This is a genomic window from Streptomyces sp. NPDC052012 (assembly GCF_040689265.1).
In the GTDB taxonomy this organism is placed as follows: Bacteria; Actinomycetota; Actinomycetes; order Streptomycetales; family Streptomycetaceae; genus Streptomyces.
In genome coordinates this window covers 1-50916 of the sequence record NZ_JBFAXA010000037.1, presented here as the reverse complement: position 1 = coordinate 50916, position 50916 = coordinate 1, and the positions used below count along the sequence as shown (strand labels likewise).

50 protein-coding genes are annotated in these 50916 nt (G+C 72.2%); 23 read left to right on the top strand and 27 right to left on the bottom strand.

Annotated elements, in window-relative coordinates; all coding sequences use genetic code 11:
- Nucleotides 1-1359 (top strand): chaperonin GroEL (gene groL / locus AB0412_RS34325; protein WP_366406527.1); only part of this gene is annotated, 1359 nt, incomplete at its 5' end.
- A 90-nt stretch (nucleotides 1360-1449) separates the two neighbouring features.
- Here the strand turns inward: groL and AB0412_RS34320 are convergent.
- From AB0412_RS34320 to AB0412_RS34310, 3 genes are all read right to left on the bottom strand, one after another.
- Nucleotides 1450-2130: a Uma2 family endonuclease gene (locus AB0412_RS34320; protein ID WP_366406526.1), complete on the bottom strand. Its 681-nt coding sequence runs from the start codon at nucleotides 2128-2130 to the stop codon at nucleotides 1450-1452.
- Nucleotides 2131-2189: 59 nt separating this feature from the next.
- Nucleotides 2190-3065, bottom strand: coding sequence for a hypothetical protein (locus AB0412_RS34315; RefSeq protein ID WP_366406525.1), 876 nt, complete (start codon nucleotides 3063-3065; stop codon nucleotides 2190-2192).
- Between the two features lie 235 nt (nucleotides 3066-3300).
- Nucleotides 3301-3510: a DUF397 domain-containing protein gene (locus tag AB0412_RS34310; RefSeq protein WP_366406524.1), complete on the bottom strand. Its 210-nt coding sequence runs from the start codon at nucleotides 3508-3510 to the stop codon at nucleotides 3301-3303.
- Between the two features lie 263 nt (nucleotides 3511-3773).
- Here AB0412_RS34310 and AB0412_RS34305 point away from each other — a divergent pair, with 263 nt between their 5' ends.
- Together AB0412_RS34305 and AB0412_RS34300 are read left to right on the top strand one after the other, a co-directional pair.
- Nucleotides 3774-4904 carry an NADH:flavin oxidoreductase gene (locus AB0412_RS34305; RefSeq protein ID WP_366406523.1) on the top strand — a complete coding sequence of 377 codons (1131 nt, stop codon included), beginning with the start codon at nucleotides 3774-3776 and terminating at the stop codon, nucleotides 4902-4904.
- Between the two features lie 133 nt (nucleotides 4905-5037).
- Nucleotides 5038-6591: a carboxylesterase family protein gene (locus AB0412_RS34300; protein WP_366406522.1), complete on the top strand. Its 1554-nt coding sequence runs from the start codon at nucleotides 5038-5040 to the stop codon at nucleotides 6589-6591.
- 3 nt (nucleotides 6592-6594) lie between these two features.
- Here AB0412_RS34300 and AB0412_RS34295 read toward each other — a convergent pair whose 3' ends face one another.
- A complete protein-coding gene (locus AB0412_RS34295) occupies nucleotides 6595-7164 on the bottom strand; it encodes a hypothetical protein (protein WP_366406521.1) in 570 nt (189 codons plus the stop codon).
- 71 nt (nucleotides 7165-7235) lie between these two features.
- On the opposite strand from AB0412_RS34295, the gene AB0412_RS34290 reads away from it, so the two are divergent.
- Complete coding sequence (locus AB0412_RS34290) at nucleotides 7236-7775, top strand: MmcQ/YjbR family DNA-binding protein (RefSeq protein WP_366406520.1); 540 nt, start codon at nucleotides 7236-7238, stop codon at nucleotides 7773-7775.
- 3 nt (nucleotides 7776-7778) lie between these two features.
- Here the strand turns inward: AB0412_RS34290 and murQ are convergent, their stop codons facing one another.
- Both murQ and AB0412_RS34280 read right to left on the bottom strand, forming a co-directional pair.
- Nucleotides 7779-8714, bottom strand: coding sequence for an N-acetylmuramic acid 6-phosphate etherase (gene murQ, locus AB0412_RS34285; RefSeq protein WP_366406519.1), 936 nt, complete (start codon nucleotides 8712-8714; stop codon nucleotides 7779-7781).
- Nucleotides 8715-8851: 137 nt separating this feature from the next.
- Nucleotides 8852-9799: a MurR/RpiR family transcriptional regulator gene (locus AB0412_RS34280; protein WP_366406518.1), complete on the bottom strand. Its 948-nt coding sequence runs from the start codon at nucleotides 9797-9799 to the stop codon at nucleotides 8852-8854.
- Between the two features lie 55 nt (nucleotides 9800-9854).
- On the opposite strand from AB0412_RS34280, the gene AB0412_RS34275 reads away from it, so the two are divergent.
- Both AB0412_RS34275 and AB0412_RS34270 read left to right on the top strand, forming a co-directional pair.
- Nucleotides 9855-10301, top strand: a complete 447-nt coding sequence (locus tag AB0412_RS34275; protein ID WP_366406517.1) for a hypothetical protein — start codon at nucleotides 9855-9857, stop codon at nucleotides 10299-10301.
- The gene (locus tag AB0412_RS34270) at nucleotides 10298-10585 is read left to right on the top strand and encodes a DUF4031 domain-containing protein (protein ID WP_366406516.1); all 288 of its coding nucleotides are present in this window, start codon (nucleotides 10298-10300) and stop codon (nucleotides 10583-10585) included. Before AB0412_RS34275 ends, AB0412_RS34270 begins: the two co-directional genes overlap by 4 nt.
- Here AB0412_RS34270 and AB0412_RS34265 read toward each other — a convergent pair.
- Together AB0412_RS34265 and AB0412_RS34260 are read right to left on the bottom strand one after the other, a co-directional pair.
- Nucleotides 10567-11610: a GNAT family N-acetyltransferase gene (locus AB0412_RS34265; RefSeq protein WP_366406529.1), complete on the bottom strand. Its 1044-nt coding sequence runs from the start codon at nucleotides 11608-11610 to the stop codon at nucleotides 10567-10569. The two genes, AB0412_RS34270 and AB0412_RS34265, sit on opposite strands and share 19 nt — an antisense overlap.
- Before the next feature lie 34 nt (nucleotides 11611-11644).
- Entirely contained in the window at nucleotides 11645-12307 is a 663-nt protein-coding gene (locus AB0412_RS34260; RefSeq protein WP_366406515.1) for a hypothetical protein, read from the bottom strand.
- A 56-nt stretch (nucleotides 12308-12363) separates the two neighbouring features.
- Here AB0412_RS34260 and AB0412_RS34255 point away from each other — a divergent pair, with 56 nt between their 5' ends.
- Both AB0412_RS34255 and AB0412_RS34250 read left to right on the top strand, forming a co-directional pair.
- Nucleotides 12364-13044 (top strand): maleylpyruvate isomerase family mycothiol-dependent enzyme, encoded by a 681-nt coding sequence (locus tag AB0412_RS34255; RefSeq protein WP_366406514.1) that lies wholly within the window; start codon nucleotides 12364-12366, stop codon nucleotides 13042-13044.
- 60 nt (nucleotides 13045-13104) lie between these two features.
- Entirely contained in the window at nucleotides 13105-13794 is a 690-nt protein-coding gene (locus tag AB0412_RS34250; RefSeq protein WP_366406513.1) for a copper homeostasis protein CutC, read from the top strand.
- A gap of 84 nt (nucleotides 13795-13878) precedes the next feature.
- Here AB0412_RS34250 and AB0412_RS34245 read toward each other — a convergent pair whose 3' ends face one another.
- Entirely contained in the window at nucleotides 13879-15912 is a 2034-nt protein-coding gene (locus AB0412_RS34245) for an ATP-binding domain-containing protein (RefSeq protein WP_366406512.1), read from the bottom strand.
- A 281-nt stretch (nucleotides 15913-16193) separates the two neighbouring features.
- Here AB0412_RS34245 and AB0412_RS34240 point away from each other — a divergent pair, with 281 nt between their 5' ends.
- Nucleotides 16194-16394: a hypothetical protein gene (locus AB0412_RS34240; RefSeq protein ID WP_366406511.1), complete on the top strand. Its 201-nt coding sequence runs from the start codon at nucleotides 16194-16196 to the stop codon at nucleotides 16392-16394.
- Nucleotides 16395-16464: 70 nt separating this feature from the next.
- Complete coding sequence (locus tag AB0412_RS34235) at nucleotides 16465-16854, top strand: hypothetical protein (RefSeq protein ID WP_366406510.1); 390 nt, start codon at nucleotides 16465-16467, stop codon at nucleotides 16852-16854.
- 20 nt (nucleotides 16855-16874) lie between these two features.
- Here the strand turns inward: AB0412_RS34235 and AB0412_RS34230 are convergent, their stop codons facing one another.
- The 3 genes from AB0412_RS34230 to AB0412_RS34220 all read right to left on the bottom strand — a co-directional run bounded on the left by AB0412_RS34230 (nucleotide 16875) and on the right by AB0412_RS34220 (nucleotide 21808).
- Nucleotides 16875-18518 (bottom strand): DNA repair helicase XPB, encoded by a 1644-nt coding sequence (locus AB0412_RS34230; protein WP_366406509.1) that lies wholly within the window; start codon nucleotides 18516-18518, stop codon nucleotides 16875-16877.
- A gap of 97 nt (nucleotides 18519-18615) precedes the next feature.
- Nucleotides 18616-18798 (bottom strand): hypothetical protein, encoded by a 183-nt coding sequence (locus tag AB0412_RS34225; RefSeq protein WP_366406508.1) that lies wholly within the window; start codon nucleotides 18796-18798, stop codon nucleotides 18616-18618.
- A 400-nt stretch (nucleotides 18799-19198) separates the two neighbouring features.
- Nucleotides 19199-21808 carry a helicase C-terminal domain-containing protein gene (locus AB0412_RS34220; protein WP_366406507.1) on the bottom strand — a complete coding sequence of 870 codons (2610 nt, stop codon included), beginning with the start codon at nucleotides 21806-21808 and terminating at the stop codon, nucleotides 19199-19201.
- Nucleotides 21809-21927: 119 nt separating this feature from the next.
- Here AB0412_RS34220 and AB0412_RS34215 point away from each other — a divergent pair, with 119 nt between their 5' ends.
- Complete coding sequence (locus tag AB0412_RS34215) at nucleotides 21928-22956, top strand: hypothetical protein (RefSeq protein ID WP_366406506.1); 1029 nt, start codon at nucleotides 21928-21930, stop codon at nucleotides 22954-22956.
- Between the two features lie 780 nt (nucleotides 22957-23736).
- Nucleotides 23737-24393 (top strand): haloacid dehalogenase-like hydrolase, encoded by a 657-nt coding sequence (locus tag AB0412_RS34210; protein ID WP_366406505.1) that lies wholly within the window; start codon nucleotides 23737-23739, stop codon nucleotides 24391-24393.
- Here AB0412_RS34210 and AB0412_RS34205 read toward each other — a convergent pair.
- Nucleotides 24372-24620: a hypothetical protein gene (locus AB0412_RS34205; RefSeq protein WP_366406504.1), complete on the bottom strand. Its 249-nt coding sequence runs from the start codon at nucleotides 24618-24620 to the stop codon at nucleotides 24372-24374. The genes AB0412_RS34210 and AB0412_RS34205 overlap by 22 nt on opposite strands.
- A 163-nt stretch (nucleotides 24621-24783) precedes the next feature.
- Between AB0412_RS34205 and AB0412_RS34200 the strand changes: the two genes are divergently transcribed.
- Nucleotides 24784-25167 (top strand): cold-shock protein, encoded by a 384-nt coding sequence (locus tag AB0412_RS34200; protein ID WP_184823755.1) that lies wholly within the window; start codon nucleotides 24784-24786, stop codon nucleotides 25165-25167.
- 13 nt (nucleotides 25168-25180) lie between these two features.
- Here the strand turns inward: AB0412_RS34200 and AB0412_RS34195 are convergent, their stop codons facing one another.
- The 4 genes from AB0412_RS34195 to AB0412_RS34180 form a co-directional block, all read right to left on the bottom strand.
- Nucleotides 25181-26038 (bottom strand): 1,4-dihydroxy-6-naphthoate synthase, encoded by an 858-nt coding sequence (locus AB0412_RS34195; protein WP_366406503.1) that lies wholly within the window; start codon nucleotides 26036-26038, stop codon nucleotides 25181-25183.
- A complete protein-coding gene (locus AB0412_RS34190) occupies nucleotides 26028-26777 on the bottom strand; it encodes a futalosine hydrolase (protein ID WP_366406502.1) in 750 nt (249 codons plus the stop codon). Before AB0412_RS34190 ends, AB0412_RS34195 begins: the two co-directional genes overlap by 11 nt.
- Nucleotides 26747-27199, bottom strand: a complete 453-nt coding sequence (locus tag AB0412_RS34185) for a DUF2771 domain-containing protein (protein WP_366406528.1) — start codon at nucleotides 27197-27199, stop codon at nucleotides 26747-26749. The genes AB0412_RS34190 and AB0412_RS34185 overlap by 31 nt, the downstream gene beginning before the upstream one ends.
- Nucleotides 27200-27283: 84 nt before the next feature.
- Nucleotides 27284-28717: an MFS transporter gene (locus AB0412_RS34180; protein ID WP_366406501.1), complete on the bottom strand. Its 1434-nt coding sequence runs from the start codon at nucleotides 28715-28717 to the stop codon at nucleotides 27284-27286.
- Between the two features lie 307 nt (nucleotides 28718-29024).
- On the opposite strand from AB0412_RS34180, the gene AB0412_RS34175 reads away from it, so the two are divergent.
- A complete protein-coding gene (locus AB0412_RS34175) occupies nucleotides 29025-29945 on the top strand; it encodes a DUF3027 domain-containing protein (RefSeq protein WP_366406500.1) in 921 nt (306 codons plus the stop codon).
- Between the two features lie 42 nt (nucleotides 29946-29987).
- On the opposite strand, the gene AB0412_RS34170 is transcribed toward AB0412_RS34175, so the two are convergent.
- Together AB0412_RS34170 and AB0412_RS34165 are read right to left on the bottom strand one after the other, a co-directional pair.
- On the bottom strand, nucleotides 29988-30422 hold the full coding sequence (locus AB0412_RS34170; RefSeq protein WP_366406499.1) for a VOC family protein: 435 nt from the start codon (nucleotides 30420-30422) through the stop codon (nucleotides 29988-29990).
- Nucleotides 30423-30484: 62 nt separating this feature from the next.
- A complete protein-coding gene (locus AB0412_RS34165; protein ID WP_366406498.1) occupies nucleotides 30485-31051 on the bottom strand; it encodes a hypothetical protein in 567 nt (188 codons plus the stop codon).
- A gap of 191 nt (nucleotides 31052-31242) precedes the next feature.
- Between AB0412_RS34165 and AB0412_RS34160 the strand changes: the two genes are divergently transcribed.
- Nucleotides 31243-34401, top strand: coding sequence for a molecular chaperone Hsp90 (locus AB0412_RS34160; protein WP_366406497.1), 3159 nt, complete (start codon nucleotides 31243-31245; stop codon nucleotides 34399-34401).
- A 189-nt stretch (nucleotides 34402-34590) separates the two neighbouring features.
- Nucleotides 34591-35463: a hypothetical protein gene (locus AB0412_RS34155; protein ID WP_366406496.1), complete on the top strand. Its 873-nt coding sequence runs from the start codon at nucleotides 34591-34593 to the stop codon at nucleotides 35461-35463.
- A gap of 115 nt (nucleotides 35464-35578) precedes the next feature.
- On the opposite strand, the gene AB0412_RS34150 is transcribed toward AB0412_RS34155, so the two are convergent.
- Complete coding sequence (locus tag AB0412_RS34150) at nucleotides 35579-37972, bottom strand: HAD-IC family P-type ATPase (RefSeq protein WP_366406495.1); 2394 nt, start codon at nucleotides 37970-37972, stop codon at nucleotides 35579-35581.
- 130 nt (nucleotides 37973-38102) lie between these two features.
- Nucleotides 38103-38396, bottom strand: a complete 294-nt coding sequence (locus tag AB0412_RS34145; RefSeq protein ID WP_366406494.1) for a DUF2530 domain-containing protein — start codon at nucleotides 38394-38396, stop codon at nucleotides 38103-38105.
- A 151-nt stretch (nucleotides 38397-38547) separates the two neighbouring features.
- On the opposite strand from AB0412_RS34145, the gene AB0412_RS34140 reads away from it, so the two are divergent.
- A complete protein-coding gene (locus tag AB0412_RS34140) occupies nucleotides 38548-39999 on the top strand; it encodes an NCS2 family permease (protein WP_366406493.1) in 1452 nt (483 codons plus the stop codon).
- Between the two features lie 21 nt (nucleotides 40000-40020).
- Here the strand turns inward: AB0412_RS34140 and AB0412_RS34135 are convergent, their stop codons facing one another.
- Nucleotides 40021-40203, bottom strand: a complete 183-nt coding sequence (locus tag AB0412_RS34135; protein WP_366406492.1) for a ribbon-helix-helix protein, CopG family — start codon at nucleotides 40201-40203, stop codon at nucleotides 40021-40023.
- A gap of 156 nt (nucleotides 40204-40359) precedes the next feature.
- On the opposite strand from AB0412_RS34135, the gene AB0412_RS34130 reads away from it, so the two are divergent.
- The gene (locus AB0412_RS34130) at nucleotides 40360-40797 is read left to right on the top strand and encodes a MarR family transcriptional regulator (RefSeq protein ID WP_260826437.1); all 438 of its coding nucleotides are present in this window, start codon (nucleotides 40360-40362) and stop codon (nucleotides 40795-40797) included.
- A gap of 26 nt (nucleotides 40798-40823) precedes the next feature.
- On the top strand, nucleotides 40824-42194 hold the full coding sequence (locus tag AB0412_RS34125; protein WP_366406491.1) for an MFS transporter: 1371 nt from the start codon (nucleotides 40824-40826) through the stop codon (nucleotides 42192-42194).
- Between the two features lie 3 nt (nucleotides 42195-42197).
- Here AB0412_RS34125 and AB0412_RS34120 read toward each other — a convergent pair whose 3' ends face one another.
- The gene (locus AB0412_RS34120; protein WP_366406490.1) at nucleotides 42198-42785 is read right to left on the bottom strand and encodes a Uma2 family endonuclease; all 588 of its coding nucleotides are present in this window, start codon (nucleotides 42783-42785) and stop codon (nucleotides 42198-42200) included.
- Between the two features lie 92 nt (nucleotides 42786-42877).
- Between AB0412_RS34120 and thpR the strand changes: the two genes are divergently transcribed.
- A complete protein-coding gene (gene thpR, locus AB0412_RS34115) occupies nucleotides 42878-43450 on the top strand; it encodes an RNA 2',3'-cyclic phosphodiesterase (RefSeq protein WP_366406489.1) in 573 nt (190 codons plus the stop codon).
- 138 nt (nucleotides 43451-43588) lie between these two features.
- Here thpR and AB0412_RS34110 read toward each other — a convergent pair whose 3' ends face one another.
- A complete protein-coding gene (locus tag AB0412_RS34110; RefSeq protein ID WP_366406488.1) occupies nucleotides 43589-44581 on the bottom strand; it encodes an aldo/keto reductase in 993 nt (330 codons plus the stop codon).
- A 228-nt stretch (nucleotides 44582-44809) separates the two neighbouring features.
- On the bottom strand, nucleotides 44810-45484 hold the full coding sequence (locus AB0412_RS34105) for a GDSL-type esterase/lipase family protein (protein ID WP_366406487.1): 675 nt from the start codon (nucleotides 45482-45484) through the stop codon (nucleotides 44810-44812).
- Nucleotides 45485-45573: 89 nt separating this feature from the next.
- Here AB0412_RS34105 and AB0412_RS34100 point away from each other — a divergent pair, with 89 nt between their 5' ends.
- Nucleotides 45574-46578: a WD40 repeat domain-containing protein gene (locus AB0412_RS34100; protein ID WP_366406486.1), complete on the top strand. Its 1005-nt coding sequence runs from the start codon at nucleotides 45574-45576 to the stop codon at nucleotides 46576-46578.
- Here the strand turns inward: AB0412_RS34100 and AB0412_RS34095 are convergent.
- Nucleotides 46549-47400: a TetR/AcrR family transcriptional regulator gene (locus tag AB0412_RS34095; RefSeq protein WP_366406485.1), complete on the bottom strand. Its 852-nt coding sequence runs from the start codon at nucleotides 47398-47400 to the stop codon at nucleotides 46549-46551. The genes AB0412_RS34100 and AB0412_RS34095 overlap by 30 nt on opposite strands.
- A gap of 86 nt (nucleotides 47401-47486) precedes the next feature.
- Between AB0412_RS34095 and AB0412_RS34090 the strand changes: the two genes are divergently transcribed.
- A complete protein-coding gene (locus tag AB0412_RS34090) occupies nucleotides 47487-48506 on the top strand; it encodes an ATP-binding cassette domain-containing protein (protein ID WP_366406484.1) in 1020 nt (339 codons plus the stop codon).
- The gene (locus tag AB0412_RS34085) at nucleotides 48503-49312 is read left to right on the top strand and encodes an ABC transporter permease (protein ID WP_366406483.1); all 810 of its coding nucleotides are present in this window, start codon (nucleotides 48503-48505) and stop codon (nucleotides 49310-49312) included. The genes AB0412_RS34090 and AB0412_RS34085 overlap by 4 nt, the downstream gene beginning before the upstream one ends.
- A gap of 99 nt (nucleotides 49313-49411) precedes the next feature.
- Here the strand turns inward: AB0412_RS34085 and serC are convergent, their stop codons facing one another.
- Nucleotides 49412-50530 carry a phosphoserine transaminase gene (gene serC, locus AB0412_RS34080; RefSeq protein ID WP_366406482.1) on the bottom strand — a complete coding sequence of 373 codons (1119 nt, stop codon included), beginning with the start codon at nucleotides 50528-50530 and terminating at the stop codon, nucleotides 49412-49414.
- Between the last annotated feature and the right edge of the window lie 386 nt (nucleotides 50531-50916).

Below are 50916 nucleotides of genomic sequence, written 5' to 3'. Positions count from 1 at the left end.
ACCACCGCGACCGTTCTCGCCCAGGCCCTGGTGCGCGAGGGTCTGCGCAACGTGGCCGCCGGCGCCAACCCGATGGCTCTGAAGCGCGGTATCGAGAAGGCCGTCGAGGCCGTCTCCGCCGCCCTGCTGGAGCAGGCGAAGGACGTCGAGACCAAGGAGCAGATCGCCTCCACCGCGTCCATCTCCGCCGCCGACACCCAGATCGGTGAGCTCATCGCCGAGGCGATGGACAAGGTCGGCAAGGAAGGCGTCATCACCGTCGAGGAGTCCCAGACCTTCGGTCTGGAGCTGGAGCTCACCGAGGGTATGCGCTTCGACAAGGGCTACATCTCGGCGTACTTCGCGACCGACATGGAGCGTATGGAGGCCGTCCTCGACGACCCGTACATCCTGATCGCGAACTCCAAGATCTCCAACGTCAAGGACCTGCTCCCGCTCCTGGAGAAGGTCATGCAGTCGGGCAAGCCGCTGCTGATCATCGCCGAGGACGTCGAGGGCGAGGCCCTGTCGACCCTGGTCGTCAACAAGATCCGCGGCACCTTCAAGTCCGTCGCCGTCAAGGCCCCGGGCTTCGGCGACCGCCGCAAGGCCATGCTCGGCGACATCGCCATCCTCACGGGCGGCGAGGTCATCTCCGAGGAGGTCGGCCTCAAGCTGGAGAACGCCACGCTCGACCTGCTGGGCAAGGCGCGCAAGGTCGTCATCACCAAGGACGAGACCACCATCGTCGACGGTGCCGGCTCCGCCGACCAGGTCGCGGGCCGCGTGAACCAGATCCGCGCCGAGATCGAGAACAGCGACTCCGACTACGACCGCGAGAAGCTGCAGGAGCGCCTGGCGAAGCTCGCCGGCGGCGTCGCGGTCATCAAGGCCGGTGCCGCCACCGAGGTGGAGCTCAAGGAGCGCAAGCACCGCATCGAGGACGCCGTCCGCAACGCCAAGGCGGCCGTCGAGGAGGGCATCGTCGCCGGTGGTGGCGTCGCCCTGCTCCAGGCCTCCCAGGTCTTCGAGAAGCTCGAGCTCGAGGGCGACGAGGCGACCGGTGCGCAGGCTGTGAAGCTGGCCCTGGAGGCCCCGCTGAAGCAGATCGCCGTCAACGCCGGCCTCGAGGGCGGCGTCGTGGTGGAGAAGGTGCGCAACCTGACCCCGGGCCACGGCCTGAACGCCGCGACCGGCGAGTACGTCGACCTGGTCAAGGAAGGCATCATCGACCCGGCGAAGGTCACCCGCTCTGCCCTGCAGAACGCCGCGTCCATCGCCGCGCTGTTCCTCACCACCGAGGCCGTCATCGCCGACAAGCCGGAGAAGGCCGCGGCCCCGGCCGGCGGCGGCATGCCGGGCGGTGACATGGACTTCTGATCGACCCCTCGGGTTGATCAACCGTCCGTCAGGACCGAGGGCGGCACCACCAGCTTCGTCTGGGGGTGCCGCCCTCGGGCGTTTTCGGGGTCAGTCGGCGTAGTCCTTGAGCTTCTCGGTTTCGAGGGTGATGTCTACCGGCGCAGGTAGCTCGACGGTCGCCCCCCAGGGGCGGGTGGAGCACTGCAGATAGCGTCCGTCCTTCGGTTCGCTGTACACGCTGACCGTGGCGCTGTCGCGGTCGATGAGCAGATAGACAGGGATGTCGGCCGCCGCGTAACCCACGGGCTTGTCGATACGGTCGCGCTGGTCGGTGTCGCGGTCGTGGGACGTGATCTCCACGGCCATGAGGGCGCCGTCGGTGTCGGACCAGTTGCCGTGGCCCTTGAAATGGTCCACCGGTGCGAGGAAGCCGTCTGTGATGGCGCGGCCCTTGCGGTAGGCCTCGGCCTTGACGCCCCGCTCGGGCGCGAGGTCCAAGTCGGGCCGTTGCTGCATGCACTGGCGCAGCAGCCACATGAAGATGGACGTGTGGTTGCCGTCCGGCATGGCCTTGACTACTACCTTCCCGTTGACGTACTCAAGCCGCACGGTTTCCGGCGCGGCAGCGGCCAGTTCTTCGAACTCCTCCACGTCGAGCGGCCCGTGCCGGATGCACAGCCTCCCGTCGAGGAACTCCAGCCGGTTCCGCAGCTCCCTCGGAGCCCTGCGGACCAGTTCCTCGAAGTCCTCGACGGACATCTGCGGGCGGTGAGCGGTGTCAGGGGTCATGGCGTCGCCTCCTTCCCTCCATCGTGCCCCGGGGCGGTGATGTCGGACTGTAGGTGCTGTCATACGGGTGTCCCTTCTCGTCGTTTCACGGACATCGCAGCGCGGATCTCGGCTGCGCGGACTTGGATCACGGCGGACGGCAGGGGCGCGTTGGCGCGTTCTGGGGCGCGTTCGCCTCGGCACCCGCGGCAGATGCCGCCGGGCAGAGCCTCGGGCGGGCCGGGTGTACGGCACTCCGAGCACTCCAGGAGCCGGATGGGGCGCGGGCCGGTGGGCTGCTCCGGCGGGAGCTTGTCGGTGAGGCGGCGGCGGAGCAGGGCGGCCGGGTGGTGGACGGGGGTGGGCAGGCCGGCGGTGAGGGCGGCGCGTACGGCCTCGTCGGTGGCGCCGCGTGCGAACCACTCCTCGACCAGCGGGGCGAGGGAGGCACAGTCGGCCTGGGAGAGCGACAGGGCGGGTGTCTCGCGACCGAGGGCGGCGAGGAGGATGTGGGCGCGGGAGCGGGTGGGTGCCGGTCTGGGTTGCTCCGGGACGTCGCCGCGCGTGAACGTCGCCCACCAGTGGTCGTCGCGGGCGGTACGGGACCACCACGATCGGGTGATCCAGTGCGCGCTCCCCGATGCCGACGTCACCCTCTCCCGCCCTCGGCGCAAGTGGCCTGCTTCTTGCAGCCGGTTGAGCGCGGTGCGCAGGGCACATTGGCCGTACGGGAGGGTCTTGGCCAGCGTCTTCACGGAGATGTCGGCGCCGTCGGGGAGACGGTCGATGAACGCGGCGATGGCGGCTTCGCGGGGTGGGAGGTGAGCGAAGTCGTGGGCAGCGGCGGGGGATTGGCCCGTGCTGGGTGCCGTGCGCTTGCCGTAACCCGGATTGGCCATCGGGTGCGGGGAGGCGTGCGCGGGCAGGAGGGCAGGACTAAGCTGGGTGTCAGCCATGGGATCGAAATTGTCCTTCGATCTCGTAGGTCAAGCCCCCGCAGGTGTTGCAGCACCTGACGGGGGCTGTTCGTTATGCGGGCACGCTAGCCCCTCGTGACTGTGCGTGGCAAGCCGAACGCGTCAAGTCAACACGCGGGGTGGGAGGGTGGGTTGGGGCCCTCCACCCGTTCCTTGCAAAGAGGGCTCGGGGCTTGGGGCTTGAGCTTCGGGCGGCCCGACGGTCACTGGGCAGTCAGGCCCGCTTCAGGTCTTCGACGAACGTCCACCATGCCGTCGCCCGGAACACGAGCTTCGGGCCGAGGGGTGTTTTCGAGTCGCGTACGGGGACGAAGGTCGAGTGCCCTTCAGCCACTTCCAGGCAGTTACCGCCCTCGCCACCGCTGTACGTCGACTTGCGCCAGGCCGCCGAGCTCAGGTCGTCATCACGGGTGCTGTTCTCCATGTTCGTAATCGTGGGCCACGGACTCCACGAGAGCCAGGGAATCTTGAGGCGAGAGTGCGACCGCTTGAAGGAGGCTGAAGGTCAGCGCGTGGCGAGCGACCGTTGCCGGGTCGAATCGGGAGGCCCGCACCCGGGGGTGAGGGCGTGGCTCGGATCACAATCCGTGGGTGGAATGGCTGCTCCTCTTTCCCGGTTGTCCTTGGCGTGCGTTTAATGCATGCGCACATACCAAGCGGTACCTCCATCTCCCGAGGAGCCCCCACGTGACCGTCACCACCTCCGCCTCGACCTCCCGAGCCGCTGAAGTCCTCTCCCGGCCGGTGTCCATCAACGGGCTCACCGTCCCGAACCGGATCGCCATGGCGCCGATGACCCGCATGTTCTCCCCGGGCGGCGTCCCGGGTGAGGACGTCGTGTCGTACTACGCCCGCCGAGCCGCCGCAGGCGTCGGGCTGATCGTCACCGAGGGGACGTACGTCGGGCACCCCTCCGCCGGCGGAAGCAGCCGGGTGCCCCGCTTCCACGGCGAGGAGCAGCTCGCGGGATGGGCGAAGGTCGCCGAGGCGGTGCACGCCGCCGGCGGGACCATCGTGCCGCAGCTGTGGCACATCGGGATGGTGCGGAAGGAGGGGCAGTCGCCGTTCCCCGAGGCCCCGGCCGTCGGGCCCTCCGGGCTGCGGATCGACGGCAGCGAGGGCGGAAAGGCGATGACCCGGAAGGACATCGACGACGTCATCGGCGCCTTCGCCGAGGCCGCCGCCGCAGCCGAGCGCATCGGCTTCGACGGAGTCGAGCTGCACGGCGCCCACGGCTACCTCATCGACCAGTTCCTGTGGGCCGGCACCAACCGCCGTACCGACGCCTACGGCGGTGACCCGGTCGCCCGCGCCAAGTTCGCGGAGGAGATCGTGGCGGCCGTCCGGGCGGCCGTGTCGCCCGAGTTCCCCGTCATCTTCCGGTACTCGCAGTGGAAGCAGGACGCCTACGACGCCCGGCTCGCCGAGACGCCGGAGGAGCTGGAGGCCATCCTCGCCCCGCTCGCGGCGGCAGGGGTCGACGCCTTCCACGCCTCTCAGCGCCGCTACTGGGTCCCGGAGTTCGACGGGACCGACCTCAACCTCGCCGGCTGGACGAAGAAGCTGACCGGGAAGCCGGCGATCACCGTCGGGTCGGTGGGCCTCGACGGCGGTGACTTCATCAAGGCGTTCCAGGGCGAGGGCGCCGCCGTCGGCAGCCTCGACAACCTTCTCGACCGCATGGAGCGCGACGAGTTCGACCTCGTCGCCGTCGGCCGGGCGCTCCTCCAGGACCCGAACTGGGCGTCCAAGGTGCTGGCCGGCCGGTTCGACGAACTGGCGCCGTACGACGCGGCCTCGCTGCAGGCGCTGAGCTGACGGCAGTCGCCCGCGGAGGTGGTGCGGGACGGGCGTAGGGTCGTACGCCGGTGATCAACCGGTCCGTACGAACGCCCGTCCCATGAGGGCGATGTGACGTCTCGCCCCCGCCCCGCACTCGTGAGGAGACCCGATGACGACGCCCGAGTCCCGCCCCCCGGCCGACGGTCCCACCCGCCCCGAGCCCGTCGTACGGACCGCCGCCGGTTCCGTGCGCGGGCGGTACGAGGGTGAGCTGGCCGTGTTCCGCGGCATACCGTTCGCCGAGCCGCCCGTCGGCGAGGCCAGGTTCGCCGCGCCCCGGCCGGTGCGCGGCTGGGACGGCGTACGGGAGGCGTCCGCGTTCGGGCCGCCGCCTCCGCAGGACGCCGGCCTGCAAGGGCCTGCCGCCCTGCTGAACCTGCCCACCGGCGACGACTGGCTGACCGTCAACGTCTGGACGCCCGAACCCGCCCCGGGCTCCCGTCGGCCGGTCATGGTGTGGATCTACGGCGGTGCCTACAAGATCGGTCACTCCGGCAGCCCCGGCTACGACGCCCGGCGGATCGCGCGGGACGGCGATGTCGTCGTCGTCACCCTCAACTACCGGGTCGGGATGGAGGGTTTCGCCCACATCGAGGGTGCGCCCGCCAACCGGGGGCTGCTGGATCAGGTGGCCGCGCTGGAGTGGGTGCGGGACAACATCGCGGCGTTCGGCGGCGATCCCGGGCAGGTGACCGTGTTCGGGGAGTCGGCGGGCGCCGGGTCGATCGCGGCGCTGCTGGCGATGCCCCGCGCGGCGGGACTGTTCCGGCGGGCGATCGCGCAGAGCGTGCCCGGGACGTACTTCTCCGACGCCCTCGCCCGCGACATCGGTGCCGCGCTCGCCGCCGAGGCCGGTCTTCGGCCGACGGTGGCGGACCTGTCGACCGTGGACCCGCGCAAGCTGACGGCCGCCGGGGAGGCGCTGGGCGCCAAGATGCCGGGGTTCGTGGACCGCTGGGGGCAGGCCGCGCCCACGGTGACGCCCTACGCCCCGGTCGTCGACGGCGAGGTGCTGCCGAGGATGCCGTGGCAGGCGCTCGCCGCGGGCTCGGCGCGGGACGTCGAGCTGGTCACCGGGCACAACGGCGACGAGTTCCGCCTCTTCGTCGCCCTGGCCGGCCGGCTCGGGCAGATCACCGAGGAGCAGGCGAGCCGGGCCCTGCGCCTGTACGCCCCCGGCCCGGATGGAGCGGAGGCCTACCGCGCCGCCTTCCCGGACGCGTCCCCGGGCGAGCTGTACGAGCGGGTGCAGACCGACTGGCTGTTCTCCATGCCCACCCTGCACCTGGCCGAGGCGCACCTCGCCGGGGGCGGCCGGGCGCACCTCTACGAACTGACCTGGCCGGCTCCGGGTCTGGACGGCGCCCTCGGTGCCTGCCACGGCCTGGACATCCCGCTGCTGTTCGGCACGTTCGAGGCGGACCTGGGTGCGCTGCTGTTCGCCGGGGCAGCGCCGGGCGCGGACGCGGAGGCGCTGTCCTCCCGGTTCCGGGCCGCCTGGACGGCGTTCGCACGGACCGGCGATCCGGGCTGGCCCGCGTACGACACCGAGCGGCGGCTGGTGCAGGTGCTGGACGCGGAGCCGCAGGTCGTGCCGTATCCGGAGGACGTCTCCCGCCGTCTGTGGGAGGGACACGACTTCGTGCCCCTGCCGCTGCTCTGACGCCTACAGGCCGCCCATCGGCTCGATGTCGACCTTCACCGGGGTGCCCCACACGCGCAGCACCTCGTAGTCGGTGAACTCGTGCACGAGCCGGTACGCCATGGCGGGGCGGGGACCGCGGCGCTGGGCCGCGATGTACAGCTCGGCCTCGCGGCGGTCGCGGCGCGGGGTGCCGCACAGCTGCCACGCCTGACCGTTCCACAGCTCCGGCAGCCACCGCTGCTGGGGCTGGGGGCGGTCACCGCGGAACCCGTAGCGGGAGGGGGCCGGCTCGGGCGACCGGTACTGGGGGGCGGGGCCGTTGTACTCGGCGCGGCGGGCGGCGCGGCGCCGGGTCTCGCACAGCAGGCACAGGTCGGGGGCGCTCTCGTCGACCGGTCCTGTGGGGTGCTCGGGGCAGCGGGTGCGGGGCACGTCGGTGGTGACGGTCTCGTCCAGCAGCTCCAGGGCACGCCGGAGATCGGCCTTCACCTCGTGCAGCTTGGCGTCGGGGGTGTCGGCGGACAGCGCCTCCCCGTGCTCACCGAGCACACGAAGGGCGCGGCCCAGTGCGGTGAGCTGCGCGTGGTTCATGGTGGTGTCTTTCGTGGTCGGGTCCGCTCCAGTATCCCCGCCCGGCTCGACCGATGCGGAACACTGCACGGATGACCACTCTGGCTCAGCTGCGCAGGTACGCCCTGGCTCTCCCGGAGGTCGAGGAGGGCACGCACTTCGGCATGGCCGCCTTCTCGGTGCGGGGCAAGGGGTTCGTCTCGGTGACGAAGGACAGCCAGGTGCAGGTGCACTTGCCGCCGGACGAGACCGAGGCCGCGGTGGGCGCGCACCCGACCGGTGAGCGCCTCGTCCGGGCGGGCAGGACGATCGGTTTCCGGGTGCCGCTGGCCGACGTCGACGGCAAGGACCTGAACGCCCTGGTGCGAGCCGCCTGGTTCAGCCGTGCCCCGAAGCGGCTCGCGGCAGCACTGGGCGACGCGGAGGCCGCGGCCGACGAACCCGGCGGTGACCTGCCCGCCGGTATCGGCCGGCCGGCGACGCGGGCGCTGCTCGGCGCGGGACTGACCACGCTGGACGACGTGGCCCGGCACACGAGAGCGGAGCTCCTGGCCCTGCACGGTGTCGGTCCGAAGGCGGTGCGTGTCCTCTCCGAGGCGTTGGAGCAGCGGGGCGGGTCGCTGCGCGAGTGATGCTCAGCGCCTCGCCGCCTCCAGGGCCGCACGCAGGTGGCCGTTCGTTTCCTTGAGGAGGCGGGCGGCCGTCGGGGCGTCGAGGTCGGCGAGGAGCGTGAGGATCGCGGGCTTGACCTCGCCGTCGGTGGCGGCGAGGGCGTGGTCGATCGCCGAGTCGTCCGCGCCCGTCGCGAGGGCGACGATGCGGTGGGAGCGGGCGCGCAGCTTGGCGTTGGAGGCACGGACGTCGACCATCAGGTTTCCGTAGGTCTTGCCCAGGCGGATCATCGTGATCGTCGACAGCATGTTGAGGACGAGCTTCTGGGCGGTGCCGGCCTTGAGGCGGGTGGAGCCGGTGAGCAGCTCCGGACCCACGACGACCTCGATGCCGTGTTCGGCCGCGGCCGCCAGCGCGCTGGACGGATTGCAGGCGAGGCCCACGGTCAGCGCGCCCCGGGCGCGGGCGTAGGAGACGGCGCCGATGGCGTACGGGGTGCGGCCGGAGGCGGAGATGCCGACCACCGTGTCGTCGGCGGTCAGCTCCAGCGCGGCCAGATCCGACTCGGCCAGCTCCCGCGAGTCCTCGGCACCCTCGACCGACGTGACCATGGCGTCGGGGCCGCCGGCGATGAGTCCGACGACCTGGGAGGGGGCGGTGTTGAAGGTGGGCGGGCATTCGGAGGCGTCGAGGATGCCCAGGCGACCGGCAGTGCCTGCCCCGGCGTAGATCAGCCGCCCGCCGCGCGCCATCCGCTCGGCGATGGCGTCGATCGCGGCGGCGATCTCGGGGAGCTTTTCGGCCACGGCGGCGGGCACGGTGGCGTCCTCGCCGTTCATCAGCCGCGCGATGTCGAGGGTGGGCAGCCGGTCGATGTCCGCCAGTTCCGGCCGGAACGCCTCGGTGGTGAGGGATTCCAACTCCGTGCGGACGTCACGAGGGTTGTGTGCAGTGGTCATGGGCGGGCGGCTCTCCGGGTTCATTTCAGAGGGGGGTGGTGCAACTTCCCAGGGGCGCGGGGCTGTGTCGATGTGCGGCTCGGCCGCGTGGGCGCGACCAGCCCCCCACAACCCGCAGCTCACCACAACATCCAGCCCTACGGCGCCCTGCGGCTCGCCCGATGCCGATGAGCCAACGCCTCGTACGAAGCGGACAGCGCCGGCGCCGCCGACTCGTACGTCCGCTGCGCCACCCCCACGAACAGACAGTCCACCACCAGCAACTGTCCCGTCCGCGAGGACATCGCCGCCGGCCGCAGCTCGCTCTCCCGCGCCGTGGACGTCGTCAGCACGTGATCGGCGTACTGCGTGATCGGGCTGTCCGGCCGCCCGGTGATCGCCACCGTCGTCGCCCCGCGCTCGAAGGCGACCCGGAGCGGTTCGACGACGTCCCCGGTCGAACCGGAGTGCGTGATGGCGATGGCCACGTCACCCGCGCGCAGCTGCACCGCGTTCGTCACGGCGAGATGCGGATCGCTGTGGGCGTGGGCTATCAGCCCTATGCGCAGCAGCTTCTGCGTGAGGTCCTGGGCGACGAGCCCGGACGCACCCACGCCGTACACGTCCGTACGGCCCGCCGCGGCGAGCGCGGTGACCGCCGCGCCGAGCTGCACGGTGTCCAGACCGGCCGCCGTGTCCGCGAGGGTCTGCTGCTCGTCGTAGGCCAGCTTCGCCACCACGTCGGCGATCGGGTCGTCCACCGCGATGTCGGTGGTGATGGCGGGCGCGCGGCCGGACTGCTGCTGGGCGGCCAGTCCGGCGAGGGCCAGACGCAGGTCGCGGTAGCCGGGGTAGCCGAGCAGGCGGGCGGTGCGCACGACCGTGGCCTCGCTGGTGCCGGTGAGCTCGGCGAGGCCGGTGACCGTGAGGGCCGCGCAGCCGGCCGGGTCGCTCGCCACGGCCTCGGCGACCCGCTGCATGGAACGGGTCATCGACGGCGCCAGCGTGCGCACCTTGGCCGCGAGGGCGGCGGGCGCGGGCGGGGCGGTGGCGGAGCCGCCCGGGCCACGCTCGCTCGCGAAAATTTCCTTCACGTCATGGGTCACGTGTGAAAGATATTTTCGGCTCGGCGGTGTGGTCAAGAGTGCGCACAATAGGGACATGAACCCCTCCGACCCGCACGGTACTTCCCGCGACGCCTCTCACGCCGCCCCCGTGAGCCCCCTGGAACAAGCGCTGCACGCGGCGCGCGCCCTGGTGATCGCCGACCTGGTGGCGCGCGAGGTGGCCGAGGCCGATGTCGTCTCCCTCGTGGAGGAGTCCGTCGCCCAGCGCCGCTGGTGGGTCGAGCAGTGGCCGGAGGGCGCCGAATTCCTGGCCGGCCTCGTCGCCCAGGACGTGCAGGACGCCCTGCTGGAGCGGTACGGCCGCTGGCCGCTGTGCCCGGTGTGCGGCTCCGGCGACCCGCACGCCCTGGACGTGGAGCCGGAACTGGGACCCGACCCGCACTGGGTGTGCCACAAGGCCGGCGTGAAGGTGGCGGCGGTGGGCGCGCTGGGCGGGCTGGGGGCGACGGGCGAGACCCCGGGCCGGGCGGCCGACTCGTGACGGTCTACATCGACCCGCCGACCTGGCCGGGCCACGGCCGCATGTGGTCCCACCTCGTCAGCGACCACTCCTACGACGAGCTGCACGCCTTCGCCGACCGGCTCGGCGTCCCGCGCCGCGCCTTCGAGCGCGACCACTACGACATCCCCCGGCAGCGGTACGCCGACGCGGTGCGCGCCGGGGCGCGCGAGGTCAGCAGCCGCGAGGTGGTGCGACTGCTGCACGCGGCGGGGCTGCGGCGCCGCAAGGGGGCCAAGGGCGCGGTTCAGCGCCGGAGTTCGTAGGTGCGGTGGGCGTCGTCCTCGGCGACCTGGGTGAACCCGGCCCGTGCGACGACCTTCTGCGAGGGGACATTGCCTCGCTCGACGACCGCCGCCACCTTCCGTACACCGTCCTGCTCCAGCGCCCACGCCGCCAGCGCGCGCAGCGCCTCCGTGGCGTAGCCCTGTCCTCGGGCGTCCTCGGCGAGGTCGTAGCCGATCTCCACACGGCCGGTGTCGTCCGGGGCGCCGTGGAAGCCCATCGCGCCCACCGCACGGTCGTCCTCGCGCCGCACCAGCACGTACATCGTCCACTCCGGCCGGAAGACGCCCTCCTCGTACTGCTTCCACATGATCCCCGCGCCCTCGCGCGTGCCCTCGAACGGCCCCGAGGCGACCCACTCGAATCCGCCGTCGCCGCCCACGGCCAGATCCGTGGCGGCGGCGGGCGTGACGCCTTCGAGCGTGAGCCGCTCGGTCTCCAGGACCGGGTTGTTGCTCCACTGCCAGCCGGTGACCGGTTCGCGGCCCGGCAGTTCGCCGCGGCCGGTCGCCCACAGCAGGGTCTGCCAGGGGGTGGGGCCGGGGCGGACGTGCGGGAAGATCCGGGTCAGCGCGAAGGAGGCGAGTTCGGCGGGCGGCTCGTAGGCCACGCCCAGCCCCTCACTGATGTCGTGCGTGTGCAGCAGCACCTCGGCGACGCCCATCGCGGCGAAGCCCTCGCGGTTGGCGTGGCGGAACGGGTACGGGTGGAAAGCACGGACGGCGCGCGGGGTGGTGCGGACGGCGGCGGCGAGCAGGGCGCCGGTCGTGGCGATCACCTGGAGGGCGCCGTCGTTGTCGGTGCCCGGGTCGAGCGCGATCTCGAAGGGCGCGTATCGCTCGGTGTGGCGCCCGGCCAGCCGGCCGGCGTACGCGATCAGGTCCTCGGCGATGTGCACGGCCGTCTCCCGGCACGTCCACTCCAGCCGCCCGGCCGTCCTCCCCTCCCAGTCCCGGTCGGCGACCGCCCGCAGCGCCGCCACGCAGTCCGCGACGGCTTCCTCCACCTGTTCCGCTCCCACAGCACGCATGGGGGGCACGCTACGTGGGCGGCGGCACCGGCAGCGACAGCATTTCCAGCTCGCCCCGGATGTTGTAGCGGGCGGTGGCCTCCCAGTGCTCCTGGCCGTACGGAGTGCGGAACAGGCGGGGCAGGTCGAGGAGTTGGCGCAGCACCGCGGCGCGACCCGCACGGAAGGCGCCGGCCGGCACGAAGTGGTACTCCTCGCGGACGGCGGCGGTGTAGTGGGCGTACGCCGAGGGCGGCGAGCCGAGGATCGCCAGGTCGGCGTCGCACAGCACCTGGCCGTTGCGGTCGTCGTCGGCGGGGTCGTGCGTGACGGTGAGGCGGACGAGACGGGCGACCTCGGCGGTCCTGTCGTCCGGCACCCCGGCCTCGGACAGCGCCCGCTCCGCGAGCCGCGCCGAGCGCTCCTCGTTCTCCGACCGCTCGGGCAGATACACCGCGTCGTGGAACCAGGCGGCCAGGCGTACGACGTCGGGGTCGTCCGCGTACGACTCCAGCTCGTCGATGTGGTCCAGGACGGCGGTGAGGTGGGTGAGCGTGTGGTAGTGCCGCTGGGGTTCCTGCCAGCGGGCCAGGAGGTTGTCGGCGTAGGGGGCGGGATCGGGGCCCTGGGTGCCGCCCCGGGCTCCTTGGAGGGCTCGGGCGAAACGGACGCGCAGGGCTTCGGTGTCGACCATGGGTTCATTCTCGCGACCCCGGGCTGATCCGGGAGCCAGGCCCTAGCGTGGAGGGCATGACGACTCCTGCGGATGTGCAGAACGTACGTGACCCCGAACTGCCCGGGCGGCTGCTGACCGTCGAGCGGGACGCGCTGATCCCCTTGTTGCGGGGAAGGGCCGAGGAGGACTTCGCGTTGCCGGTGACGGCGTGTCCCGGGTGGACGGTGCGGGATGTGCTGGCGCACTGCTCGGCCGCGCTCACCCGGGTGGTGGAGAGCAGGTTCGAGAAGGGCGTCTTCTCGCCCGAGTCCAACGACCGGGACATCGCCGAGCGGGCCGGGTGGAGCAACGCCCGGATCATCGACGAGCTGGAGCGCGGGATGACCGAGGCCGGGCCCGTGATCGCCAAGGCGGGCGGGCTGCTGGACCCGGTCGCGCTGGGCGAGTGGGTGCACGCCGGCGATGTGCGCGTGGCGTTCGGCGAGCCCGGCGCGTACGCGGGCGCGGGACTGCCGTACGCGCTGGCGCTGCTGGCGCAGGTGACCGCGGAGAAGGGGCATCTGCCGCTGCACGCCGATCTCGACGACGCGGACGAGCCGCTGCGGCTCGGGGACGCGACGGGGGAGCGGCCGCCGGCGCGGTTCATCGGGGACGGGCCGACGCTGGTGCGGTTGTACGCGGGGCGGCCGGTGGACGGGGTCGCGTACGAACTGGCCGGGGTGGAGGAAGGGGAGCTGAACATCTTCGGGGACTGAGGGATATCCTAGATTGGACTAGACCTGTCGCCGTCTTTGATGCCCGAGGAATGGGGTCCCATGAGCAAGCGTGCAGTCCTGGAGGTGATCGCCCTCGACGTCGAGGACGCGGTCGCCGCCCAGGCCGGAGGTGCGGACCGCCTCGAGCTGGTCACCGACATGGCGGCGGACGGGCTCACGCCCTCCGCCGGGACGGTGCGGGCGATTCGCGGCGCCGTCGACATCTCGCTGCGGGTGATGCTGCGGCTGGCCGACGGGTTCGCGGCGGGGGATGTCGACCGGCTGGTGGGCGTCGCGCAGGAGATGCGGGCGGTGGGGGCCTCGGAGTTCGTGCTGGGCTTCCTGGGCGCCGACGGGGGTGTGGACCTGGATGCGGTGGAGCGGGTCGTGGGGGAGCTGGAGGGTTGCCGGTGGACGTTTCACCGGGCGATCGACCGGGCCGCGGACAGGGATGCGCTGCGTAAGCAGTTGGACGGGCTGCCGGGGTTGGACACGTATCTGACCGCGGGGGCCGCTGAGGGGGTCGACGCGGGGCTGCCGACGTTGCTGCGGGAGGCCCGGCTCCGGGGGGAGCCGGGGTATGAGCAGCAGTTGCTGGTGGGGGGTGGCCTTCGGCTCGATCATGTGCCGGTGTTGCTGGATGCGGGGGTTGACGGGTTTCACATCGGTGGGGCTGCTCGGCCTGAGGGGTGGGACGGGGCCGTTTCCGCTGAGGCGGTTGCTCGGTGGCGGGGGGTTTTGGGCGGCTGAGGGGGTGGGGGTTCTGCGCGGTGCCGGGTGCGGGTTTGGTCGTGGCTGGTCGCGCAGTTCCCCGCGCCCCTTAGGGTGCTGCCCTCACCCCAATTGATCCGGCAATGGAGCCGCGTGCGTGACGATCAGGCCCGAGACCGCCCTCGTCAGTGCCACGTACAGGCGGCGTAGGCCCGTGCGTTCGTCCGGTTCCGCGTCGACCACCGCCGCCGGTTCGTCCAGGACCACGTAGTCGTACTCCAGGCCCTTCGCCAGGGAGGCCGGGACCAGGGTCAGGCGGCAGCCTTCCGTGGTCTCCTCGCCCGGCGCCAGATACGGCAGGCCCGCCGCCGTGAGCTCCTCGGTCAGCCCCGGGATGCGCGTGTCCGCCGCGATCAGGCCGACCGAGCCCTCGTTGGTCAGCAACTCCCTGGACGCCGCCACCACTTCACTCGTCTCCGTGATCTCCCGGACCTCGAAGAAGCCCGGGTTCTCGCGGATCGAGGCCACCGGGGTCAGACCGGGGGCGATGTGGGGGAGCAGGCGGGAGGCGTAGGCGATGACGTCCGTCGGGACGCGGAAACCGGCCGTCAGTTCCTCGATCACCGCGTTCTGCTTGCCCAGGTGGGTCAGGGCCTCCTGCCAGCTGCGGGTCGCCCAGGGGGTCGTGCCCTGCGCGAGGTCGCCGAGGATCGTCGCGGAACCGGTGGTGCAGCGGCGGCCCACCGCCCTGTACTGCATGGGGGACAGGTCCTGTGCCTCGTCGAGGACCACGTGGCCGAGGGACGGGGTGCGCTGGATCAGGTCGGTCGCCTCGTCGATCAGGACCGCGTCCGCGGCCGACCACTTCGCCGACTTCACCGACCGGGCCGGCTTCGCCCACAGGATCGCCTTCTGCTCGTCCTCGTCGAGCAGGCCCGTTGCGTGCTCGGCGAGGAAGTCCGCGTCGCTCAGCAGGCGGAGCACCAGCTTCGCGGGGTCCACGGCGGGCCAGATGGTCTTCACCGCCGCCTTCACCGCGCTGCCCCGGGCCACCGCGTCCTGGACGCGGTCGTCCGGGGCCTCCCCGGACCGCTCCATCTGCACCAGCACGGCGTGCGCGATGCGCTGCGGCAGGGCCTCGCGGGCGGCGCCGTAGCGGATGTCCCGGTCCAGCAACTGCTGGACGATCTCCTCGAGTTCGTACGCCGGGACGCGCCAGCGGCGGGAGCCGCGGACGACGATCACCGGGTCCGTGGGCATGGTGACGTGGGAGTAGAGGGCCCGGCGCAGGACCTCCGCCATGCGCGCGTCGCCCTTGATCGTCGCCGCCGTCGCGTCGTCCGTGCCGCGCACCTCGACATGAGCCACCAGGTCGTCCACCGTGGCCTGTCCGACCGTCAGCTCGCCCAGCGCGGGCAGCACCTGCTCGATGTAGTGCAGGAACGAGCGGTTGGGGCCGACGACCAGCGTGCCGGTGCGGGCGAGCCGCTCGCGGTGGGCGTAGAGGAGATAGGCGACCCGGTGCAGGCCGACGGCGGTCTTTCCGGTGCCGGGGCCGCCCTGCACGCACACGCTGCCCGCCAGGCCGGACCGTACGATCTCGTCCTGCTCGGGCTGGATGGTGGCGACGATGTCCCGCATCGGGCCCACACGCGGGCGTTCGATCTCCTGCTGGAGCAGCTTGCTGGTCCTCGCCGCCTCCGCCGGGTCCGACAGATGCTCGTCCTCGTACGCGGTCAGGTCTCCGCCGGTGTAGCCGAAGCGGCGGCGCAGTGCGATGTCCATCGGGTTCTTCTTGGACGCCCGGTAGAACGGCTGCGACACCGGCGCACGCCAGTCGATCACCATCGGGTCGCCGTCCGCGTCGTGCACGTGCCGGCGCCCGATGTAGAAGGACTCGCCTTCCGCGCCCTCCGCCTGCTCGGCGCCGGGCGCGTGCAGATAGTCGAGGCGGCCGAAGAACAGCGGGGTGTCGCTGAGGTCGGCGAGCGCCTTGATGCGCTGCTCGATCTGGTGCTGGAGCACCTGGGCGTTGACCCAGTTGGCGGTGACGTCGCTGATGTCGAGGGCCTCGACGTCCTCCCGCATCGCGCGCAGGGCGGAACGGGACGCCGCGAGGTGCGCGCGTTCGCGGGACAAGGGGTCGGCGGTGGACAAGGGGGTGCCTCCGAAGGACCTGCGGGTGTGGGCGTGCGAGATGCCGGCCGGTTTCCGTCCGGCCGGCGGCGCTCCGTGAAGGGGAGGCGGGCAAGAGCGGAGATTTTAGGACGGCGCCGGGCGGGGAGCCAAACGATTTACCGGCGCCCCCTAGGGGGACGCGTACATCCTGGCGGAGGGAGCCGAGCGGTGCCTGTCGGTCCCGAGACGTACGCGACGGCCCCGGGGACCGGTCCCTCGGGCCGATGCCCGGCAGGTGCCCGCGGAGTCACCATGGAGACATGAGTGCAGCGACCATCCACCCCGCGACACCGCCGGGCCGGCCGTCCGGCGCGACCCCTCTGCAAGGCGACCACCGTCATCTGCTCGGCAACGCCCTGCGCGCCGTGAAGGTCTTCCTCGGCGCCGCGTTCGACGTCGTCATCCTCGGCGAGTACGGCGAGGAAGCGGGCGTCCGCCGCAAGGAGCACACCGTCCGCTGAGTATCCCGACCCCTCCGACTGAGTAGGTCGGCCGGTGTCCGGGCACCGGCCCCACGGCTTCACTTGCCGTATGAGCCAGATCAGCCCCCATCCCTTCGCCGCGCAGCCCCCGGCCCTGCTCCAGCCGGCCGACCGGGACCCCCGGGCGTGGGTGGCGCCGGCCATCGCGACCACGCTGCTGCTGTTCCTCGGGCCGGCAGCGATGCTCTTCGGCGGACTGTCCGCCATGGCGACCGACGCCTGCGGCCCGGACGACTGCTCGCAGGCGCTCACGACCTCACTGACCCTGATCTACGGGACCCTCTTCTTCGGCAGCTTCCTCACCTTCGGGGCGTGGCTGACCTCGTGGCTGCTGCCCTGGACGCCCCGCTGGTCGGTGCTGCGGGCGTGGGCGGCGGCCGTGTCGCTGCTGCCGCCGCTGTTCGTGCTCACGCTGGTCTTCACCCTGCCTGAGGGCTGATGCCCGGGGCCCGCTGACGCTCAGCTCTCCGCGAGCAGCTCGTCCGCGTCCATGATCCGGTACGCGTACCCCTGCTCGGCCAGGAACCGCTGGCGGTGCGCCGCGAAGTCCTGGTCGATGGTGTCGCGGGCGACCACGGAGTAGAAGTGCGCCTGGTGCCCGTCCGCCTTGGGCCGCAGCACCCGGCCGAGCCGCTGGGCCTCCTCCTGGCGGGAGCCGAAGGTGCCCGACACCTGGATGGCGACCGTGGCCTCCGGCAGGTCGATCGAGAAGTTCGCGACCTTGGACACGACCAGCACGCTGATCTCGCCCTCCCGGAACGCGTCGAACAGCTTCTCCCGCTGGGCGTTGGACGTCTCGCCCTTGATCACCGGCGCGCCCAGGTGCTCGCCGAGCTCGTCGAGCTGATCGATGTACTGGCCGATGACGAGGATCTGCTGTCCGGCGAAACGCCGCACGATCGCCTCGGTGACCTTCCGCTTGGTCTCCGTCGTGGCGCAGAAGCGGTACTTCTCCTCCGTCTCGGCGGTGGCGTACGCGAGCCGTTCGGAGTCGGTGAGATTGACGCGGACCTCGACGCAGTCGGCGGGCGCGATGTAGCCCTGCGCCTCGATCTCCTTCCACGGGGCGTCGAACCGCTTCGGGCCGATGAGCGAGAACACGTCCGACTCCCGGCCGTCCTCGCGCACCAGCGTGGCGGTGAGGCCGAGGCGGCGCCGGGCCTGGAGGTCGGCGGTGAACTTGAAGACGGGCGCGGGCAGCAGGTGCACCTCGTCGTAGAGGATCAGGCCCCAGTCGCGGGAGTCGAACAGCTCCAGGTGCGGGTAGACGCCCTTCCGCTTCGTCGTCAGCACCTGGTACGTGGCGATGGTGACGGGCCGGATCTCCTTTTTCGTCCCGCTGTACTCGCCGATCTCCTCCTCGGTGAGCGAGGTGCGCTTGACCAGCTCGTGCTTCCACTGGCGGGCGGAGACGGTGTTGGTCACCAGGATCAGCGTGGTCGACTTGGCCTGCGCCATCGAGCCGGCGCCGACGAGGGTCTTGCCCGCGCCGCACGGCAGCACGACGACACCGCTCCCGCCGTGCCAGAAGTTCTCCACCGCCTGCTTCTGGTACGGCCGGAGCGCCCACCCCTCCTCGCGCAGCTCGATCGGGTGCGCCTCGCCGTCCACGTACCCGGCGAGGTCCTCGGCGGGCCAGCCCAGCTTCAGCAGCACCTGCTTGATCTGTCCGCGCTCCGAGGGGTGCACGGCCACGGTGTCCGGGTCGATGCGGGCACCGACCAGCGGGGCGATCCGCTTGGAGCGCAGCACCTCCTCCAGGACCGGGCGGTCGGTGCTGGTGAGGACGAGTCCGTGCGCCGGGTGCTTGACCAGGCTGAGCCGGCCGTAGCGGTCCATCGTGTCGGCGATGTCCACGAGCAGCGCGTGCGGCACCGGATAGCGGCTGTACTGCACCAGTGCGTCGACGACCTGCTCGGCGTCATGGCCCGCCGCCCGCGCGTTCCACAGGCCCAGCGGGGTCACCCGGTAGGTGTGGATGTGCTCGGGGGCCCGCTCCAGCTCGGCGAACGGCGCGATGGCGCGACGGCAGTCGTCGGCCTGCTCGTGGTCGACCTCGAGGAGCAGGGTCTTGTCGGACTGGACGATCAGCGGACCATTCACGCGCGGCTGCCTTTCTGCGACGGGCTCGGCACGGGCACACACGGCCAAACGTCCAGTTTGCCTGATCGTCCGCCCGACGGGACCCGGAGCGGACCGGCTACTTCAGCGCGGGCAGCGTGACGTTGTTCACCAGCGGCCCCTCGACGGAAACGCCCTCGGTGACCAGGGGCTCCCCGCCGGTGGCGGGCAGGGGCAGCGGCAGCGCGGCGGCTGCGGGGGCGAGCCCGGTGAGGATCGCGAGGACGGCGGTGCAGACGGACAGGGCGAGCTTGGAAGACACGGAAGACCTCTCTTGTGGCCGACGAGAGCGGGCCGGCCCCGGGGACAGGGACCGGCCCGCGAGAACGGAGAAGATGCCGAGCGGAACGTGTCAGAGAGTCACGCCACCGCCGAGGTCGATGCCGACCGCGGCCGCCTCGGCGGCGAACACACCGAGCAGGGCCACGGTCGAGGTCATCACGGCGGCGACCCGACGAACGGCACGTCGCATGGGGACTTCCTTTCTGTTGCACGCGAACGGATCCGGCGATCTCCGGCTTGGCCGATCCCGGCCCCGTTCAGGGACACCCGGTGGCTGCCCCACGGCCCGCGCCGCGATGCGGACACGCCCGCAGGCTCGCTCGACCGTTGGACATCCCCGGCGTGGCGTGCATGAAGTCCGCCGTACACCCGAAGGGGTGTCAATCGCCCTCGGCGAGCTCCGCGACGCCCGTGATCCGGTGCAGCGGGTAGGTGCGCACCTCGTCGGCGGTGTGGTCGTACGCCGTGACGAAGCCGCCCTCGACGCGGATCGGGGCGATGACGCGCTGGCTGGCGGCGCCCTCGGCGTTGACGTACCCGATCCACAGGGCCTCGCCGGTCAGGACGGCGGCCTGCATGGTGGCGAGGGTCTCGGCGGCGGTGGTGCGCGGCAGGTCACCGCTGCCGGTGCTGTCGCCGGGGGCCTGTTTCCGGGGCGTGGTGGAGGCGAGGTCGCCGGCGCGGATGGCGCGGATCGCGGCCGTGAGCAGGGTGGCGTCGGGGACGGGCGGCCCGTCCGGGACCGGCTCGGGCGCCGAGCGGGGCGGGGTGCGGTGGGCGTGGGCGCGGCTGATCAGCACGTCGCCCTCCGCGGACTCGGCGGCCGGCGCGAACCCCATCGCGCGCAGCCCCTCCAGCAGACCGGCGGGATCGGCCTGCGCGGCGAGCACGGTCGGCGCCAGCCTCCGCAGGCCCAGACCGGCGGCGCGCCTGTCGGCGAGGATCTCGTTCAGCACCGCTTCGTCGTCGCAGCGGACGTACGCCGAGGCGGCGCCGACGCGCAGATGACCGTGCCGGCGGGCCACGTCGTCGATCAGGTACGTCAGCGGCTGCGGCACCGGCGTACGGGAGTGCGCGGCGAGGAAGGCGTGCAGGTCGGCGGCGGTCTGCCCGGCGTCCAGCGCGCGCCGCACCGAGCCCGGCGTGAACCGGTAGACCGTCGCACCACCCTTCGACTCCACGTCCGCGAGCACGCCCAGCATGTCGGCGAGGGGCCGCTGCAAGGGACCGGGTGCCACCGCTGTCAGGTCCGCCTGGAGCAGCACATGGTCCAGCGGCTCGGGCAGCAGCGGCGTGAGCAGCCGGGCGGCGGCAGCGGCCGCGCCGGCCTGCTCGGCGGGGCTCAGGGGCGCGAGCGGCGGGGCGGGCCGGTGATGGACGGGCAGTTTGTCCCCCGGGCCCTCGGGCTCGGCGTCCGGTGCGTGCGGCACCGGTGCGCCGATCAGCGCCCGCCCGTGCGAGGACAGCGCCCCGCGCCCGGTGATCCCCAGCGTCTCCGCCTCGGAGAGGGTCCAGCGGGCGAGGCGGGTGCGCAGGTCGTCGCCGGAGGTGTCGGCCGCCCCGGTGCCCGCGCGACCGCCCTCGGCGGCCGGTCCGCCCCGGCCGCCCTGCCCGCCCCTCAGCGGGCGTTCCCAGCGCAGGCGGGCCAGGACCGAGTCCGGGGCCGGTGCGGCGCCCGACGGCAGGTCGGCCAGGAGCGCCAGCACCCGGTGGCGTACCTCCGGGGCCGCCGAGCGGTCGAGGCCGGGGCCCAGGGCCGACAGCGTGCGGTCCTTCGCGTCCCGTCCGCCGACCAGTCCCGAGGTGCGGGTCGCCGTCAGCCAGGCCGTCGCCAGGCGGATCCAGCGTTCGGCGGGGGGCTGCTCGCGCCACTCGTCGTACGCCGGGGTCGCCGCGTACCGCTCGTCGGCCTCCCCGTCGGAGGCGATCAGCCCCGCCGCGTAGGCCAGCTCCACCCAGAACGCGGCGACCGGCTCGGGCACGTCCAACGCGACGGCGGTCCGCTTCAGGTCCCGCACGCTCAGGCCCCCGGCCCGCAGCACCGCCGGGCCGCCCTCGTCCCAGTCCTTGAGCAACTCCTCGATCGTCGCCAGCGCGGTGTAGGCCTGCCCGGCCGCCGTCGCGTCCACAACCTGTGGACGATGCGCGGCCGCGGCCTCCACCGGCGGCGGCACCGGCTCCGGCGTCCGGTGCGCCCGGCCGCCGCGCAGATGCAGGGCGACCTCGCGCGGCAGGACGACCGTGCCGGGCGCCGTCGGCAGCAGCAGCCCGCGGTCCAGCAGCCAGCGCAGCCGGGGCGCCGGGTCGGCGGTGACCTGGCCGTACGGCGGCCCCCACACCAGCCGCTCCAGCACCTCCAGCGACTCGGCCGGCGCGCCGGCGAGCAGCGCGCCCATCCGCCTGCGGTCCGTGAACAGGGCGGTCAGCGCGGTCACGGCGGACACCGAGTCGTGCGTGGACGGCAGCCCCGCCGTCGCCACGATCTCCTGGATCCGGCCCGGTGACATCCCGGCGGTGGCCTCCTGCACGGTCGGCCCGAGACCGGTGGGCGAGGGGTGCTGCGGGGACGGCGACAGCAGCTCGCGGGCCGTGCGCACCAGCCGCAGCCGGTCGTCACCGCCCCACACCAGCGCCTGCTCGCGCAGGGTGCCGAGCGCGTGCGGCAGCGCCGCGGTCACCGCCGGGTCGCCCTCGTCGCCCGCCAGCAGCCCGAGCAGTTCGTCGTACGTCGCCGGGTCCGACGCCACGGCGAGCGCCTCCGCCGTCTGGAGCGCGAACCGGTCGAGGCGTTCCAGCGCCCGTACCACCGAGGCGCGCGTCCCGGCACGGGTGGCGAGCTGGGTCAGGTCGGTGGGCACGGGTGTGATGAGGTCCGGGCGGCTGCGCAGCAGCGCGGCCAGGGAGGCGTCGTCCCGTCCCCGAAGCGCCTCCGCGAGGGATCGGGGGGCCGAGGCCGACGGGGCCGGCGCGGGCTTCTCCTCGGTGCTCATCCGCCTCACGGTAGCGGGTGGGTACGCCGGTGGGGTGCCGGGAGTTGGGTCGGCCGGCACGACTCGCGGTACGGTCGTGCGACCGGGTGTCCCAACACTTCAGCCCCGGAGGGGACTTCGTGGGTATCGAGAGTGACCAGGTCGTCTACGAGTATCTGAGCCGGGTCGGCGACGTGGCGCAGCAGCGGCAGTTGCCGTCGGCGGACCGCATGCGGCTGGTGGCCCGGCTGCGGGACGAGATCGACCGGCGGCGCGCGAAGGCGGTCGTCGACTCCCCGGCCGCCGTGCGCCGGATCATCTCCCGCCTGGGGACGCCGGACGAGGTGGTGACGGCGGCGTCGGAGGGTGCCCAGGGGGCCGGTGAGAGCGCGGCGGTGCCGCGTACGGCGGTTCCTGCGCAGCGGGACGGTGAGCGGGCGAAGGGCGTGCCGGGGGTGCTGCGGCGGGTGGTCCCGCGGGGCCGGCCCGGTGCGGCGGACCAGGACCGGGGCCAGGGAGCGGCTGGGGCTGCGGCTCCGGCTCCGGAACGCGCTGACGTGCCGTCTCCGCCGCATCGGGCCGGGATGGACGAGATGGGGGACACCTCGAGGCAGCCCGACTGGTGGCGGGTGGACAGCAGTCCGTTCGGGGTGGGGGACGAGGTACCGGGGTTCGTCGGGGGGATCGAGATTCCGGAACTGCTGAGGCCGCCGCAGCCGAGGGAGCCGGCGGAGAAGCAGGCGGAGGCGGAGACCGAGGTCGAGGTCGAAGGCGAGGCCGAGGAGGCCGGGACCCCTCGGCGCCGTCGCTTGCGGCTTCCCGCCCGTACCGGCAGCTGGAGCAACCCTCTGCTGCTGCTCGCCGCGGGCCTGCTGGTCGCGGGGGCGGTGCTGGGGAACTGGTTCGGCCTGATCCTCGGCTGGCTGATCGCGTACGCCTCCCGGCGGCTGACCCAGGCCGAGACGAAGTGGGCGGTCGTCATCCTGCCGGGCCTCGCGCTGACGGCGGGCGTGGTGTGGCTGTGGGGGCGGACGAACGGCCGCTGGGGTGCGCCGATCGCCGAGGGCGCGATGAACGACGCGATCGCGGAGACGTGGCCGTGGGTGGTCCGGGGAGCGGCGGTGGCATCGGCGGCATTCCTGGTGTGGCGTTCCCAGCGGCAACGCTGAGCCGAGGTCGGCGTGCCCCGGGGCCGGCTCGCGCAGCCCGGCGCCGACAGGTCCCCGTCCGCACCCACCCGTACCGCCCTGCGGCACGACTGCCCGCGGCAAAAACGCCCCGGCTGCCCGCGGGACGGGCGGATGGCCGGCCCGGGCTGTCCGCGGAGGGGGCGTGGTGCGGCACCGGCTGCCTGCGGGATGGACGCCTCGGCTGTCCGCGGGCGGGCGGATGGGCGGTACCGGCTGTCCGCGGAGGGGGGGTGGTGGGGCACGGCTGCCTGCGGGATGGACGCCTCGGCTGTCCGCGGGCGGGCGGATGGGCGGTACCGGCTGTCCGTGGGAGGGGGCGTGGTGGGGCACGGCTGCCTGCGGGGTGGACGCCTCGGCTGTCCGTGGGCGGGCGGATGGGCGGCCCGGGCTGTCCGTGGGAGGGGCATGGTGGGGCACGGCTGCCTGTGGGCGTGGTGCGGCACCGGCTGTCCGCGGGGCGGGCGGATGGGCGGCCCCGGCTGTCCGCGGGAGGCGGCGGCACGGCTGCCTGTGGAATGAATGGATGGGCGTGCCTGGCTGTCCGCACGGCCCTCATGGCGCGCGGCATGGGCGGTGCTGGCTGTGCGTCGGAAGGACACCCCCGGCTGCCTCCGCGGGATGGGCGGGCCGGGGCGAGTCGCGCAGGCCGGCGCTCACGGGTCACCGTCCGCGCCCACCCCCTGCTCCCCTGCGGCACGACTGCGCGCGGATACGGGATGGCGGGATGGGTGGTTCGGTGGGGGCTGGACAATGGCCCCTATGGCATCCAGCAACGTGAACGTGTCCTCGTCTGCCCTCACCGTCGGGTTCGATCTCGATATGACCCTGATCGATTCGCGGCCCGGGATCCGTGCTTGCTATCTTGCGTTGGCTGAGAGGACCGGCACCTACATCGACGCCGATCTGGCCGTCACCCGGCTGGGGCCGCCGCTCGTCGAGGAGATGGCGCACTGGTTTCCCGCCGAGCGGGTGGAGGAGATGGCGGCGGTGTACCGGGGGATGTATCCGGCGTACGCGATCGAGGCCACGCCCGCCCTCGACGGGGCCCGGGAGGCGATAGCCGCGGTGCGTGAGGCCGGGGGGCGGGCCGTCGTCGTCACCGCGAAGTACGAGCCGAACGCCGAGCTGCACCTGGAGCACCTCGGGATCGAGCCGGACGCGGTGATCGGGGACCTGTGGGCCGAGCAGAAGGCCCTCGCGCTCCGGGAGCACGGAGCGAGCGTGTACGTCGGTGACCATGTGGGCGACGTGCGCGGCGCGCGTGCCGCCGGTGCCGTGTCCGTGGCCGTCGCCACCGGCCCCTGCGACGCCGCGGAACTCCGCGCGGCCGGTGCGGACGTCGTCCTCGCCGGGCTCACGGAATTCCCGCAGTGGTTCTCGGACTACTGCTCGGACTACCGCCCCGCCCGCGCCTGACGCCGCCCCGCCGCGACCGAGCGCAGTACGCCCGCCCCGGCCATCAGGAATCCGACGCCCATGAGCATGCTCAGTCCGAACATGTATGTAGGAAAGGGCGTCGTCCCGAGGAAGAGCGGGGCCACCGTGACCAGTGTGGCCACGGCACCGATGAAGAAGACGATGGCACCGGCACGGACCAGACCGTCACCGGGCGCGGCGGAATTCGCTTGGGTTTTGTCACGCACCGGACCAGGGTAGTTCCCAGCGCGTAGGGAACAACCGGGTGACGTCTTGTCACGGGCCTGAGGACCATTAGCCTTGGTACCGGCGGGTCACCAGGCCCGCCCGAGTGCTATCAAGAGCCGTTTAAGAAGCAGTTTTCCGACGAGTACGAGGACGAGGACAGACGTGCCTACCGGCAAGGTCAAGTGGTTCAACAGCGAGAAGGGCTTCGGCTTTCTCTCCCGTGACGACGGCGGCGACGTCTTCGTCCATTCCTCGGTCCTCCCCGCCGGAGTCGAGACGCTCAAGCCGGGTCAGCGCGTGGAGTTCGGCGTGGTCGCCGGCCAGCGCGGCGACCAGGCCCTGTCCCTGACGCTCCTGGACCCGACCCCGTCGGTCGCGGCGGCCCAGCGCAAGAAGCCCGACGAGCTGGCGTCCATCGTCCAGGACCTGACGACCCTGCTGGAGAACATCACGCCGCAGCTGGAGCGGGGCCGCTACCCCGACAGGGCCGCCGGCAAGAAGATCGCCGGCCTGCTGCGGGCGGTCGCCGACCAGCTGGACGTCTGACCTCCCTGATCTCCTACGGAAAACGCAGCGCGTCCGGGCCGAGGGGCGGTACCAGTCCCTCGGCCGCCGCACGCGTGAGCAGGCCCCGTACGGCCGCGTAGCCGTCCTCGCCGAGACCGGCGGTGAACTCGTTGACGTACAGCCCGATGTGCTGGTCGGCGACGGCCGGGTCCATCTCCTGCGCGTGCTCCATGACGTACGGGCGGGACGCCTCGGGGTCGTCCCAGGCGGCCCGCACGGACGCACGGACCGCGTCGGCGAGCCGCTTCAGCGTGTCCGCTCCCAGCGACCGCCTGGCGATGATCGCCCCCAGCGGGATCGGCAGCCCGGTGGTGTGCTCCCAGTGCTCGCCCATGTCGGCGAGCTTGTGCAGACCGTAGTTCTGGTACGTGAAGCGCGCCTCGTGGATGACGAGCCCCGCGTCGACCTTCCCGTCCCGCACGGCGGGCATGATCTCGTGGAACGGCATCACCACGATCTGCCCCACCCCGCCCGGCACGACATCCGCCGCCCACAGCCGGAACAGCAGGTACGCCGTCGATTTCTCGCTCGGCACGGCGACCGTGCGGCCGGTGAGGTCCACCCCGGGCTCCCGGGTCAGCACCAGCGGCCCGCAGCCCCGGCCCAGCGCGCCCCCGCAGGGCAGCAGGGCGTACTCGTCGAGGACGTACGGCAGCACCGCGTACGACACCTTCAGCACGTCGAACTCGCCGCGCTCGGCCATGCCGTTGGTGAGGTCGATGTCGGCGAAGGTGACGTCGAGGGCGGGCGCGCCGGGGATGCGGCCGTGGGCGAGGGCGTCGAAGACGAACGTGTCGTTGGGGCAGGGCGAGTACGCGATGCGCAACGGCTGCTGCTTCTCACTGGTCATGAGGGTTCCAACTCTGCAGGACGGGCGCGAGCTTCCCGAAGCCCTCGGTGAGGGCGGTCAGGGCGTCGCCGATGCGCCAGGCGGCGCGGTCGCGCGGGCCGACGGGGTTCGAGACCGCCCGCAGCTCCAGCACGGGCACGCCGTGCGCGGCGGCGGCCTCGGCGACCCCGAAGCCCTCCATGGCCTCGGCGAGGGCGCGGCGGTGACGCGAGCGCAGCTCGGCGGCGCGGGCGGCGGTGCCGGTCACCGTGGAGACGGTGAGGACGGTGCCGGTGAGCGCGCCGGTCGCGGCGGCGGCGTCGCGGAACAGGGCGGCGGGCGGACGGTGGGTGACGGTGCCGAAGCCGAGGTCGGTGACCGGCAGGAAGCCCTCCGCCGTGTCGGCGCCCAGGTCGGCCGCGGTGATCTCGTCGGCGAGGACGAGGGAGCCGAGGGGCGCGTGCGGCTGGAAACCGCCGGCGATCCCGGCGGAGATCACCAGGGCGTAGGGGCGGTCGTCCAGCGCGGCGCTCGTGAGCGCGGTGGCCGTGGAGGCGGCGGCGAGGGCCGGGCCGACTCCGGCGGCGAGGAGGTCGGGGCCGCCGGTGACCCGGTGCAGGAGCGCGCCGGGCAGGGGGGTCTCCCGTACGGGTCCCGGGAACGCCCGGGCCACCGCGTCCCGTTCGACGGGGACCGCGGTGGCCACGAGGATGCGTGCGGACGACGTGATCAGGCGTCCTTCTTCAGCCGGAAGGACCACAGACCCGTCGCGTCGGTCTCGCCCTCCTTGATCGACACGAGGGTCGAGTCGCCCTGGGCGCCGTACTGCTCGTTGAAGAACACGCTGCCCGGGATGGTGCGGTAGGTCTTCTTGCTGGAGTCGGTCAGCGGCTGGCCGTTCATCAGGATCGTCCAGCCGTTGTCGGCGACCTCGGGGTCCACGCCGAAGCGCACGGTGGCGTCCGGGTCGACCTTGATCTCGTCGACGCCCTTGTCCCGCAGGCACTTGGTGAGGTCGGAGGACTTCAGGGCCTCGCCCTCGCCGCCGCAGGTGGCCTCGGAGCTCACCGAGGAGCTGCCCACGGTGATCGTGGCCATCGGCGTCGGCTTGTCACAGGCCGACAGGACGAGCAGTCCGGCGGATACGGCGCCGGCGGCGGCGACGGCGCGGCGGCGTCGCACAGCGGATTGCAACGTGGTCATGGCCGAAGGCTATCGGGCGCGGCTCGCCCTCCTCCCACGTGGGGGTACGGCGTGGCCGGAGCGTTACGCCACTCGCGCCCGCCCCGTGCCCCCGTGCCGGGCCGAACCGATCAGCGCGCGGACGGTGAGCAGCCAGCCGGTGCCGACGATCCCGGCGCCCACCGCGAGACCCAGCGGCCCGATCAGCGGCATGGCGATGCCGACCGCGCCGCCCAGCACCCACGACATCTGCAGCAGCGTCTCGGACCGGGCGAACGCCGACGTGCGGACCAGCTCCGGCACGTCCCGCTGGATCAGCGCGTCCAGGGACAGCTTGGCCAGTGCCTGCGCGAACCCGGCGACAGCGGCGAGACACGCCACGAGGACCGCGCCGAAGAACACCGCCGCGGTGACCGCGGCGCCCGCGACACAGGCCACCACCGTCACGATGATGATCTCCGGGGCGCGCGATCTCAGCCAGGCGCCGACCGCCGTACCGAGCGCGTTGCCGGTGCCCGCCGCCACGCCCACTATGCCCAGCGACACCGCGGCGCTCTGGCCGGTCATCGGGTGCTCGCGCAGCAGGAACGCCAGGAAGAAGATCAGGAAGCCGGTGAGGCAGCGGATGGAGGCGTTGGCGCCGAGCGCGTTGGTGACGGCCGGGCCGACCGTGCGCAGCCCCGGCCGCTTGACCGGCTTGCGGTGCGGGCCGTGCAGATGCTGTTCGTCCGCCGCGAGCAGCGCGGTGTCCTCGCCCTTCGCCGAGTCCACCTTCGGCGGCAGCGTGAAGGACAGCACCGTCCCCGCGACGAAGATCACAAACGCGCCGTACAGCGGCCAGCGGGGCCCGATCTGCTGGAGCCCGGCGCCGATGGGCGCGGCGATCCCGGTGGCCAGCAGCCCGCCGAGGGTGACCCGCGAGTTGGCTTTGACCAGGGAGAACGTGGGCGGCAGCAGCCGCGGCACCACCGCGCTTCTGACCACGCCGTACGCCTTCGACGCGACCAGCACGCCGAGCGCGGCCGGATACAGCTGGAGGCTGCCGGTGACGACCGCGCCGGACAGCACCAGCGCGAGCAGCGCGCGGGCGAACATCGCACCCGCCATGGCGGCGCGGCGGCCGTGCGGGAGGCGGTCCAGGAGGGGGCCGACGACGGGGGCGAGGAGGGTGAAGGGCGCCATGGTGATGGCGAGGTAGAGCGCCACCCGGCCGCGCGCCTCGTCCGTCGGCACGGAGAAGAACACGGTCGACGCCAGCGCGACGGTGATCATGACGTCGCCGGCGCCGTTCACGCCGTGCAGCTCGATCAGCTTGCCGAGGCCGGACTCACCGGCGCCGTGCGCGTGGGTCGCCTTGCGGATCCCGCGTGCGGCACCCGTCACCGGGAAGTGCAGCGCGCGGCCGACGGCACGAAGACGGCCGCCCGCCCGGCCCGTCCGGACGCGTCGGCCGCTCCCCTTGACCCCTTTCGGCCCACCGCTCCCGGTGGCGCCCTGGGGTGTCCTCGCGGTAGCCACCACGTCATAGTGCCCCGAGAACCGGGTGTGTAGTGCCGTATCGGCACGGACGCGGCGGGCGTGCGGCTGTCCGGCGCAACGGTGAGGGGGGTGGGCGGGCGGCGCGCGGGCGGTGAGAACAACCGTCGGTGTAGGCCCAGCGGACGCGAGAAGGTAGCGTGCGTATCTCAGCCATCCCGCAGAATGGATGGAGGCGCGCCCGAGCACGATTCGGCGCGGACGTCGACGCGGTCCCCCGGTCCGCTCCGTCCGCCCCCGCGCTGGGAGTGGCGCACTCGTGAGACGGCGTAGGAGAGAAGCGATACCTGTGAGCGCAGCAACGCGAAGCCGGACCCCCGACCGTCTGTGCGCCGAGGCGGTCGACCTCGCCCGCGCCGCAGCGGAGGAAGCCGCCGCGCCCGGCGTGGTCGGCGAGCACGAGGGACTGGTCTCCGAGGGCGACCGCGTCGTCACGCACTTCTTCGAGTGCAAGGAGCTCGGCTATCGCGGCTGGCGCTGGGCCGTGACCGTCGCCCGCGCCTCCCGCGCGAAGATCGTCACCGTGGACGAGGCGGTGCTGCTGCCCGGCCCCGACGCGCTGCTCGCGCCGGAGTGGGTGCCGTGGAGCGAGCGGCTGCGCCCCGGGGACATGGGTCCCGGCGATCTGCTGCCCACGGACGCGGAGGATCTGCGTCTGGAGCCGGGCTACTCGGGCGAGGACGAGGTCCCGCCGAACTCGGTGCTCTCGGAGGAGTTCGCGGATCTGGCGGAGGCGGAGGACGCGGAGGTCACGCCGGGCACGCCCGCGCATCTCACGGCACCGGCGCGCGGCTCGATCGCCGCGGTCGCCGAGGAACTGGGCATGCGCCGCGCCCGCGTCCTGTCCCGCTACGGCCTGCACAGCGCGGCGGACCGCTGGGAGGAGGCGTTCGGCGCGAAGACCCCGATGGCCCAGGCCGCCCCTGCCTCCTGCGTGTCCTGCGGCTTCCTCGTCCCGATCGGCGGCTCGCTGGGCCAGGCCTTCGGCGTCTGCGCCAACGAGTTCTCCCCGGCGGACGGCCGCGTGGTGTCCCTGGCGTACGGCTGCGGCGGCCACTCGGAGGCAGCGGTGATGCCGAAGCCCCCGCAGCCGGCCCCTCCGGTCATCGACGAGACCCGCGTCGACCCGTTCCCCCTCCGCCCGTCCCCCGACTCGGGCTCGGTCCCCCCGACAGAGGAGGAGTCGTCGGCGGAACTGGGGCATTCGTAGCGGGGATCACCGGCCCACGCGGGTGAGCCGGCCGACGTCGGGTCAGTCGAGGCAGAATTCGTTGCCCTCGATGTCCTGCATCACGATGCACGACTCGTTCTCCTCGTCGGCGGCCAGCAGGCGGACGCGCTTCGCGCCGAGGGCGACCAGGCGGGCGCATTCGGCCTCCAGCGTGGTCAGGCGCTCCTCGCCCACGAGCCCGGTGCCGACGCGTACGTCGAGGTGCACCCGGTTCTTGACGACCTTGCCCTCGGGAACGCGCTGGAAGAACAGCCGCGGGCCCGCACCGGAAGGGTCGCTGCAGGCGAACCAGGCGTCCCGGCCCTCCGGCGGCAGCGAGCGGTTGTAGTCGTCCCAGGTGGCGAAACCGTCCGGCGGCGGAGGGGCGACATACCCCAGCACTTCGCACCAGAAGCGAGCCACGCGCTCGGGTTCCGCGCAGTCGAAGGTGACTTGGAACTGTTTGACCGATGTCATGGCGACACCCTAATCCGCGCATGACGTGGACACGGCGCCCAGGCCCTGTCGTCGGACAGGGCCTAGCGAGGTGCCGTCAGCGGGCCCGTCCTCGGCGCCGCGTAGCCCTCGATGTCCGTCCTCTCGCCCGCCGCCGAGCCCTTCAGGGCCAGTCGGCCGCCGTCGACGCGCAGGTCCAGCAGGAAGCGCGTGGCCTGGCCGGACCGCTCGAGGCCGTGGATGCGCTCGTCGGGGTAGCCGAGGTCGTTGAGGATCCTCCTGACCTCGGCGGGGTCGGGGGCCGGCAGGTCCCAGAGGGCGCGGGCGACGCGCTCCTCGTGGAGGAAGCGCGCGCACCAGTCGTATGCGTCCATGTCCACTCCCGGTCCCTCCGTGGGGGGAAGGGGTGCCTCCAGCTCCTCGGTCGCGGGGTCGTCGGTCGGCAGCGGATCCGGCGGGGTGGTGCGCGACGGGCACGACCGACCGACCTTGTTCCACATCGTGGCGAATGCCGCTTCCCGGGCCTGCTGCCCGGAGACCGTGGCCGACGGCTTCTGTGTGCCGCAGGCCGTGGTGAGCGTCAGGGCGGCGAGGGCCGTCACCGTGAGGGCCAGGGCCGGGCGGCGCGGGAAGCGGGGAGTTCGTGTCATGGGCACAGCTTCCGGGCGGGGCCTTCGCCGCACATGAGTAGCGGTACTCAGCGAGGGAGGGGGCAAGTTGCCCAGGTCGGTGGGCAGGGACCGCCGTCCCGCTTCCCGGGCGGCGGATCTTAGGGGCTGCGCCTCTCGGGGCGGTACCTTCGACCTCACGCGCCGATGTGGGCCCATGAGGAGAGATCAACGTGAGCAAGTTCGTGCGGCCCGCCGCCGAGGGGGCCGATCCGTTCGGTACGGCCCGGTTGCGGCGTGGGGTGCTGGACGCCTGGGCCACCAGCCCCGCGCGGTTCCGTGAGGACGCCAACGCCGAGGAGGACCTCGTCCTCGGCGGCTACCGGGACCGGCTCGTCGTCGAGCTCGCGCAGAACGCCGCCGACGCCGCCGCCCGCGCCGGTGTGCCGGGGCGGCTGCGGCTGACCCTGCGCGACGGCGTGCTCGTCGCCGCCAACACCGGTGCCCCGCTGGACGCCGCCGGCGTCGAGTCGCTGTCCACGCTCCGGGCGTCCGCCAAGCGGGACGCCCCCGAGCGGGCCGTGGGGCGCTTCGGGGTCGGATTCGCCGCCGTCCTCGCCGTCACCGACGAGCCCGCCGTCGTCGGACGGCACGGTGGCGTGCGCTGGTCCCTCGGCGAGGCGCGGGCGCTCGCCGGTGACACGGCCCGGCACAGTCCCGGCCTGGGCGACGAGATCCGGCGCCGTGACGGGCATGTGCCCCTGCTCCGGCTGCCCTTCGCCGCCGAGGGCACCCCGCCCGCCCCGTACGACACGGCCGTCATCCTGCCGCTGCGCGACGCGGCCGCCGCCGATCTCGCCGAACGGCTGCTGCACGCGGTCGACGACGCGCTGCTGCTCGCCCTGCCCGGCCTGGAGGAGGTCGTCGTCGAGGTCGGGGGCGACGAGCCGCGGACGCTGCGGCGGCGGAGCGAGGCGGGCCTGACCGTCGTGGAGGACTCCCGGGACGGGACCACCCGGTGGCGCACCGCCGCCGCGCACGGGCCGCTCACCGCCGAGCTGCTCGCCGACCGGCCCGTCGAGGAACGGCTGCGGCCGCACTGGTCGGTGACCTGGGCCGTGCCGGTCGACGGCGACGGCGGCCCCGGCCGGCCCCGCACCAGCCCCGTCCTGCACGCGCCCACGCCCAGCGACGAGCCCCTCGGCGTCCCGGCGCTGCTCATCGCCTCCTTCCCGCTCGACTCCACCCGGCGGCACGCGGCCCCTGGCCCGCTGACGGACTTCCTCGTCCAGCGCGCGGCCGACGCCTACGCCGAACTCCTCGCCGAGTGGCGGCCCGTGACCGCCGGGATCATCGACCTCGTGCCCGGCCCGCTCGGCAAGGGCGAGCTGGACGGGGCACTGCGCCAGGCGATCCTGGAGCGGCTGCCGCGCACCGCGTTCCTGCCGCCGGCCGCGCAGCCGCACAAGGACGGCGACGCCGAGCTGCCCGAGGCGCTGCGGCCCCGGGACGCCGAGATCGTCGAGGGGGCGGGCGCCGACACCGTACGGGTGCTCGCGGAGGTGCTTCCCACGCTGCTGCCCGCCGGGCTCGAACGCCGCGTCGAGCTGCGCACGCTGGGTGTCGCCCGGCTGCCGCTCACCGACGCGATCGACCGGCTCGCGGGGCTGGAGAAGGCACCCGAGTGGTGGCACCGGCTGTACGACAGCCTCGCCGGCGTCGACCCCGACCGGCTGTCCGGGCTGCCGGTGCCGCTGGCCGGGGGCACCTCCCGGGCTTTCGGCACCGGGGGAGCGCGGACCACCATCGGGCCGCGGCAGGTGCTGCTGCCGAGTGCCGAGGCCGCCCGGATCGACCCGGAGATGCTGACCCGGCTCGGGCTGAAGGTCGCCCACCCGGATGCGGCGCACCCCCTGCTGGAGAAGCTCGGCGCGCTCCCGGCGACCCCGCGTGCCGTGCTCACCACTCCGCAGGTGAGGGCCGCCGTCGCCGCCTCGCTGGCGGACGAGGGGCCGCTGAACTGGGAGGAGGACGCCCCCGACGCCGAGGAACTCGCCGACACCGTGCTCGCTCTGGTGCGGGACGCGGGTTTGGAGCCCGGCGACGAGCCCTGGCTGGGCGCCCTCGCGCTGCCCGACGAGGACGGTGAACTGTCCCCGGCCTGCGAGCTGGTCTTCCCCGGCGGCCCCTTCGCCTCCGTGATGCGGGAGGGGGAACTCGCCTCGGTGGACGCCGAGCTGGCCGAGCGGTGGGGCGAGCAGCCGCTGGCCGCCTGCGGCGTCCTGGTGGACTTCGCGCTGATCCGCGCCACCGACGTCGTCCTCGACCCCGACGAACTCGAGCCGCGGGAGGGCGACTTCGCCGAGCCCGACGACGCGGGACTGCTGGACGCGGTGGACGTGTGGTGCGAGGACATCCTCGACCGCTTCCCCGACACGCCCGTGCCGCCGGTCGCCACCGAGATCGTCGCCGTCCGCGACCTGGACCTCGTGGACGACGACCAGTGGCCCCGGGCCCTCGCCCTGCTCGCCCGCCCGCCGCTGCGGGACGCGCTCACCCAGCCGGTGCGCATCCTGCTGCCGGACGGCACCCACGAGGTCGTACGGCCGTACACGGCCTGGTGGCTGCGCGGCCACCCCGTGCTCGACGGACGCCGGCCGGCCGGTCTACGCGCCGCCGGCAGCGATCCGCTGCTGCGCGGCCTGTACGACGAGGCCGACGCGACTGGGTTCGACGACGAGCAGGTACTGCGGGCGCTCGGCGTACGGACGTCCGTGTCCGCGCTGCTCGACGAACCGGGCGGCGCGGCCGAGCTGCTGGACCGCCTCGCCGACCCGCACCGCGCGGTCTCGGCCGCCCAACTGCACGCCCTGTACGGCGCCTTGGCCGAGCTGGACCCCGAGCAGGTGACGCTGCCGGACGAGCTGCGCGCGGTGGTCGACGGCCGGGTGGAGGTGGTGGACGCGGCGGACGCGGTGGTCGTCGACTCGCCCGACCTGCTCCCGTTCACCGAGGGCGTCCCCCTGCTTCCGGTCCGCCCCTCGCGCGCCGCCGAGCTGGCGGAGCTGTTCCAGGTGCGGCGCCTGAGCGAGTCCGTCACCGGGGAGGTCCACTCCGAGGGCACGGAACACGAGGTGCCGGACGCGGTCCGGGTGCTGCTCGGCCCGCGCACACCGTCCTCGTACGTCGAGCACGAGGAACTCGTCGTCGACGGCGTCGAGATCGACTGGCGTCTGACGGACGACGGCGTGCTGCACGCCGCCACCCTGGAGGGCGTGGCCGCGGGCCTGGCCTGGGCGGCCGGTCAGTGGCCGCGGCGCTTCGAGGTGGCGGCCCTCCTGGAGGACCCGACCCGCACGGAGGAACTGGCCCGGGACCGGTGGTTCGACTGAGGGAGCCGGTTCGTACGAGGCCGTGAAGAAGAGCTCGCACATCTCCTTCACCTCACGTACAACCATTCGCCCGGGTGGTGTATCTGATCATCCGAGTCAACAGACTCCACGATCACTTGGGCCCCGTGCCGACGACGAGCCGTTGGGGACGACCAGAGCCGGGGCCCCTCTCTCCCACCTGGGGAACGCATGCGTATCCGAGCCACCGTGGCCGCCGTCTCCGGCGCCCTGGCCCTGTCCGCCCTCGCCGTCCCGGCCGCCCAGGCCGACGGTCCCTCCTACCGTGAGGAGGCCGCCGCCAAGCTCGCGGCCTCGCACGGTGCCTCCGCCCGGTCCACGTTCGCCGCCGGCGACGTCATCGGGGACCTGGACGTCTCCTTCTCCGACCTCAAGATCGCCAAGGCGGTGAAGGTCGGCACCACGAACCAGGTCTCCACCACCGTGACCTACACGATCACCCACGGCGCCGACGTCGACATCCACGCCGAGGACTTCGCGACCGGCCCGTACATCTACAAGGGCGCGTACGAGGCCCCGGACAACCTGCTGCTCGGCGACTACCCGGCGACCTGCACCGAGACCTCGGCCACCACCGCCACCTGCAAGGGCGACATCGACGTCTACCCGGCCTACGGCGAGCTGATCAACTCCCACGCCGGCAGCTGGAAGGCCGGCGGCCTGGCCCTGAACTTCGCCACGGAGGAGTTCGCCGACCAGGGCGCCCTGGGCACCACCCTCGTCCAGCGCTACTCCAAGCTGACCGTCAACGCCTCCCCGGAGCCGGTGACGAAGGGCAGGACCATCACGGTCACCGGCAAGCTCTCCCGCGCCAACTGGGAGACCAACCAGTACCACGGCTACACCAACCAGCCGGTGAAGCTGCAGTTCCGCAAGAAGGGCTCCAGCACCTACACCACGCTGAAGACGATCAAGACCAACTCGACGGGCAACCTCAAGACCACCGTCACCGCCTCCACCGACGGCTACTACCGCTACGCCTTCGCCGGCACCACGACGACCCCGGCGGTCAACGCGGCCGGCGATTTCGTCGACGTCCGCTGAGACGCGCCCCGGCAGGGGCGTGGGGCTGTGTCGATCTGCGGCTCCGCCGCGCGGGCGCGACCAGCCCCCACGCACCCGCGGTGACCCACGACGCACGACCGGCCAAAGCCGAGCGCTAAGCGGGAAAGCGGCGGTCCACCCACCTCCACAGGAACTCCAGGGTGGCCGCCGCCACCACCGCCACCCCCACCGCGATCCACGGCATCGTCATCCCGACCAGCTTCAGCGCGAAGAACTCCTGCAGCCACGGCACCACCAGCACCAGCAGGAACGCCCCCGCCATCGCCGCGACCAGCCCGATCCGCCACCAGGTGTACGGCCGCGCGATGATCGCCAGCACCCAGATCGAGATCAGGAACAACGTCAGCGTCGCCGCGCTGGTCTCCGCGTCCAGCGCGCCCTCGCCGGTGTAGTGCACGCGGGCGATGAGATACGTCGCGAAGGTCGCCAGCGCGGCCAGCACCCCGCCGGGAATCGCGTACCGCATGACCCGGCGGACGAAGTTCGGGCGGGCCCGTTCCTTGTTGGGGGCGAGGGCCAGGAAGAACGCCGGGACGCCGATGGTCAGCGTGGACAGCAGGGTCAGGTGGCGGGGCAGGAACGGGTACTCCACCTGCGAGCAGACCACCAGCACGGCCAGCAGCACCGAGTACACCGTCTTCACCAGGAACAGCGTGGCCACGCGCGTGATGTTGCCGATCACCCGGCGCCCCTCCGCCACCACCGACGGCAGCGTGGCGAAGCTGTTGTTCAGCAGCACGATCTGCGCGACCGCCCGGGTCGCCTCCGACCCGGAGCCCATCGCGACCCCGATGTCGGCGTCCTTCAGCGCCAGCACGTCGTTCACGCCGTCCCCGGTCATGGCGACCGTGTGCCCGCGCGACTGCATCGCGCCCACCATGTTCCGCTTCTGCTGCGGCGTGACCCGCCCGAAGACCGTGCCCTCGTCCAGCGCCTCGGCCATCTCGTCCCGGTCGGCGGGCAGCCGGCGCGCGTCGATCGTCGTGCCCTCGAGACCGAGCTTCGCGGCGACCGCCCCGACGGACACCGCGTTGTCGCCGGAGATGACCTTGGCCCGGACGTTCTGCTCGGCGAAGTAGCGCAGGGTGTCGGCGGCGTCCGGGCGCAGCCGCTGCTCCAGCACCACCAGCGCGGCCGGCCGGGCCCCCTCGGCGACGTCCTCGGCGGACAGCGCGCGCTCGGCGCGGGCCAGCAGCAGCACCCGCAGGCCCTGCTCGTTCAGCCGCTCGGTCTCCGTCAGGGCCGGGTCGTCGGGGTCCAGCAGCACATCGGGGGCCCCGAGCAGCCAGGTGACGGCCTCACCGTCGCCCTCGTCGAAGGCGGCCCCGCTGTACTTGCGGGCGGAGGAGAAGGGCAGCGCGTCGGTGCGGCGCCAGCCGTCGACCGCCGGGTACCGGTCGGCGATCGCCTGGAGGGAGGCGTTCGGGCGGGGGTCGGACGCGCCCAGCGCACCCAGCACCTGATGGACGTACCCCTCCTCGCTCCCGTCGAGCAGCCGCAGCTCCGTGACGTCCATGCCGCCCTCGGTCAGGGTGCCCGTCTTGTCCAGGCACACCGTGTCGACCCGGGCCAGGCCCTCGATGGCGGGCAGTTCCTGCACCAGGCACTGCTTGCGGCCGAGCCGGATCACCCCGATCGCGAAGGCGATGGAGGTGAGCAGGACCAGTCCCTCCGGGACCATCGGCACGATGCCGCCGACCGTGCGGGCGACGGAGTCCTTCAGCTCGTTGTCCTTCACCACGAGCTGGCTGATGATCAGGCCGATCGCGGTCGGGACCATCATCCACGTCACGTACTTGAGGATCGTGGAGATGCCCGAGCGCAGCTCGGAGTGGACCAGGGTGAAGCGGGAGGCCTCCTCGGCGAGCTGGGCCGCGTAGGCCTCGCGGCCCACCTTGGTCGCCTGGAAGGCGCCGCCGCCCGCGACCACGAAGCTGCCCGACAGGACCTGGTCGCCGGGCTGTTTCACCACCGGGTCGGCCTCACCGGTGAGCAGCGACTCGTCGATCTCCAGCATGTCCGCCTCGACGCACACCCCGTCGACGACGACCTTGTCGCCCGGCCCGATCTCGATGAGGTCGTCCAGGACGATCTGTGACGTGCTGACCTCGGCGGCCACCCCGTCCCGGCGCACCGTGGGCCGCACCTCGCCGATCAGCGCGAGCGAGTCGAGGGTCTTCTTCGCCCGCCACTCCTGCACGATGCCGATGCCGGTGTTGGCGAGGATCACGAAGCCGAACAGGCTGTCCTGGATGGGCGCGACGGCCAGCATGATCACCCACAGGACGCCGATGATCGCGTTGAACCGGGTGAACACGTTCGCGCGGACGATCTCGGTCAGGGACCGGCTGCTGCGCACCGGGATGTCGTTGACCTGCCCGCGCGCCACCCGCTCGGCGACCTCGGCCGAGGTCAGTCCGGTCACGGGGGAGGTGAGTGTGGCGGGCCGCGCGACATCGACCTGGGCACCCGCGTCGAGATGCGTCATGCATTCGACGGTACGTGCGGTTTTGGGGGTTCACCCACCGGATGCGCGGAAGATCCGACCACGGGAGGACGGGGTGCGGCCGCCGGTAGTGCCGTGGTCGTACGACGGTGGGGGAGAGGCAGGCCGAGGGTCAGTCGGTGCCGGGGGCCGCGGACTGCTCGGCCTGTTCCGCCTGGGCCCGCTTGATCGCGGCGTCCCGCTTGCGGACGTACCAGATGCCGATGAACCCGAGGCCGCCCCCGGCCAGACAGGTCCACAGCCACCAGGTGTGGCCGTGCTCGTCGAACCAGCCGTAGAAGGGCAGCTGCACCAGGAAGAGGACGAACCAGACGAGCGTGCCGCCGACGATCGTGCCGACGACCGGGCCCTCGAGGGGCTCCGGCGCCTCGTGCCTGATCGGGGTTCCCGAGAAAAGCCCTGTCATGAGCGACAGCTTAAGGGGCCGCGCGCTCTACGCGAGTAGATGGCAATGCGGCCGCTATATGTTCATACTGAATCCGTTTGTCTCTGACCACTTCTGTTCGTAGAAAACACCAAAGGGCCTTGGGGGAGGTCCGCCGGTGATGAGGTCCCGCATGTCCACCTCGGCCCCCGCCAAGGCCCCCACTCCCGACCAGCCGGGGTCCGGCCCCGCGTACGGCGTTCTCGACCGCTACTTCAAGATCTCCGAGCGCGGCAGCACCGTCGCCCGCGAGATCCGCGGCGGTTTCGCCACCTTCTTCGCGATGGCCTACATCATCGTGCTCAACCCGATCATCCTGGGCAGCGCGAAGGACATGTACGGCAACCAGCTGGACAACGGTCAGCTGGTCACCGCGACGGCGCTGACGGCGGCGTTCACCACGCTGCTCATGGGCGTCATCGGCAACGTGCCCATCGCGCTGGCCGCCGGCCTCGGCGTGAACTCGGTCGTCGCGCTCCAGCTCGCCCCGCGGATGTCCTGGCCGGACGCCATGGGCATGGTGGTGCTGGCCGGTTTCGTGGTGATGCTGCTGGTCGCCACCGGCCTGCGCGAGCGCGTGATGAACGCCGTGCCGTACGGGCTGCGCAAGGCCATCGCGATCGGTATCGGCCTGTTCATCATGCTGATCGGTCTGGTCGACTCCGGCTTCGTCTCCCGCATCCCGGACGCCGCCCAGACCACCGTGCCGCTCCAGCTCGGCAGCGGCGGCCACCTCACCGGCTGGCCGGTGCTCGTCTTCGTCCTCGGCGCGCTGCTCACGCTGGCGCTGATCGTGCGCCGGGTGCCCGGCGCGATCCTGCTGTCGATCGTCGCGATGACGGTCGTCGCCATGATCATCAACGCGATCGCCGACGTCCCCTCCTGGGGCCTGACCAACCCGACCTGGCCCGGCAATCCGGTGGCCACCCCCGACTTCGGGCTGATCGGCGAGGTGAGCCTGTTCGGCGGGTTCGAGAAGGTCGGGGTGCTCACCGGCATCCTGTTCGTCTTCACCGTGCTGCTGTCGTGCTTCTTCGACGCGATGGGCACGATCATGGGCGTCTCCGACGAGGCGAAGCTGACCGACGGCGAGGGCCAGATGCCCGGCATCAACAAGGTGCTCTTCGTCGACGGCATCGCGGTCGCCGCGGGCGGTGCCAGCTCCGCGTCGGCCACCACCTGCTTCGTGGAGTCCACCGCCGGTGTCGGTGAGGGCGCGCGCACGGGCTTCGCCAACGTGATCACCGGTGCGCTGTTCGCCGCGGCGCTGTTCCTCACGCCGGTCGCCACCATGGTCCCGTCCCAGGCGGCCACGCCCGCGCTGCTCGCGGTCGGCTTCCTGATCCTGGCCGGGTCGATCAAGGAGATCGACTGGGCGGACTACACGATCGCCGTCCCGGCCTTCGTGACGATGCTGATGATGCCGTTCACCTACTCGATCACCAACGGCATCGGCATGGGCTTCATCACCTTCGTGGTGCTGCGGCTGGCGGCCGGACGGGGACGGGAGATCCCGGCGGCGATGTACGTGGTGTCGGCGGTGTTCGCCTTCTACTACCTGATGCCGGCGCTGGGTCTGACCTGACCGGGTCCCACGGCTACGGGCTCAAGTGACCCCGTAGAACTTCTCCGTCTCCTCGACGGCGGTCTGGAACCGCTGGTCGAAGTCATCGCGCATGAGCGTCCGGACGACATAGTCCTGGACGCTCATGCCGCGTTTGGCGGCATGATCCCGGAGCCGTTCGAGCAGCTCGTGGTCTATGCGCAGGCTGAGCACGTCGGTCCCCATGTCCACGAGCGTCGCGGCACTCTTCCGTGCGGCGGGTCAGGTTCCGTTGAAGGATCACCCGTACGAGTGATCGGGTGTGGGGGTGGCGGCCGTCACGGGCACTCATGGGTCCCTCCAGTGGTCCTTTAGCGAGGGTAATGAGGTAAGCTAAAGAACATGCCGGACCTCAGCCATGGCGACGACGCAGCCGCCGTGAACGCCCTCCGATCCGCCGTGATGCGGCTGTCCCGTCGGCTCAAGCACCAGCGGGTCGACGAGTCGCTCAGCCCCACCGAGATGTCGGTGCTCGGCACTCTGGCCCGCTGCGGTCGGGCCACCCCGGGCGAGCTCGCCCGCAAGGAACACGTCCAGCCGCCGTCGATGACCCGCATCGTGGCGCTGCTGGAGGCCAAGGGGCTCGTCCGGCTGGAGCCGCACCCGGACGACCGGCGCCAGAAGGTCGTGACGCAGACCGAGCAGGCCGAGGCGATGCTCGAGGAGAGCCGCCGCAAGCGGAACGCCTTCCTGGCCTCCCTGGTCGAGGAGCTCGACGAGGACGAGTGGGCGAAGCTGCGCGCCGCCGCCCCGGTACTGGAGAAGCTGGCGCACCTGTAAGCACGCATCGCGAGGAGGCGAACCTGTTGAGTACGGGACCCGGAACACCTTCCGCCCCCGCACCGGACACTCACGACACCAGCCGCGGCACCCCTGCCTGCACCCCCCGCAAGACCTCGATGTTCTCCTCCCTGAGGATCCGGAACTACCGCCTGTTCTTCCTCGGCCAGGTCGTCTCCAACATCGGCACCTGGATGCAGCGCATCGCCCAGGACTGGCTGGTGCTCAGCCTCACCGGCTCCTCGGCCGCCGTCGGCATCACCACGGCCCTGCAGTTCCTGCCGATGCTGCTGTTCGGCCTGTACGGCGGTGTCCTCGTCGACCGCCTGCGCAAGCGCCCCACGCTTCTCGTCACCCAGTCCGCGATGGCCCTCACCGCGATCGCGCTGGCCGTGCTCACCCTGACCGGCCACGTGCAGGTCTGGCACGTCTACGTCGCTGCCTTCGCCGTCGGCCTCGCGACCGTGGTCGACAACCCGGCCCGCCAGTCCTTCGTCTCCGAACTGGTCGGACCCGGCCAGCTGCAGAACGCGGTCAGCCTGAACTCCGCGAACTTCCAGTCCGCCCGCCTGGTCGGCCCCGCCGTCGCGGGCCTGCTGATCACGGGCGTGGGCACCGGCTGGGCGTTCCTGCTGAACGGCCTGTCGTTCATCGCGCCGCTCACCGGCCTGCTGCTGATGCGCTCCCGCGAGCTGCACGCCGTCGAGCGCGCCCCGCGCGGCAAGGGCCAGCTGCGGGAGGGCCTGCGCTACGTCGCCGGCCGCCCCGAACTGATCTGGCCGATCGTGCTGGTCGGGTTCGTCGGCACGTTCGCGTTCAACTTCCCGGTGTACCTCTCGGCCTTCGCCGACGACGTCTTCCGCGGCGACGCGGGCGTCTACAGCATGTTCAACACGCTGATGGCGGTCGGCTCGGTGGCCGGTGCCCTGCTCGCGGCGCGGCGCGGGACGGCCCGCCTGCGGCTGCTGATCCTCGCGGCGCTGGCCTTCGGCGCGCTGGAGATCGTGGCCGCGGTGTCCCCGGAGCTGTGGATGTTCGCCCTGCTGATGATCCCCATCGGCCTGTTCGCCATGACGGTCAACGTCACCACGAACACCACGATCCAGATGTCGACGGACCCGGCGGTCCGGGGCCGCGTCATGGCCCTCTACATGATGGTCTTCCTGGGCGGCTCCCCCGTCGGCGCCCCGATCGTCGGCTGGATCACCGACACGTACGGCGCCCGCGCGGGCCTGGCGGTCGGCGGCGCGGTGGCGGTGACGGCGGCGGCGGTCATCGGCCTGATCCTGGCGAGGGTGGGCGACCTGCGCCTGTCGGTGGGCTGGCACCGGGGGTATCCGGTGGTGCGATTCGTGCCGAGGGAGCGGCAGCGGGAGGCGCTGGCTTCGGTGGGCTGAGGGTCAGTCGCGGGGGAAGTCGTCGGTCTTGAGGGTGAGGCCGACGGGCGTGTTGGTGAGATCGATGTCGACGCCGAAGTCGAAGCTGATGCTGCCGTGGTACTTCCCGTCCTGCGGCATCGTGTGCAGGTGCCATTCGCCCGCATACGGGTCCACGATCAGGAACACGGGGACGCCTGCGGCGGCGTAGACGTCCTTCTTGGGACCGTAGTCGTTGGAGGCGGTGCGCTTGGAGATGACTTCTGCGACGAACTCGACATCCTCGTAGTGGAAGCGCCCCTTCTCGTCCTCATCGGCGCCCTCCCTGATCGCTGTCACGTCAGAGGCGATCCCGTTGAGATGTCCGGGGTAGTCGATCCGGACGTCGGACAGCAGATGCTCTTCGGGGTAGCGGCTGCTCAGCTGCTTCAGGATGCTGAAAGTGATCCGCCAATGAGTGCCGCGCTGCGGTGCCATGAAGATGTGACCCCCGACGATCTCGGTCTTGTAACCCTCGGGGACGGGCATCCTCTCCAGCCACTCGAACATGGTGTCGAGCGTGAGTTCGTCGCTCTGCTCGGCCATCTCGATCCTCTCGTCGAGGACAGTCATGGTGGCGCTCCTCCCCGGCTGCCGATCGATGCATGCAGCCGCGCAGTACAACGATACGCACGGTGACAAGGCACACCCGGCAGACTGGCCCCATGAGACTGTTCGCCGCCGTACTGCCCCCCGAGGACGTCGTCCAGGAACTCGCCGCCGAGGTGGCTCTGCTGAAGAAGCTCCCCGGGGCCGACGGGCTGCGGTGGACCGGGCAGCCGGGGTGGCACTTCACCTTGGCCTTCTACGGGGAGGTCGACGAGGAGCTGGTGCCCGAGCTGACCGAGCGGCTCGGGCGGGCGGCCTCGCGTACGGAGCCCTTCTCGCTGGCATTGAGCGGGGGCGGGCAGTTCGGGCGCGGGAAGGCCCTGTGGGCCGGGGCGGACGGGGATCTGCGGGCGCTGGGTGTGCTCGCCGGGCGGGCCGAGGCGGCGGCGCGGAAGGCGGGGATCGACATGGGTGAGCACCGGCGGTACAAGGCGCATCTGACGGTGGCCCGCAGCCGGGACGCCGTCGATGTGCGGCGGTATGTCGAGGCGCTGCGCGCGTTTCGCAGCCGGACCTGGACCGTGAGTGAGCTGGCGCTGGTGCGCAGCCGTCTGCCGACGTCCGGGGTGCCGGGGGAGCAGCCCCGTTATGAGACGGTCGCGCGTCGGGCGCTCGGGGCGGGCGGTTAGGCTCGAAGGCGTGGACCCGAAGACCCGGAACCGGATCATGGCCGGTGCGCTCGTGCTGATGTTCGTGGTGGTGGCGCTGGCGGCGGCGCTGGGCAAGTAGCGCCGCCGCCGGCCGTCACGTCGTACCCGCTGCCGCGGCTACCAGGCGAAGGCCTCCGGGGACGGCCCGGGGCCCGGGAAGATCTCGTCCAGGCCGGCCAGCAGCTCCTCGCTCAGCTCCAGCTCGACCGCCCGCAGCGCGGAGGTGAGCTGCTCGGCGGTGCGCGGGCCGACGATGGGCCCGGTGACGCCGGGGCGGGTGAGCAGCCAGGCCAGGGCCGCCTCGCCGGGCTCGATGCCGTGCTTGTCGAGCAGGTCTTCGTACGCCTGGATCTGCGCACGGGCGGCGGGATCCTTGAGCGTCTCGGCGGCGCGGCCGGAGGCGCGGCGGTGGCCCTCGACCTCCTTCTTGATCACCCCGCCCAGCAGCCCGCCGTGCAGCGGCGACCAGGGGATCACGCCGAGGCCGTAGTCCTGCGCGGCCGGGATGACCTCCATCTCGGCGCGGCGCTCGGCGAGGTTGTACAGGCACTGCTCGCTGACGAGGCCGATGGTGCCGCCGCGGCGGTCGGCGATCTCGTTGGCCTGGGCGATCTTGTAGCCGGGGAAGTTGGAGGAGCCGACGTAGAGGATCTTGCCCTGCTGGATCAGGACGTCGACGGCCTGCCAGATCTCCTCGAACGGGGTGCTGCGGTCGATGTGGTGGAACTGGTAGAGGTCGATGTAGTCCGTCCGGAGCCGCTGGAGGCTGGCGTCGACGGCACGGCGGATGTTGACGGCGGAGAGCTTGTCGTGATTGGGCCAGGCGGCGCCGTCGGCGCCCATGTTCCCGTACACCTTGGTGGCGAGGACGACCTTGTCGCGCCGGCCCTCGCCCTTGGCGAACCAGTTGCCGATGATGCTCTCGGTGCGGCCCTTGTTCTCGCCCCAGCCGTAGACGTTGGCGGTGTCGAAGAAGTTGATCCCGGCGTCCAGCGCCGCGTCCATGATGGCGTGACTGTCGGCCTCGTCGGTCTGCGGACCGAAGTTCATCGTCCCGAGGATGAGTCGGCTGACCTTGAGTCCGGTGCGTCCGAGCTGCGTGTACTCCATGACCGTCCAGCCAACGGCTTGAAGTGCGCTCTAGGCAAGGGCATTCAGTCGGGCGGCCAGGCAGATGGGTCTCGCCGGACCCGAGTTGTCCAGCCCCCGAGCGGTCACGGCCGCGAGGGCGGACGTGCGGCGCACTGGTCGAAGAGCAGGGGGAGAGCAGGAACTTGATGGCCGCTTCGCTGACGAACTGAACCGTACGGTGACAAGGGAGCGGGCGGGACGAGGCGCTCAGTGCGCGTACGGCCCGCCCAGGTCCCAGCTCTGCCACATCGCCTCGGCGAAGGCCGCCGCCAGTTTGTGTTCGCCGTTCGCGTTGGGGTGCGTGCCGTCGTAGGTGTCCGTGTCGATGTCGTACGACGGGGACGGCGTGGCCAGGAGGAGGGGGGACGTGGGGGTGTCCAGGTCGGCTGCTGTCTTGGCCAGGCGTTCGTTGAACTCGGTGACCTGTTCGGCGAAGGGGGCGTCCTGCCGGGCGCGGATGTTCGGGATCACCGGCATCAGGACCATGCGGACCTCGCGGCGGGCCGCTCTCGCCTCGGTCACGAAGGTGCGGACGTTCGCCGCCGTCTGTTCCGCGTTCGTGTAGAAGCCCAGGTCGATCAGGCCGAGGGAGACGAGAAGCACGTCCGCGCGGCAGGAGCGGACCGCCTCGCCGATCAGCGGGGCCATGTGGCACCAGCCCTCGCCCCAGCCGGCCAGGTGGCCGCGCGGGAAGTCCGGGTCGGCGTACGCGTACGACGTGGGTGCGTCCGTCGACGGGTCGCGCAGCGCCTCGCGCGGGCCGACGAAGGTGAACGGGCCGCCGTACGCCCCGCACAGGTGCTGCCACAGCCGGTAACGCCAGGTGTGTTCACCCGCGCTCCCGATGGTCATCGAGTCGCCGACGGGCATGAACCTGAGCACACGATCATCATGGACGATCCCGCCGGTCGTCGCGATGTGAGTCCGGCCACCAGCCGTCATGCCGCCCCGCGGGGTGGCACTCTTGGGGCATGCGCCGATCTTTCGCCCTGCTCGCCGCGGGACTTCTGACGGGTGCCCTCGCCGTGCCCACCGCCTCCGCCGCCGAGGGCGCCGACGGTGACGACGGCGACGGCGGGTTCACGATCAGGGATCCGCGCATCACCGAGTCCAGCGGGCTCGCCGCCTCCCACCGGCACAAGGGCGTCTACTGGACGCACAACGACCAGGACGAGGGCGCCTTCCTCTACGCCGTCGACAGCAGCACCGGCGAGACGGTCGCGACGATCACGCTGACCGGTGTGGGCACCCCGCGTGACGTCGAGGCGATCTCGATGGGCCCGGACAACCAGCTCTACGTCGGCGACATCGGCGACAACGACGGCGTGCAATGGCCGTACGTGTGGATCTACCGACTGCCCGAGCCCGCGACGCTCAAGGACCAGACGATCCGTGCCACGCAGTACGTGGTGAAGTACGCCGACGGCACCCGTGACGCCGAAGCGATGGTGGTCCACCCCAGGACCGGGCGCGTCTACATCATCGACAAGCAGGAGGAGGGCGGGCATCTGTACGAGGGGCCCGCCCGGCTGTCCGCCTCCGGCAGCAACGTCTTCCGGCCGGTCGCCCCCGTCGAGCTGTGGGCGACCGACGCCGCGCTCTCGCCCGACGGGCAACAGCTCGCCGTGCGGGGGTACTTCGGGGGCATCTCCTACGACTGGAACGGCGGGAAGCTCGAACGCGAGGGGCGGCTCAGCGTGCCGCTCCAAGGGCAGGGCGAGTCCGTCAGCTACTCCGCCGACGGGTCGCGGATCCTGTTCGGCAGCGAGGGGGCGGGCAGTACGGTCGTGGCGCGGGAAGCGCCGGGTGGTGGTGGCGGGGAGGGTTCGCCTTCCGGGGAGGGGGACTCCGCGGCGTCCGGCGGTGACGACGGTGACGGTGACGGTGGCGGGCGGCTCGAGGTCGGGGCGATCGGGCTGATCGTCGCGTGCGCCGTCCTGCTCGGGCTACGACGGCTGTTCCGGCGTCGCGGCTGAGGCACCGCCTTCCGCCGTGGCGCACGCGGTGCCGGCTGCCCTGTGTGCCCGGTCTGCCGTGTCGCCCGCCGCGGCGCGTGCGGCCACGCACACCTCCAGGCCGTCCAGGATGCGCTGCAGGCCGAACTCGAAGTGGTCGAAGTCGGAGCCGAAGGCGTCCTCGGAGAGGGACGCCAGCACCGGGTACCGGCCGCTGTGCATCGCCTTCTCCAGGACCGGCCGCTGGGCCTCCCAGAACTCGGCGTCGGTCAGCCCGGACTTGCGCTCCGCCTCCTCCTGGTAGAGCTGCGTGCGCGCGGCGCCGACGACATAGCCCTCGATCATGATGATCGCCGACACCAGCTCGGGATCGCTCAGCCCCATCGTCCTGATCCGCGAGAGCACCTTCTCCATGCCGTCGAGCGCGCTCGGGCCGAGGATCGGGCGGGACTGGTTGACCTCCAGCAGCCAGGGGTGGCGGCGGTAGAGGGCGAGCGTGGCGCGGCCGAGCGCCTCCAGTGCCGCGCGCCAGCCGCCGTCGCCGAGGCCGGCGGGGTCGTCCGAGGGGCGCTGGACGCGGTCCAGCATCAGGTCGAGCAGCTCGCCCTTGCCGGGGACGTAGCGGTACAGGGACATCGTGCCGGTGCCGAGTTCGGTGGCGATGCGGCGCATCGACACCGCGTCGAGCCCCTCCCGGTCCGCGATGTCGACGGCGGTCTCCACGATGCGCTCCAGGGTCAGCCCGGGTTTCGGGCCGCGGCTCGGTCGCCGGCCGGTGTCCCACAGCAGGTCGAGGGTCCGGGCGATGTCACCGCTGCCGCTGGTCTGCGTACCGCTCGTCATGAGGGCAGTCTAGGTCCGCCGGAAAAAACTGGGTACGACGTACGCGTAATCGGGTACGGTGTACTCAGTTCTCGGAAGGGGGTCCCATGAACGACGGATACGCGGTACGGGCCGAGGCCCTGGAGAAGCGCTACGGCGAGAAGCGCGCCCTCGACGGCTTCGACCTCGCCGTGCGGGAGGGCACCGTGCACGGGCTGCTCGGACCCAACGGCGCCGGCAAGACCACCGCGGTGCGCATCCTGTCCACCCTGATCCGGCTGGACGGCGGGCGGGCCACGGTCGCCGGGCTCGACGTCGTACGGCAGGCGCGCGAGGTGCGGGCGCGGATCGGGCTCACCGGGCAGTACGCCGCGGTGGACGAGGTGCTCACCGGGCGGCAGAACCTGGAGATGTTCGGGCGGCTGTTCCACCTGGGCGGCAAACGGGCCAAGGCGCGGGCGCGCGAGCTGCTGGAGCAGTTCGATCTGACCGACGCCGCCGACAAGGGCGTCGGCGACTACAGCGGGGGCATGCGGCGGCGCCTCGATCTCGCCGCCTCGATGATCCTCGCCCCTGCCGTCCTCTTCCTGGACGAGCCGACGACGGGGCTCGACCCGCGCAGCCGGGGCGAAGTGTGGGAGTCCGTGCGGGCGTTGGTGGCCGGCGGGACGACGGTGCTGCTGACCACGCAGTACCTGGAGGAGGCGGACAAGCTGGCCTCCCGGATCACCGTCATCGACCAGGGGCGCGCCATCGCCGACGACACCCCGGACGGGCTGAAAAACCTGATCGGCGGTGACCGGATCGAGGTCGTGGTCGCCGAACGGGCCGAGATCCCCCGGGTGGTGAAGGTCGTCGCGCGGGTCGCCGACGGTGAGCCCGAGACGGAGGAGGAGGGGCTGCGCGTGCACGCCTCGGTCACCGACCGCGTGTCCGCGCTGACCGAGGTGGCGCGGACCCTTCAGGACGAGGGGGTGCGGGTCGAGGACATCGGGCTGCGCCGGCCGAGTCTCGACGACGTGTTCCTGAGGCTGACCGGGCATCGGGCCGAGGAGACGGAGAGGGAGACGGAGACGGGGATGGAGACGGGGATGGAGACGGTGGCGGGGAAGGTGACGAGCGCATGAGTGCCGTGGAGGCCGTGCACGGCCGTACGTTCTGGGTTCTGGCCGACTGCTGGAACATCGTCCGCCGCGGGCTGACCCACTACCAGCGCCAGCCCGTCAACATCGCCTGGCAGCTGGGCTTCCCGATCCTGTCCGTGCTGCTCTACGGCTATGTCTTCGGCAGCGCCATGCAGGTCCCGGGGGGTGGGGACTACAAGGACTTCCTGATGCCGGGCATGTTCGTGATGACCATGGCGTTCGGCTTCATCAACACCGCGACGGTGGTGGTGTACGACTCCACGAAGGGGGTCATCGACCGGTTCCGTTCGATGCCGATGGCGTCGTCGGCGGTGGTGGCCGGGCGCGGCGTGACCGATCTGATCATCGCCTGCGCCGAGCTGGGGATCATGATGCTCACCGCGCTCGCCATGGGGTGGCGGCCGGACGGCGGGTGGGGATTCCTCGCCGCGTTCGGACTGTTGCTGTGGCTGCGGTTCGCGCTCATCTGGATCGGTGTGTGGCTGGGACTGCTGGTGCCGAACCCCGAGGCGGCCGGCGGGCTGTTCGCGGTCGCGTTCCCGCTGACGATGATCTCCAGCATCTTCGTGGCACCGCAGCTCATGCCGGACTGGCTGGGCTGGGTGGCCGCCTGGAATCCCATCTCCTCCACCGCTGCCGCCACGCGTGAGCTGTTCGGTACGCCGGTCGGGGGCGGGGAGTCGTGGGTGGAGCAGCACGCGTTGCTGATGGCGGGGATGTGGCCGGTCGTGCTGACGGCCGTCTTCCTGCCGCTGGCGGTGCGGCGGTTCCGGCGGCTGAGCCGCTAGCGCGTGGCAGATGGGGCGCCCGGTGGTGGCTGGGCGCCCCTTCTGCGTGTCGTGGCGTGGTTCAGATCTGCGTCGTGGTTCAGATCTGTGTGTCGTGGTTCAGAGGTTTTCGATCACGTAGTCGATGCACTTCGTCAGGGCCTCGATGTCCGCCGGGTCGATCGCCGGGAACATGGCTACGCGGAGCTGGTTGCGGCCGAGCTTGCGGTAGGGCTCCGTGTCGACGATGCCGTTGGCGCGGAGGGTCTTCGCCACGGCGGCGGCGTCGATCTCGTCGGTGAAGTCGATCGTGCCGATGACCTGCGAGCGCTTGGCCGGGTCGGTGACGAACGGGTTGGCGTACTTGAGGTCCTCGGCCCAGCCGTAGAGCGTGCGGGCGGAGGTGGCCGTGCGGCGCACCGACCAGTCCAGGCCGCCCTGGCCGTTGAGCCACTCCAACTGCTCGTTGAGGAGGAACAGGGTGGCGAGGGCCGGGGTGTTGTACGTCTGGTTCTTGCGGGAGTTGTCGATCGCCGTGGGGAGGCTGAAGAACTCCGGGATGTGGCGGCCGGACGCGTGGATGCGCTCGGCGCGCTCGATGGCGGCGGGGGAGAAGATGCCGATCCACAGGCCGCCGTCGGAGGCGAAGGACTTCTGCGGGGCGAAGTAGTAGACGTCCGTCTCGGCGATGTCGACCGGGAGGCCGCCGGCGCCGGAGGTGGCGTCGACGAGGACCAGGGCGCCGTCGTCGGCTCCGGGGACGCGGTTGATCGGCATCGCTACGCCGGTCGAGGTCTCGTTGTGCGTGAAGGCGTAGACGTCCACGCCCTGCTCGGCGACCGGGGTGGGGTGCGTGCCCGGGTCCGTGGAGATGATGTCCGGGTCGGCGAGCCAGGGGGCGAGCTTGGCCGCCTTGGCGAACTTGGAGCTGAACTCGCCGAAGCTGAGGTGCTGCGACTTGTTCTCGATCAGGCCGTGGGTCGCGATGTCCCAGAACGCGGTGGAGCCGCCGTTGCCGAGGATGACCTCGTAGCCGTCGGGGAGCTGGAACAGCTCGGCGATGCCCTCGCGTACCTTGCCGACCAGGTTCTTGACCGGGGCCTGGCGGTGGGAGGTGCCCATGAGGGACGTGCCGGTCGCGGCCAGCGCGTCCAGCGCTTCCGTCCGCACCTTGGAGGGGCCCGCGCCGAAACGTCCGTCGGCGGGCTTGATGTCAGCGGGAATCTGGATCTCAGCCACGGTCGGAGCCTAGCGGCTTCCCGAAAGTGGGGCGAAATGTCGTCCGGCCGGTGAGACGCGTCTGGGCGTGCGTCCTGTGCCTGCGGCTTTGGGTGCGGGGCCGGTGGGGGTGTGCGTTCCATGCCTGCGGCTTTGGGTGCGGGGCCGGTGGGGGTGTGCGTTCCATGCCTGCGGCTTTGGGTGCGGGGCCGGTGGGGGTGCGCGTTGCGTGCCTGCGGCTTTGGGTGCGGGGCCGGTGGGGGTGCGCGTTGCATGCCTGCGGCGCCGGTGCGGCTTCGGTGGGGGTGCGCGTAGCGCCTACGGGGGGTGGGTGGGGCGGGGACGGGGCGGTGGTGTCCGTCCTCGGTCTGGCGCGGAATCGGTCGACTCGAGAAGCGGGGGTGTTG

Excerpts from the sequence above, each read along its gene's own strand:
- AB0412_RS34095 (WP_366406485.1), bottom strand. The coding sequence starts at position 47,400 with ATGACGAGCGGTACGCAGACCAGCGGCAGCGGTGACATCGCCCGGACC.
- AB0412_RS34110 (WP_366406488.1), bottom strand. The coding sequence starts at position 44,581 with ATGGAGTACACGCAGCTCGGACGCACCGGACTCAAGGTCAGCCGACTC.
- AB0412_RS34295 (WP_366406521.1), bottom strand. The coding sequence starts at position 7,164 with ATGAACCACGCGCAGCTCACCGCACTGGGCCGCGCCCTTCGTGTGCTC.
- AB0412_RS34145 (WP_366406494.1), bottom strand. The coding sequence starts at position 38,396 with ATGACAGGGCTTTTCTCGGGAACCCCGATCAGGCACGAGGCGCCGGAG.
- AB0412_RS34120 (WP_366406490.1), bottom strand. The coding sequence starts at position 42,785 with ATGACTGTCCTCGACGAGAGGATCGAGATGGCCGAGCAGAGCGACGAA.
- AB0412_RS34220 (WP_366406507.1), bottom strand. The coding sequence starts at position 21,808 with ATGAGCACCGAGGAGAAGCCCGCGCCGGCCCCGTCGGCCTCGGCCCCC.
- murQ (WP_366406519.1), bottom strand. The coding sequence starts at position 8,714 with ATGACCACTGCACACAACCCTCGTGACGTCCGCACGGAGTTGGAATCC.
- AB0412_RS34310 (WP_366406524.1), bottom strand. The coding sequence starts at position 3,510 with ATGGAGAACAGCACCCGTGATGACGACCTGAGCTCGGCGGCCTGGCGC.
- AB0412_RS34165 (WP_366406498.1), bottom strand. The coding sequence starts at position 31,051 with ATGACACGAACTCCCCGCTTCCCGCGCCGCCCGGCCCTGGCCCTCACG.
- AB0412_RS34135 (WP_366406492.1), bottom strand. The coding sequence starts at position 40,203 with ATGGGGACCGACGTGCTCAGCCTGCGCATAGACCACGAGCTGCTCGAA.
- AB0412_RS34090 (WP_366406484.1), top strand. The coding sequence starts at position 47,487 with ATGAACGACGGATACGCGGTACGGGCCGAGGCCCTGGAGAAGCGCTAC.
- AB0412_RS34260 (WP_366406515.1), bottom strand. The coding sequence starts at position 12,307 with ATGGTCGACACCGAAGCCCTGCGCGTCCGTTTCGCCCGAGCCCTCCAA.
- AB0412_RS34315 (WP_366406525.1), bottom strand. The coding sequence starts at position 3,065 with ATGGCTGACACCCAGCTTAGTCCTGCCCTCCTGCCCGCGCACGCCTCC.
- AB0412_RS34300 (WP_366406522.1), top strand. The coding sequence starts at position 5,038 with ATGACGACGCCCGAGTCCCGCCCCCCGGCCGACGGTCCCACCCGCCCC.
- AB0412_RS34140 (WP_366406493.1), top strand. The coding sequence starts at position 38,548 with ATGTCCACCTCGGCCCCCGCCAAGGCCCCCACTCCCGACCAGCCGGGG.
- AB0412_RS34210 (WP_366406505.1), top strand. The coding sequence starts at position 23,737 with ATGGCATCCAGCAACGTGAACGTGTCCTCGTCTGCCCTCACCGTCGGG.
- AB0412_RS34240 (WP_366406511.1), top strand. The coding sequence starts at position 16,194 with ATGAGTGCAGCGACCATCCACCCCGCGACACCGCCGGGCCGGCCGTCC.
- AB0412_RS34275 (WP_366406517.1), top strand. The coding sequence starts at position 9,855 with ATGAACCCCTCCGACCCGCACGGTACTTCCCGCGACGCCTCTCACGCC.
- AB0412_RS34290 (WP_366406520.1), top strand. The coding sequence starts at position 7,236 with ATGACCACTCTGGCTCAGCTGCGCAGGTACGCCCTGGCTCTCCCGGAG.
- thpR (WP_366406489.1), top strand. The coding sequence starts at position 42,878 with ATGAGACTGTTCGCCGCCGTACTGCCCCCCGAGGACGTCGTCCAGGAA.
- AB0412_RS34195 (WP_366406503.1), bottom strand. The coding sequence starts at position 26,038 with ATGACCAGTGAGAAGCAGCAGCCGTTGCGCATCGCGTACTCGCCCTGC.
- AB0412_RS34150 (WP_366406495.1), bottom strand. The coding sequence starts at position 37,972 with ATGACGCATCTCGACGCGGGTGCCCAGGTCGATGTCGCGCGGCCCGCC.
- AB0412_RS34085 (WP_366406483.1), top strand. The coding sequence starts at position 48,503 with ATGAGTGCCGTGGAGGCCGTGCACGGCCGTACGTTCTGGGTTCTGGCC.
- AB0412_RS34155 (WP_366406496.1), top strand. The coding sequence starts at position 34,591 with ATGCGTATCCGAGCCACCGTGGCCGCCGTCTCCGGCGCCCTGGCCCTG.
- AB0412_RS34130 (WP_260826437.1), top strand. The coding sequence starts at position 40,360 with ATGCCGGACCTCAGCCATGGCGACGACGCAGCCGCCGTGAACGCCCTC.
- AB0412_RS34320 (WP_366406526.1), bottom strand. The coding sequence starts at position 2,130 with ATGACCCCTGACACCGCTCACCGCCCGCAGATGTCCGTCGAGGACTTC.
- AB0412_RS34100 (WP_366406486.1), top strand. The coding sequence starts at position 45,574 with ATGCGCCGATCTTTCGCCCTGCTCGCCGCGGGACTTCTGACGGGTGCC.
- AB0412_RS34255 (WP_366406514.1), top strand. The coding sequence starts at position 12,364 with ATGACGACTCCTGCGGATGTGCAGAACGTACGTGACCCCGAACTGCCC.
- AB0412_RS34235 (WP_366406510.1), top strand. The coding sequence starts at position 16,465 with ATGAGCCAGATCAGCCCCCATCCCTTCGCCGCGCAGCCCCCGGCCCTG.
- AB0412_RS34170 (WP_366406499.1), bottom strand. The coding sequence starts at position 30,422 with ATGACATCGGTCAAACAGTTCCAAGTCACCTTCGACTGCGCGGAACCC.
- AB0412_RS34250 (WP_366406513.1), top strand. The coding sequence starts at position 13,105 with ATGAGCAAGCGTGCAGTCCTGGAGGTGATCGCCCTCGACGTCGAGGAC.